This window comes from Glutamicibacter sp. X7 (genome assembly GCF_054889245.1).
Genome location: NZ_CM142678.1, coordinates 1077846 through 1135270 on the forward strand (window position 1 = coordinate 1077846; position 57425 = coordinate 1135270).

The 57425-nt window shown below is 61.7% G+C and carries 56 protein-coding genes (2 of these 56 cut by a window edge); 39 read left to right on the forward strand and 17 right to left on the reverse strand.

The genetic code is table 11. The features are described from left to right. Positions 1–196, reverse strand: the start of a protein-coding gene (locus ACYU0X_RS05275) for an IS30 family transposase (protein ID WP_461902777.1). Its footprint begins 1004 nt before the window's first position; the window shows 196 of its 1200 coding nt (coding positions 1–196); it begins with the start codon at positions 194–196; the stop codon falls past the left edge of the window. A 631-nt stretch (positions 197–827) separates the two neighbouring features. Here ACYU0X_RS05275 and ACYU0X_RS05280 point away from each other — a divergent pair. The 3 genes from ACYU0X_RS05280 to ACYU0X_RS05290 all read left to right on the forward strand — a co-directional run bounded on the left by ACYU0X_RS05280 (position 828) and on the right by ACYU0X_RS05290 (position 3547). Next, entirely contained in the window at positions 828–1382 is a 555-nt protein-coding gene (locus tag ACYU0X_RS05280) for an NAD(P)H-dependent oxidoreductase (RefSeq protein WP_459274614.1), read from the forward strand. A 163-nt stretch (positions 1383–1545) separates the two neighbouring features. After that, complete coding sequence (gene ispG / locus ACYU0X_RS05285) at positions 1546–2712, forward strand: flavodoxin-dependent (E)-4-hydroxy-3-methylbut-2-enyl-diphosphate synthase (RefSeq protein ID WP_309408176.1); 1167 nt, start codon at positions 1546–1548, stop codon at positions 2710–2712. Further along, complete coding sequence (locus ACYU0X_RS05290; protein ID WP_461902331.1) at positions 2666–3547, forward strand: GNAT family N-acetyltransferase; 882 nt, start codon at positions 2666–2668, stop codon at positions 3545–3547. Before ispG ends, ACYU0X_RS05290 begins: the two co-directional genes overlap by 47 nt. Before the next feature lie 79 nt (positions 3548–3626). On the opposite strand, the gene ACYU0X_RS05295 is transcribed toward ACYU0X_RS05290, so the two are convergent. Beyond that, positions 3627–4571, reverse strand: a complete 945-nt coding sequence (locus tag ACYU0X_RS05295) for an ABC transporter substrate-binding protein (RefSeq protein ID WP_461902332.1) — start codon at positions 4569–4571, stop codon at positions 3627–3629. Between the two features lie 61 nt (positions 4572–4632). On the opposite strand from ACYU0X_RS05295, the gene ACYU0X_RS05300 reads away from it, so the two are divergent. The 8 genes from ACYU0X_RS05300 to ACYU0X_RS05335 all read left to right on the forward strand — a co-directional run bounded on the left by ACYU0X_RS05300 (position 4633) and on the right by ACYU0X_RS05335 (position 14163). Further along, positions 4633–5688, forward strand: coding sequence for a FecCD family ABC transporter permease (locus ACYU0X_RS05300; protein WP_461902333.1), 1056 nt, complete (start codon positions 4633–4635; stop codon positions 5686–5688). Between the two features lie 41 nt (positions 5689–5729). Further along, positions 5730–6677, forward strand: coding sequence for a FecCD family ABC transporter permease (locus ACYU0X_RS05305; protein WP_461902334.1), 948 nt, complete (start codon positions 5730–5732; stop codon positions 6675–6677). A gap of 70 nt (positions 6678–6747) precedes the next feature. Further along, positions 6748–7479 carry a siderophore-interacting protein gene (locus ACYU0X_RS05310; RefSeq protein WP_461902335.1) on the forward strand — a complete coding sequence of 244 codons (732 nt, stop codon included), beginning with the start codon at positions 6748–6750 and terminating at the stop codon, positions 7477–7479. A gap of 13 nt (positions 7480–7492) precedes the next feature. Further along, a complete protein-coding gene (locus tag ACYU0X_RS05315; protein WP_461902336.1) occupies positions 7493–8203 on the forward strand; it encodes a hypothetical protein in 711 nt (236 codons plus the stop codon). Positions 8204–8391: 188 nt separating this feature from the next. Then, positions 8392–10182 (forward strand): proline--tRNA ligase, encoded by a 1791-nt coding sequence (locus ACYU0X_RS05320; protein WP_461902337.1) that lies wholly within the window; start codon positions 8392–8394, stop codon positions 10180–10182. A 62-nt stretch (positions 10183–10244) separates the two neighbouring features. Further along, positions 10245–11015, forward strand: coding sequence for a TSUP family transporter (locus ACYU0X_RS05325; RefSeq protein ID WP_461902782.1), 771 nt, complete (start codon positions 10245–10247; stop codon positions 11013–11015). Positions 11016–11077: 62 nt separating this feature from the next. Further along, complete coding sequence (locus ACYU0X_RS05330; protein WP_461902338.1) at positions 11078–12247, forward strand: helix-turn-helix domain-containing protein; 1170 nt, start codon at positions 11078–11080, stop codon at positions 12245–12247. A 125-nt stretch (positions 12248–12372) separates the two neighbouring features. Beyond that, positions 12373–14163: a flavin-containing monooxygenase gene (locus ACYU0X_RS05335; protein WP_461902339.1), complete on the forward strand. Its 1791-nt coding sequence runs from the start codon at positions 12373–12375 to the stop codon at positions 14161–14163. Between the two features lie 78 nt (positions 14164–14241). Here ACYU0X_RS05335 and ACYU0X_RS05340 read toward each other — a convergent pair whose 3' ends face one another. Together ACYU0X_RS05340 and ACYU0X_RS05345 are read right to left on the reverse strand one after the other, a co-directional pair. Further along, positions 14242–14622, reverse strand: coding sequence for a hypothetical protein (locus ACYU0X_RS05340; protein ID WP_461902340.1), 381 nt, complete (start codon positions 14620–14622; stop codon positions 14242–14244). A 124-nt stretch (positions 14623–14746) separates the two neighbouring features. After that, positions 14747–15778, reverse strand: a complete 1032-nt coding sequence (locus tag ACYU0X_RS05345) for a hypothetical protein (protein ID WP_461902341.1) — start codon at positions 15776–15778, stop codon at positions 14747–14749. Between the two features lie 140 nt (positions 15779–15918). On the opposite strand from ACYU0X_RS05345, the gene ACYU0X_RS05350 reads away from it, so the two are divergent. From ACYU0X_RS05350 to rbfA, 5 genes are all read left to right on the forward strand, one after another. Next, entirely contained in the window at positions 15919–16485 is a 567-nt protein-coding gene (locus ACYU0X_RS05350; RefSeq protein ID WP_461902342.1) for a ribosome maturation factor RimP, read from the forward strand. 3 nt (positions 16486–16488) lie between these two features. Continuing rightward, entirely contained in the window at positions 16489–17472 is a 984-nt protein-coding gene (nusA, locus tag ACYU0X_RS05355; protein WP_309408160.1) for a transcription termination factor NusA, read from the forward strand. An 89-nt stretch (positions 17473–17561) separates the two neighbouring features. Next, entirely contained in the window at positions 17562–17927 is a 366-nt protein-coding gene (locus ACYU0X_RS05360; protein ID WP_461902343.1) for a YlxR family protein, read from the forward strand. A 167-nt stretch (positions 17928–18094) separates the two neighbouring features. Continuing rightward, positions 18095–20980 carry a translation initiation factor IF-2 gene (infB, locus tag ACYU0X_RS05365; RefSeq protein ID WP_461902344.1) on the forward strand — a complete coding sequence of 962 codons (2886 nt, stop codon included), beginning with the start codon at positions 18095–18097 and terminating at the stop codon, positions 20978–20980. A 98-nt stretch (positions 20981–21078) separates the two neighbouring features. Beyond that, the gene (rbfA, locus tag ACYU0X_RS05370) at positions 21079–21513 is read left to right on the forward strand and encodes a 30S ribosome-binding factor RbfA (protein WP_461902345.1); all 435 of its coding nucleotides are present in this window, start codon (positions 21079–21081) and stop codon (positions 21511–21513) included. Positions 21514–21598: 85 nt separating this feature from the next. Here the strand turns inward: rbfA and ACYU0X_RS05375 are convergent, their stop codons facing one another. Then, positions 21599–22039 (reverse strand): hypothetical protein, encoded by a 441-nt coding sequence (locus ACYU0X_RS05375; RefSeq protein ID WP_461902346.1) that lies wholly within the window; start codon positions 22037–22039, stop codon positions 21599–21601. A 436-nt stretch (positions 22040–22475) separates the two neighbouring features. On the opposite strand from ACYU0X_RS05375, the gene ACYU0X_RS05380 reads away from it, so the two are divergent. Beyond that, positions 22476–22979, forward strand: coding sequence for a GNAT family N-acetyltransferase (locus ACYU0X_RS05380; protein WP_461902347.1), 504 nt, complete (start codon positions 22476–22478; stop codon positions 22977–22979). Positions 22980–23001: 22 nt separating this feature from the next. Here ACYU0X_RS05380 and ACYU0X_RS05385 read toward each other — a convergent pair whose 3' ends face one another. The 4 genes from ACYU0X_RS05385 to ACYU0X_RS05400 form a co-directional block, all read right to left on the reverse strand. Next, positions 23002–23742, reverse strand: coding sequence for a class I SAM-dependent methyltransferase (locus ACYU0X_RS05385; protein ID WP_461902348.1), 741 nt, complete (start codon positions 23740–23742; stop codon positions 23002–23004). A 105-nt stretch (positions 23743–23847) separates the two neighbouring features. Then, positions 23848–24030, reverse strand: coding sequence for a RidA family protein (locus ACYU0X_RS05390; RefSeq protein WP_461902349.1), 183 nt, complete (start codon positions 24028–24030; stop codon positions 23848–23850). Further along, the gene (locus tag ACYU0X_RS05395; RefSeq protein WP_461900339.1) at positions 24027–25115 is read right to left on the reverse strand and encodes an IS110 family RNA-guided transposase; all 1089 of its coding nucleotides are present in this window, start codon (positions 25113–25115) and stop codon (positions 24027–24029) included. The genes ACYU0X_RS05390 and ACYU0X_RS05395 overlap by 4 nt, the downstream gene beginning before the upstream one ends. 223 nt (positions 25116–25338) lie before the next feature. Continuing rightward, on the reverse strand, positions 25339–25638 hold the full coding sequence (locus ACYU0X_RS05400; RefSeq protein WP_461902350.1) for a Rid family hydrolase: 300 nt from the start codon (positions 25636–25638) through the stop codon (positions 25339–25341). 205 nt (positions 25639–25843) lie between these two features. On the opposite strand from ACYU0X_RS05400, the gene ACYU0X_RS05405 reads away from it, so the two are divergent. From ACYU0X_RS05405 to rpsO, 8 genes are all read left to right on the forward strand, one after another. Further along, positions 25844–26299 carry a VOC family protein gene (locus tag ACYU0X_RS05405; RefSeq protein WP_461902351.1) on the forward strand — a complete coding sequence of 152 codons (456 nt, stop codon included), beginning with the start codon at positions 25844–25846 and terminating at the stop codon, positions 26297–26299. Positions 26300–26478: 179 nt separating this feature from the next. After that, positions 26479–27384: a patatin-like phospholipase family protein gene (locus ACYU0X_RS05410; protein ID WP_461902352.1), complete on the forward strand. Its 906-nt coding sequence runs from the start codon at positions 26479–26481 to the stop codon at positions 27382–27384. Positions 27385–27472: 88 nt separating this feature from the next. Beyond that, positions 27473–28396, forward strand: a complete 924-nt coding sequence (truB, locus tag ACYU0X_RS05415) for a tRNA pseudouridine(55) synthase TruB (RefSeq protein WP_459274597.1) — start codon at positions 27473–27475, stop codon at positions 28394–28396. 42 nt (positions 28397–28438) lie between these two features. Next, positions 28439–28816, forward strand: a complete 378-nt coding sequence (locus tag ACYU0X_RS05420) for a hypothetical protein (protein WP_309408143.1) — start codon at positions 28439–28441, stop codon at positions 28814–28816. Continuing rightward, positions 28813–29283 (forward strand): hypothetical protein, encoded by a 471-nt coding sequence (locus tag ACYU0X_RS05425; RefSeq protein WP_461902353.1) that lies wholly within the window; start codon positions 28813–28815, stop codon positions 29281–29283. The genes ACYU0X_RS05420 and ACYU0X_RS05425 overlap by 4 nt, the downstream gene beginning before the upstream one ends. A 63-nt stretch (positions 29284–29346) precedes the next feature. Beyond that, positions 29347–30297, forward strand: a complete 951-nt coding sequence (locus tag ACYU0X_RS05430) for a bifunctional riboflavin kinase/FAD synthetase (protein ID WP_461902354.1) — start codon at positions 29347–29349, stop codon at positions 30295–30297. Continuing rightward, positions 30297–31088: a class I SAM-dependent methyltransferase gene (locus ACYU0X_RS05435; RefSeq protein WP_461902355.1), complete on the forward strand. Its 792-nt coding sequence runs from the start codon at positions 30297–30299 to the stop codon at positions 31086–31088. Before ACYU0X_RS05430 ends, ACYU0X_RS05435 begins: the two co-directional genes overlap by 1 nt. Before the next feature lie 154 nt (positions 31089–31242). Continuing rightward, a complete protein-coding gene (rpsO, locus tag ACYU0X_RS05440) occupies positions 31243–31512 on the forward strand; it encodes a 30S ribosomal protein S15 (protein ID WP_459274593.1) in 270 nt (89 codons plus the stop codon). Between the two features lie 372 nt (positions 31513–31884). Here rpsO and ACYU0X_RS05445 read toward each other — a convergent pair whose 3' ends face one another. From ACYU0X_RS05445 to ACYU0X_RS05455, 3 genes are all read right to left on the reverse strand, one after another. Continuing rightward, positions 31885–33411 (reverse strand): GMC family oxidoreductase, encoded by a 1527-nt coding sequence (locus ACYU0X_RS05445; protein ID WP_461902356.1) that lies wholly within the window; start codon positions 33409–33411, stop codon positions 31885–31887. Between the two features lie 27 nt (positions 33412–33438). Next, positions 33439–34854: an aldehyde dehydrogenase family protein gene (locus tag ACYU0X_RS05450; RefSeq protein ID WP_461902357.1), complete on the reverse strand. Its 1416-nt coding sequence runs from the start codon at positions 34852–34854 to the stop codon at positions 33439–33441. 144 nt (positions 34855–34998) lie between these two features. Then, positions 34999–35949 carry an AraC-like ligand-binding domain-containing protein gene (locus tag ACYU0X_RS05455; RefSeq protein ID WP_461902358.1) on the reverse strand — a complete coding sequence of 317 codons (951 nt, stop codon included), beginning with the start codon at positions 35947–35949 and terminating at the stop codon, positions 34999–35001. Positions 35950–36253: 304 nt separating this feature from the next. Between ACYU0X_RS05455 and ACYU0X_RS05460 the strand changes: the two genes are divergently transcribed. After that, positions 36254–36382: an ADP-ribosylglycohydrolase family protein gene (locus tag ACYU0X_RS05460; protein ID WP_461902359.1), complete on the forward strand. Its 129-nt coding sequence runs from the start codon at positions 36254–36256 to the stop codon at positions 36380–36382. A gap of 196 nt (positions 36383–36578) precedes the next feature. Here the strand turns inward: ACYU0X_RS05460 and ACYU0X_RS05465 are convergent, their stop codons facing one another. Further along, positions 36579–37154, reverse strand: a complete 576-nt coding sequence (locus ACYU0X_RS05465) for a hypothetical protein (RefSeq protein ID WP_461902360.1) — start codon at positions 37152–37154, stop codon at positions 36579–36581. Between the two features lie 121 nt (positions 37155–37275). Continuing rightward, entirely contained in the window at positions 37276–37728 is a 453-nt protein-coding gene (locus tag ACYU0X_RS05470) for an NUDIX domain-containing protein (RefSeq protein WP_461902361.1), read from the reverse strand. 128 nt (positions 37729–37856) lie between these two features. Here ACYU0X_RS05470 and ACYU0X_RS05475 point away from each other — a divergent pair, with 128 nt between their 5' ends. Together ACYU0X_RS05475 and ACYU0X_RS05480 are read left to right on the forward strand one after the other, a co-directional pair. Beyond that, positions 37857–39272, forward strand: coding sequence for a 3' terminal RNA ribose 2'-O-methyltransferase Hen1 (locus ACYU0X_RS05475; protein ID WP_461902362.1), 1416 nt, complete (start codon positions 37857–37859; stop codon positions 39270–39272). Next, on the forward strand, positions 39269–41791 hold the full coding sequence (locus ACYU0X_RS05480) for a polynucleotide kinase-phosphatase (RefSeq protein ID WP_461902363.1): 2523 nt from the start codon (positions 39269–39271) through the stop codon (positions 41789–41791). Before ACYU0X_RS05475 ends, ACYU0X_RS05480 begins: the two co-directional genes overlap by 4 nt. Positions 41792–41802: 11 nt before the next feature. On the opposite strand, the gene ACYU0X_RS05485 is transcribed toward ACYU0X_RS05480, so the two are convergent. Next, positions 41803–42654, reverse strand: a complete 852-nt coding sequence (locus ACYU0X_RS05485; protein ID WP_461902364.1) for an HAD-IIB family hydrolase — start codon at positions 42652–42654, stop codon at positions 41803–41805. A gap of 134 nt (positions 42655–42788) precedes the next feature. Between ACYU0X_RS05485 and ACYU0X_RS05490 the strand changes: the two genes are divergently transcribed. The 8 genes from ACYU0X_RS05490 to ACYU0X_RS05525 all read left to right on the forward strand — a co-directional run bounded on the left by ACYU0X_RS05490 (position 42789) and on the right by ACYU0X_RS05525 (position 52440). Further along, positions 42789–43232: a DUF4282 domain-containing protein gene (locus ACYU0X_RS05490; RefSeq protein WP_461902365.1), complete on the forward strand. Its 444-nt coding sequence runs from the start codon at positions 42789–42791 to the stop codon at positions 43230–43232. 173 nt (positions 43233–43405) lie between these two features. Next, the gene (locus ACYU0X_RS05495) at positions 43406–44779 is read left to right on the forward strand and encodes a plasmid pRiA4b ORF-3 family protein (protein WP_461902366.1); all 1374 of its coding nucleotides are present in this window, start codon (positions 43406–43408) and stop codon (positions 44777–44779) included. A 291-nt stretch (positions 44780–45070) separates the two neighbouring features. Next, the gene (locus tag ACYU0X_RS05500) at positions 45071–47302 is read left to right on the forward strand and encodes a polyribonucleotide nucleotidyltransferase (protein ID WP_461902367.1); all 2232 of its coding nucleotides are present in this window, start codon (positions 45071–45073) and stop codon (positions 47300–47302) included. 178 nt (positions 47303–47480) lie between these two features. Further along, positions 47481–48230: an MBL fold metallo-hydrolase gene (locus ACYU0X_RS05505; protein ID WP_461902368.1), complete on the forward strand. Its 750-nt coding sequence runs from the start codon at positions 47481–47483 to the stop codon at positions 48228–48230. Positions 48231–48495: 265 nt separating this feature from the next. Beyond that, positions 48496–49617, forward strand: coding sequence for an ABC transporter substrate-binding protein (locus ACYU0X_RS05510; RefSeq protein ID WP_461902369.1), 1122 nt, complete (start codon positions 48496–48498; stop codon positions 49615–49617). Between the two features lie 66 nt (positions 49618–49683). Continuing rightward, complete coding sequence (locus ACYU0X_RS05515; protein ID WP_461902370.1) at positions 49684–50532, forward strand: ABC transporter permease; 849 nt, start codon at positions 49684–49686, stop codon at positions 50530–50532. Further along, positions 50529–51365 (forward strand): ABC transporter permease, encoded by an 837-nt coding sequence (locus tag ACYU0X_RS05520; protein ID WP_461902371.1) that lies wholly within the window; start codon positions 50529–50531, stop codon positions 51363–51365. Before ACYU0X_RS05515 ends, ACYU0X_RS05520 begins: the two co-directional genes overlap by 4 nt. Then, the gene (locus tag ACYU0X_RS05525; RefSeq protein ID WP_461902372.1) at positions 51358–52440 is read left to right on the forward strand and encodes an ABC transporter ATP-binding protein; all 1083 of its coding nucleotides are present in this window, start codon (positions 51358–51360) and stop codon (positions 52438–52440) included. Before ACYU0X_RS05520 ends, ACYU0X_RS05525 begins: the two co-directional genes overlap by 8 nt. A 78-nt stretch (positions 52441–52518) precedes the next feature. Here ACYU0X_RS05525 and ACYU0X_RS05530 read toward each other — a convergent pair whose 3' ends face one another. Continuing rightward, the gene (locus ACYU0X_RS05530; RefSeq protein ID WP_309408110.1) at positions 52519–53076 is read right to left on the reverse strand and encodes a phosphorylase family protein; all 558 of its coding nucleotides are present in this window, start codon (positions 53074–53076) and stop codon (positions 52519–52521) included. A 123-nt stretch (positions 53077–53199) separates the two neighbouring features. Between ACYU0X_RS05530 and ACYU0X_RS05535 the strand changes: the two genes are divergently transcribed. The 3 genes from ACYU0X_RS05535 (at position 53200) to ACYU0X_RS05545 (ending at position 57054) form a co-directional block, all read left to right on the forward strand. Next, positions 53200–53691 carry an S-ribosylhomocysteine lyase gene (locus tag ACYU0X_RS05535; RefSeq protein ID WP_418908790.1) on the forward strand — a complete coding sequence of 164 codons (492 nt, stop codon included), beginning with the start codon at positions 53200–53202 and terminating at the stop codon, positions 53689–53691. A gap of 446 nt (positions 53692–54137) precedes the next feature. Beyond that, a complete protein-coding gene (locus ACYU0X_RS05540; RefSeq protein ID WP_461902373.1) occupies positions 54138–55493 on the forward strand; it encodes a sodium/glutamate symporter in 1356 nt (451 codons plus the stop codon). 184 nt (positions 55494–55677) lie between these two features. After that, positions 55678–57054 (forward strand): M16 family metallopeptidase, encoded by a 1377-nt coding sequence (locus ACYU0X_RS05545; RefSeq protein WP_461902374.1) that lies wholly within the window; start codon positions 55678–55680, stop codon positions 57052–57054. Between the two features lie 117 nt (positions 57055–57171). Here the strand turns inward: ACYU0X_RS05545 and ACYU0X_RS05550 are convergent, their stop codons facing one another. After that, a protein-coding gene (locus tag ACYU0X_RS05550) for an MFS transporter (protein ID WP_461902375.1) crosses the window boundary here: on the reverse strand, positions 57172–57425 show its 3' portion. It continues 1066 nt past the right edge of the window; only the last 254 of its 1320 coding nucleotides appear in the window; its start codon lies off the right edge, out of view; the stop codon is at positions 57172–57174.

A 57425-nucleotide genomic window follows, 5' to 3' on the forward strand; every position in this document is an offset into this window, starting at 1 on the left:
ACGCCAGGATGCTGGGATTCGCTGTGTTCTGCTGCCGGCCTGACGGGGCAGTGTGGGTGATCATTCCACTGTTATAGTCCACGACTCGGCCATCTGGATAGAACCGCTTGTCGCCGCTCCTACGGATGCCGTTGTCCCAGTCTCCAGCGGTTCTGATGTTGGCTCTGACATGCTCGGCGGCTTCCCGACGACTCATGCCTTGCTTGCGTAGGCGCAGGAACTGTTCACGCTTGCCCGCGTGGGGATTCGGGACTTTCAGTCCTGCTTTGGCGACCCATTGATAGCACGTAAACCGTGGAATGTTGGTCTCTCGGGCCGCGGTGGTGACGTTCTGATACTTCTGAAACGCAGTAAAGAACGCGTCTTTCTGTTCTTGGGTGTATCGAGTTTTGGGCTTTCCGAGAGCGCTAGAGGGGGTTGTTCGAGACGATGTCCAGCCCATTGTTTTGGCGAGTTGATAGGCCGTGGGTAGCGAGACGTTGATGGCCTGGGCCGCATCTTTGACACGCTGAGTTTGCTTCAGCACCTCATAGAAGCGCTGTTTCTCGTGCTCTGTGATTCTTGCTCTTGTGGATCGTTCAGGGGTGGTAGGTAATGACTCTTGGGTTAAATAAGGTAATGACTCTTGGGTTAAATGAGGCACGGTCGTTGCAACTCCTGATTGTTCAGGGTGTTGCAACGACCGTTAGAACCCGCCGATGGAGTACGGGCCATACATTTAATGTGAGCTAAGTCTCTTCGCGATGGGGGAATGCCGCGCCTGCCGCAGGAGTTGATGTAGTTGAAGCGTCACGCTTTTGACTTATTGCATTCCCAAAGGAGATTTCATGGCTACCAAGGTCCTCACCCTCGTCGGTTCGCTACGTGCCGGATCCACCAACCTCCAGCTCGCCGAAGCAGCGGCGCACCATAACCCGGAAGGTGTTGAAGTTACCGTCTTCTCCGGCCTGGAAAATATCCCGTTCTACAACGAGGACCACGACATTGAGGGTCAGGTTCCAGCCAGCGCCCTTGAACTGCGTGCCGCCGCCGAAGCGGCCGACGCCGTGCTGCTCGTGTCCCCGGAATACAACGGCACCATGCCTGCCGTGCTGAAGAACGCCATCGACTGGCTGTCGCGTCCCTTCGGAGCCGGCGCGCTGAAGGACCTGCCCGCCGTAGTGATCGGCACTGCCTTTGGCCAGTACGGTGGCGTGTGGGCGCAGGACGAAGCTCGCAAGGCACTGGGTATTGCCGGGGCTAAGGTACTTGAGGATGCCAAGCTGTCTATCCCGAACTCGGTGGTGCGTTTTGCCGAAACCCACCCGAAGGATGACACCGAAGTTGCCGAGCAGGTAGCGGCCGTTCTTGAGGCTCTGCGTGAGGTAGCGGCCCAGAACTAGTGAGGTTCTCAACCGGGCGTGGGAGCGGGCCGATTCGGCGGCGCCCACGCCCGTGGTGCATGCACGGTGCGGCGTGGTCTTTCTCGCATCCGTGCCCGCAACACGCGCGGACGGTGCCATACTTAGTAGTAAGTCCAACCCACCAACCATTCGGAGGCATCCATTGACCTCGGTCAACCTTGGCATGCCGGCATCACCACCGCCGGTACTCGCTCCTCGACGTAAGACCCGCCAATTCCAGGTTGGCTCGGTGGGCGTCGGCTCGGATTCACCGATTAGCGTCCAGTCGATGACGACGACCAAAACGCACGACATCAATGCCACCCTGCAACAGATCGCGGAGCTGACCGCGGCCGGTTGCGATATCGTCCGCGTGGCCTGCCCAACGGACAAGGATGCCGAGGCGCTGCCGATCATCGCGAAAAAGTCGCAGATTCCGGTGATTGCCGACATCCACTTCCAGCCCAAGTACGTTTACGCTGCGATTGAAGCCGGTTGCGGCGCGGTGCGTGTCAACCCGGGTAATATCCGCGCCTTTGACGATCAGGTCAAGGAAATTGCGCAGGCGGCCAAGGATCACGGCACCTCCATTCGCATTGGCGTCAACGCCGGATCGCTGGATAAGCGCCTGTTGGCCAAGTACGGAAAGGCCACCCCGGAGGCACTGGTCGAATCGGCGGTGTGGGAAGCCTCGCTTTTCGAAGAGCACGGTTTCCACGACTTCAAGATTTCCGTGAAGCACAACGACCCGGTAGTTATGGTTCGCGCCTACGAGCTTCTGGCCGAACGCGGCGACTGGCCGTTGCACCTTGGCGTAACCGAGGCCGGTCCAGCGTTCCAGGGAACCATCAAATCGGCCACCGCCTTCGGCGCGTTGCTGTCGCAGGGTATTGGCGACACCATCCGCGTCTCGCTCTCGGCACCGCCGGTTGAAGAGGTCAAGGTCGGCAACCAGATTCTCGAATCGTTGAACCTGCGCCCCCGCGGTCTGGACATCGTCTCCTGCCCATCCTGCGGTCGCGCCCAGGTCGACGTGTACTCGCTGGCCGAAGAGGTCACCGCGGGGCTCGAAGGAATGGATGTTCCGTTGCGTGTGGCCGTCATGGGCTGTGTCGTAAATGGCCCGGGCGAAGCACGCGACGCCGATCTCGGCGTGGCCTCAGGTAACGGCAAGGGACAGATCTTCGTCAAGGGCGAAGTCATCAAGACCGTGCCGGAAGATCAGATCGTAGAAACCCTGATCGACGAGGCAATGCGCCTGGCCGAGGAAATGGATTTGGGCGATGACGAGAATCCTGCCGCGGGTACGCCCGTGGTTACCGTCAGCTAAACGCGGCGGCGACTCGCGGATTCGCGTGTTGGGCGGCGCCGAAAGCGCCGCCCTTCGCGCATTGCTCGACAGCGACCCAGCCGCGAACATATTTACCCGCTCACAACTTGAGCGGGGCAACGCCCCACAGGGTGCCTACTCCAACGTGGTCGGTATCGAAGGGGAACAAGGGCTCGAAAGCGCGTGCTGGATCGGGGCAAATATAGCTCCCACCGCCATGAGCGAGGACCATGCGCGCGCCTACGCAGAATACGCGCTTCGTTCCCGCCAGCGCTTTGCCTCGGTCTTCGGGCCAGCCCAAGCAGTCATGGCCATGCACCAAGTAATGGCCGCTGGTCCGCAGCCCATTTTCGACGTGCGCCCGAACCAGCCTCTGATGTCCTTGCGAGAAGCACCCCGAGGGGAGCGGTTGCCGCTACGCCGGGCCGGACTACAGGACTACGATCGGGTGTTGCCTGCCAGCGCCAAAATGTTCGAGGAAGAGCTCGGCTATTCGCCCCTGCAATCCGGTGGTGGCTATTACCGTAGCCGGGTGCGCCAGCTCATCCAGGACGGGCATACACTCATCGATCTCGACCAGCGCGGCAAGATCATCTTCAAGGCCGATCTCGGAACCGTTACGCGGGGAGTCGCGCAAATCCAAGGCGTATGGATCGACCCGGCACATCGCGGCTACGGCCTTGCCGCCGGATACATGGCCTCTGTGGTCGACTACGCCCTGACCCTCGTGCCCGAGGTGACCCTCTACGTCAACGACTACAACGAGCCGGCCCTACGGAGCTACCAGCGGGTCGGTTTCGAACATGTAGGCACCTTCGCCACCATCTTGTTCTAACCGCTAAAAATTAACTGCAACGACCGATGACGGCCGTACTTCCGGTCCGTCATCGGTCGTTGCTTATTGCATCTTGGTGCTAGCCCATGAGCTCCTGCAACTGGTCGAGGATCTTATGTGCGCCCTTGACGCCGATACCGACCATCCATGTTTCGTCCGCAACCTCGTAGGCCTTATCTTGCGCTACGGAGTTCAAGTCGCTCCAGAGCGCGCTGACCTTGTGCATGGTTGTCGCCTTTGGGTCACCGCCCGGATTGGCGTAGAACACCACGTCGCCGTCGATCTGTGCGTAGTGTTCCGGGCTTAGTTCCTTCATGGAGTATTCGTTCCAGCCCTCGTTGCCAAGGTCAAAACCGACCTGAGTCAGAAGCGAGCCGGAGAAGGACTGTGGTCCGTACAGCCGGAAGTTATCAGGACGGAAGCGCACCATGGACGCCGTCGTGCCCTTGGCTCCGATCTGTTTACCGACGTCGGTCGCACGTTGTTCTAAGTCACTCAGTAGCGTTTCCATCTGCTCAGATTGATTGACCGCAGCCGCGGTAACGCGAGCCTGCTCTTGCCAGTCGGTGCCGGAATTTTCGGAAAAGACTGTCGGGGCAATCGCCGAAAGTTCCTCATAGATGGCCTCATGGCGCACCTTAGCGCCAATGATCAAGTCTGGACCGAGTTCGGCAATTTTATCCACACTGGGTTCGGCGGTGAGCCCGACGGAAGTCACCGCGTCCTGCGGCAGATCGAGGTACTCGGGAAATCCAGCGTTGGCACCGGACTCGGTTGCTCCTATCGGCGTGATGCCGAGCGCAGTCAGCGCATCCAAATGTGGAGAGTCAATGACGACAATTCGTTGCGGAGTAGCTGGCAACTTGGTTTCACCCATGGCGTGTTTCACGGTGTAACCGGACTCGTTGGATTCGGTCGGGGGAGCCGAATTAGTGGCCGAAATGGCGCATCCGGTCAGGGCAATGGCAGCGGCCATCACGGTTGCAACGAGCGTCTGTGCTCGTCGAAAACGCTTAGCGATCATTAGTGTTCCCTTATTATTAGTGGGTTAGCAAGATAACCCTAAGTGATCGGCCGCGAATTTAGTGAATCGAGAAGCCCCGCCACCAGCCACCTGTGAGCGTTTGGCCGAACCGGTATACCGTCGGCGCTCCCTCGGGCCTTTTGTCGCAGTACTACTACTCGCCTTGTCACTTAGTTGCCTGTTGTCGCTTACTCTTGGCGCGAAAACATTATCTGTTGCCGAGCTCTGGGAAATTTGGGTTGGCCGCGGTAGCGCAGGGGACAGCAAGATAGTCTTTGAGCTCCGTATGGATCGCACCCTTAACGGGCTTTTGGCGGGGGCCGCGTTAGGGGCCAGCGGAGCCATCTTGCAAAGCGTGATCCGCAATCCCATTGCCGATCCGGGAATTCTGGGAATTAACGCCGGGGCAGCGCTGGGCGTGGCGGCAGGTATCTCGTTGACCGGAGGCCTCGGACTTGTGGCGGGCGTTGGTTTTGCGCTCCTGGGTTCGGCTTTAGTCGCCCTCGTGCTCTTCATCTGCGCCGCGCTACCAGCCTTCCGCCAGTCTCCGGTGCGGCTGGCGCTCTGCGGCGTGGCCTTAGCGGCGCTCCTAGCAGGAGTGACGAACTTGCTGGTGCTCAGCGATGAGAAACTTCTCGACCAGTTCCGCTTCTGGCAGGTCGGTTCTCTTGCCGCACGCCCCGCAGAGGCAGCATCGTGGATTGCGCCTTGGCTCATCGGCGGTCTGTGCCTAGCAGGACTTGTCGCACGGCGGTTGAATGTATTGGACTTGGGTGATGATGCGGCCACCGCCATGGGTGCGGGTGCGCCGAGGACACGGCTATTAGGACTTGGGGCTGTCGCAATGCTCTGTGGTCCGGCGACTGCACTGGTTGGACCCATTGCGTTCGTGGGTTTCCTCGTCCCACATCTAGTGCGCCTCTGGATCGGCAACAACTCTGCGCGGGTGCTGGGGCTATCAATTCTTATCGGCCCAATCTTCTTGCTGGGCTGTGACATTCTAGGCCGCCTCATAGGCTTCGGGGCAGAGATACAAGTCGGCGTGATCACGGGCGTGGTGGGCGCGCTTAGTCTTATGGGAATGCTGCTACGCCCTCGGGCGGTGGTTGTGAAATGAATGGCTTAAAAGCGCGCGGATTGAGGCTTAGCCTCCCGTTATTGATCTCCATCGCCCTGCTGAGCGTTCTTGGGTCGGTGTTCTTTGGGGACTACCGAGTCTCCTTCGGCGACCTGATCGCAACACTTGGCGGTGATCCGCCGGCCGCACAAACTGAGTTTTTTGTATTACACCGCCGGCTGCCGCGTGCATTAGTAGCACTGTTGGCTGGAATGCTCTTAGCAGCCAGTGGCGCCCTGATTCAACAGCTTTTGCGCAACCCGCTGGCCAGTCCGGACATCATTGGGTTGACCAGTGGCGCATCGCTGGGTGGATGTGTGGTGCTGGTGGCATTCTCAGGCACCTTGGCTCAGGCCTCACTCGGGGCTTTTCTAGGGGCCGGTCTTGCCTTGGCGGTTCTTCTGGTTGCACGCCGATTCTTTAACGTCACCGGTGCAAAGATGGTGTTGCTTGGCGTGGGGCTTGCGGCGCTGTCCCAATCGCTGACGAGCTACTTGCTTACGGTCGAGTTTGTACCTTCGGCGCAGGTGGCTCAAACATGGCTTGTAGGAACGTTGCAAGGACGAGGCTGGGCCGAGGTGCCGTGGTTGGGGGCTGGAGTGTTGCTGCTGTTGTGGGTACACCTCTTTGATTCCAAGGCCTTAGACATGCTCAATCTCGGAGATGATGTGGCCGCGGGCCTCGGAGTACCAGTTATTCATTTGCGGGTGCGGCTGCTCTGTGTAGCGACCATCTGCGCAGCTGTGGCGGTGTTATGTGCCGGACCCATCGGTTTCGTGGCTCTCGTGGCACCGCACATCGCCCGTCAACTCACCGGACGAACGCAACTTTTCGCCTGCGCTCTCACTGGAGGCCTATTGCTAGTGATTAGTGACCTCGTGGCCCAATACGCGCTGGGTTTCATTGTGCCGGTCGGTGTGGTCACGATCGTGCTGGGCGGTGGGTTTTTCCTCTGGCTACTCTTTCGGCAGGGGGTCATCCGTGACTGAACGTATTGGCCGACGGCGTACGGCGCTTCGTGCCGAACAGCGGCATGAGGCGCGGTGGACTAGGGCACAAGTGATTTCCATCGAACCACTGGCCGAACGGTACCTCCGGGTGTACTTTCGGCTCGAAAACAGCCAGCGGCTCTCTCTGGGCTTTGACGATGTGGTCATCTTGGCCTTTGGCACTGATCTTCAATCCGGGAACATTGCGCCGCATCCGCCCGAAGGTGCTAGTGACAAACGCTATGCACTGCGCGAGTACACGGTCCGCGATTATCGCGAAGACAGTGGGCTGCTGTGCGTTGACTTCCTGATCCATTCACATGGTGCGGCTATCGACTGGGTGCGCGGCGCGCGTCCCGGTGCCTGCTTGTGGGTCTTACCGCCGCGTTTGAGCAGGCACTGGCCTGAAGCGTCCACCACGGTGTTATTGGCCGATGCCTGTGCGTGGCCTGCGGTGGCGAGGTTTTGCGTTGAAGCTCGCGCCCGGGGCACGGGCTTTGAAGCACTTGTAGCCGCCGCTGTCCCGGAAAGCCCTGGAGTGCGCAGTCTGCCGGGGGTTACACCTGAAGAGCTCGTCGAAACGTCTTCGGAGCTTCACCGTTCCACCGCCGCGCAGAGCTTTGTGTGGATCGCCGGAGAAGCGGCCTGGATGCGTGAGCTGCGGCAACTAATCCTTTCTCGCACCCCCGTGCTGAAAGAGCATATTCAATTTACCGGCTATTGGCGCACCGAGAACGTGTCATTGAGCCGGGAAAAATCCGCTGAATCTTCTACACTTCAGGTGGAAGCATCACGTCACTAAGGGGGAAGATCGCGTGGGTCAACGCAAGCTGCGGTGGGTGCGCACAGGCCTCATTCTCGCCACCGGAATGCTTGTCTTGAGCGGCTGCACGCAAAACCCCGCCGCAAGCGCCGGGACTCAAAGCTCCGCACCGGTCGCGCCGGTGCTCGATGCCGCCACCGTTGAGCAGCTATTGAAGGACGCCACGAACGATGATCCCAAGGCCGTCGTGCTCGGAGATCAGCAATTGCGTGAATCCATTCCCAAAGCTCAACAGTGGCTGGAGGATGTGAAGGTCACGCCCGAGAGCTGCGGGATTACTTTCGCCGCGCCCGTGGCGGAACAGCTGAAAAATTCCACGCTGGGTGTCGCTCAAACCAAGGACCAGCTTCTCACTTTGGCTTCCTACCCGGATGCCGGAAAACTTGCCGAGCACTGGCAACAGACGACCGAAGCAGCCAAGAAGTGCACCCGCTACTCGGTGAACGTCGAGGGGCAAGTGCGGGCCTATCATCTAGCCAAGCAACCGGTCACGGTGCAGGATCTGGCCGCCGATGCATGGGTGGTGACCAGTAGCGATGGAACCGATACCAGCCAGCAACTCATGGTGCGCGCGCTCTCCGGGGCATCACTGGCCGGCGTGCAACGTACTGTCTCCGGGCAGGTGTCGAAGCAGGATGTTGCCAAGGCCGCAGACCAGCTGGTCCAGCTGCTGAAGCAAGCCGAAAAAGCGGCCGAAAAGTAGGCAGAGGCTGCGCGCGAACGCGGTTTATGTCACGCTCGAGTAGATGCTTGTCCAAAGGCGGCTTTTCTACGGCTAAGATTGTCTGAGGCCGCCTACGGCGCCACCTAAAAATACTAATGATTTGCCCATCCAGCCGGCCGCTTATTCTCGATGTGAAAGCGGGGCTTGAACCTTGAAGGACGCCTAGAGTGGTTTCGAAACTTTCCACCCTGTTCCTGCGCACTCTGCGCGAGGACCCGGTCGACGCTGAAGTGGCCAGCCACAAGCTGCTGGTTCGCGCCGGCTATATTCGACGTGCGGCCCCGGGTATTTATACGTGGTTGCCGTTGGGGTTGAAGGTGCTGGCCCGTGTCGAGGCGATTATCCGCGAGGAAATGAACGCGATCGGCGCCCAGGAAGTGCACTTCCCGGCGTTGCTGCCACGCGAACCCTACGAGACCACCAATCGCTGGACCGAGTACGGTGAGGGCCTATTCCGCCTGAAGGACCGCAAGGACGCGGACTACCTGCTGGCGCCCACCCACGAAGAGATGTTCACCTTGCTGGTCAAGGACCTGTACAACTCGTACAAGGACCTTCCGGTGTACCTCTACCAGATCCAGAATAAGTACCGCGATGAGGCCCGTCCGCGTGCCGGCCTGCTACGCGGTCGCGAATTCATTATGAAGGACTCCTACTCCTTCAATATCGATGACGCCGGACTCGACGAGGCCTATTACGCGCACCGCGGCGCCTACTTGAAGATCTTCGAGCGTCTTGGCCTCGAGGTTGTGCCGGTCTTCGCGCAAGCCGGTGCCATGGGCGGTTCGAAGTCCGAAGAGTTCTTGCACCCCACCGCCATCGGCGAAGACACCTTCGTCCGCTCGCCCGGCGGATACGCGGCGAACGTCGAAGCCGTGACCACCGTGGTCCCCGAAGACATCGACTACTCGAATGCTCCGGCCTTCGAGGTTCTCGACACCCCGGATACCCCGACCATTGACACCCTGGTCGCCGCCGCCAACGAGATCCGTCCGTTGGAGGACGGCCAGTGGGCAGCCGAAGACACGTTGAAGAACGTTGTGCTCGTCGTGATCGATCCGGCCGGTGAACGTCACCTCGTGGTCCTCGGTGTGCCCGGCAACCGTCAGGTCGACCTCAAGCGCGTAGAAGCCACCATTGGCACCGCACTTGAGATCGGCGGCGAGGTCCAGGTCGAAGCCGCAACCGCAGAAGACTTGAAGAACTACCCGCAGATCGTCACCGGCTACCTCGGCCCGGCTCTTGGGCTGGATAATGTTTTGCTCGGCACCGAATCGGTGACCGGCATCCCGTACCTGGTGGATCCACGCGTGGTCTCCGGTACGACTTGGATCACCGGTGCCAACGAAGCCGGCAAGCACGTCTTCGGTCTGGTCGCCGGTCGCGACTTCGGTTGGGATGGCACCATCGAATGCGTCAACGTCCTCGAAGGTGACCCGGCACCGGACGGCTCCGGTCCGCTGCGCACCGAGCGCGGCATCGAAATGGGCCACATCTTCCAGCTGGGCCGCAAGTACGCCGAGGCCCTCGACCTGAAGGTGCTGGACTCCAACGGCAAGCTGCAGGTTGTGACCATGGGTTCCTACGGCGTCGGCGTCACCCGCGCGGTCGCCGCGCTGGCCGAGGCCTACCACGACGAGAAGGGTCTTTCCTGGCCGGCTCAGGTCGCCCCGGCCGATGTGCATGTCGTCGTCACCGGCAAGGGACCGGAGCTTCTGGAGGCGGCCGAGAAGCTCGCCACCGATTTTGAAGCTGCCGGACTTGAGGTACTGCTCGACGACCGTCCGAAGCTTTCGGCGGGCGTGAAGTTCTCCGACGCCGAGCTCATCGGTGTGCCGAAGATCGTTGTGGTCGGACGGGGTCTGGCCGACGGTCTGGTCGAGGTCAAGGACCGTGCCACCGGCGAGCGCAAGGATGTTGCGGTCGATCAGGTGGTCGCCGAAGTCAGCGGGAGCTAACCCGCCGAGAAAGAGAGTGTGCGCGGGTGGTTGAATCCCTCGAGTTTCTAGGCCCCGACCTACTGCAGGCTGGCTGGTGGCCGGTGTTGCTGTTATTGGCCGCCGGTTTTGCCGCCGGATGGATCGATGCGGTGGTCGGCGGCGGGGGACTGATTCAACTGCCCGCGCTACTACTTTTCCCCGGGCTCAGCCCGGTACAGGCACTGGCCACCAATAAGTTGGGCTCCATCTTTGGGACCACCACCAGTGCCATCACCTATTACCGGCGAACCAGTCCGGATCTGAAAACGGCGATCCCGATGGCGTTGCTGGCACTTGTCGGAGCGTTCGGTGGGGCCGGTATCGCCACCATCCTGCCGTCGGCGGCCATCAAACCCATCATTATCGTGGCGCTGGTCGCCGTGCTTGCCTTCACGATCTTCAAGCCGCGGGCAGGGGAACTGAGCCAACTACGTCACCGCGGCCGTACCCACTACGCGTGGGCGTTGCTCATCGGGTTAGTGATCGGCGGCTACGACGGAATGATCGGTCCCGGGACCGGTTCGTTCCTGATCATCGCGATGGTCACCATCTTGGGTTACAACTTCCTTCAGGCCTCCGCCAAGGCCAAGATCGTCAACTTGGCCACGAACCTCGGGGCCTTGCTGCTCTTCCTTCCCGGCGGGCACGTGGCCCTCGGGTTGGGGTTGGCCCTCGGCGTGATGAATATGTTCGGTGGCTATCTGGGGGCACGGATGGCCATTTCCAAGGGAAGCGGCTTCATTCGCGTTGTCTTCGTGATCGTGGTGCTCGCCCTGATCCTCAAGCTTGGCTGGGATATGCTCGCCGGATAGTTGACCGGCCTTCAAGCTGCCAGCTCTTCTCAAACGCCCCAGTTGCTGGCATCATTCGGTAAATGAACTCGATCTCCCGCGATGCGTCGCGGCCGCAGCCTGCACTGGGGGCCGGGGAAGACCCGAAACTCAAGGCGCGGGCGTTGCTGCCGCTCCATCGTAGTTGGGCCGAGTCCCGGCAAGTGGCCCAGCAGGTGCGCCCCGTGGTGGCCCGCTCGTGGCAGCGCGCCGGTGATTACCGTGCCGCGGTGAACCCGCTGGATTCCGGAGATCTGAACGAGCGCCGTCAAGCGCATCGGGAACTACAGTTGCTGCTGCCGTTGTTCAAGGAGCGCCTTCTTGCCACGGCCAGCGATGCGCAAAACCAGCTGGTGATCGCCGATGGTGCCGGCTACGTGTTGTGGGTGCTCGGCCCCTTTGCGGTGCGTCGCCGGTCCGACGGCATAGGTTTTGTGCAAGGAGCCCGCTGGCGCGAAAACGATGTGGGTACCAATGGGATCGGTGCGGCCATGGCCGAAAAGGTCCCGGTGCAGATTTTTGGCCCGGAACATGCCCGCGAGGAACAGCACAGTTGGGTGTGTACCTCGGCGCCGATTATGGGGCCCGGCGGAGATCGACTTCTGGGAACCATTACGCTCTCGGGCTCCTACCGCACCGCGCACCCGCACACTCTCAGTCTGCTCTCCGCCGTGCTGGGCGAAGCCCGGGGAGAGCTGGCCCGCGCCGAACAATCGAGACTGCAACGGCTGGTGGATTCTACCCAGCTACCCGACGGTGGCTATGTCCTGGTGGACGAGCAAGGCACCGTCGCCGCCCAACGCGGCTTCGTGCTGGGGCAAAAACTCTCGCTTCCGGCGGCGCTGGGACAGGCACCTACCTGGGTACCGGGCCTCGGCGTGGTCAACGCCCGTCCGGTTCCCGGCGGTTGGATACTGGCACCGACCGCCAACGAAACGTTGCTCGAACTGTACGCACAACCGCATCCACGCGCCGTGATCCGGGTTGAACAGGGCAGCAGCGAGGTCACCCTGAGCCATCGGCATTGGCAAATACTCCGCTTGCTGGCGCAACATCCGCAGGGCGTGGAGGCCGAACAGTTGCGCGACTTGTGGCCCTCGCCGGCTTCGGCGATTACCGTACGTGCCGAAATTTCTCGCCTCCGCTCGAGGCTCGGTGGCCTCATCGGTTCCAGACCGTATCGGTTACTGGTGCCGGCTCGGCTCGTCGACTGATCACCCAACGTTGCAACCTTTTGCAACGCTGGTCAAATGTGAGCTAGCTCATACTCTGGGGATATGCACCCCCGGCGCACCGCGACCGGGATGTTCCCACGGTAGAGCGAAGCGAAGTGAAAACTATGAGAACCATCGACCCCACCCAGGCAGCCAGCGAATGGCTCACGGCCTTACAGCACGCACTGGACGAGCGAGACGCCGACGCGGCCGCAGCATTGTTCGGGGCGGAATGCTATTGGCGGGACCTCGCGTCTTTGACGTGGAATCTACACACCAGCGAGGGGCGCGAAGAGATCCGTGCGATGTTGCAGGGCATTGAGCCCTCCGCCTGGCCGCGCGAGCTGACGGTCACCAAGGCCAGCGAAGCCGATGGCGTTATTGAAGCCTGGTTTAGCTTCCAAAATGAGGCGTTCGATGGCTTGGGCATCCTGCGCCTGCGCGAGGGGCGTTGCTGGACCATGCTCACCACCGCCCAGCAGCTACGTGCCCATCCCGAACCGGCAGGTCCACGCCGTGAACTCGGGGCCAGCCACGGCAGCGCCATGAGCAGCGAAAACTGGCTGGATAAGCTCACCAGGCGCAAAGAAGAATTCGGCATCACCGAGCAGCCCTACGTGCTGGTCATCGGTGGCGGCCAAGGTGGTATTGGGCTCGGTGCCCGGCTCAAACGCATGGGGGTCCCAGCACTGGTGATCGATAAGCATCCGCGTCCCGGCGACCAGTGGCGTTCGCGCTATCACTCGCTGGCCCTGCATGACCCGGTCTGGTACGACCATATGCCGTATCTGGAGTTCCCGGATCACTGGCCTGTGTTCACCCCGAAGGACAAGATGGGTGATTGGCTCGAAAGCTACACCAAGCTCATGGAACTGGACTACTGGTCCAACACCGAGGCACTGAAAGCCACCCAACGACCCGATGGGCAGGGTTGGGACGTACAGGTGGTGCGCGAGGGCGAGGAACTCACCTTGCACCCGCAACACCTCGTACTAGCCACCGGCATGTCCGGGGTGCCAAATATGCCCAGCTACCCGGGGCAAGACATCTTTGCTGGCGAGCAGAACCACTCCTCGACACATCCCGGCGGGGCCCGCTACGCGGGCAAAAACGTGGTGGTTATCGGCGCGAACAATTCGGCCCACGACATCTGCGCTGACCTCGTGCACAACGGTGCGAAACCCACCATGGTGCAACGTTCGTCCACGCACATTGTGCGCTCGGAATCTCTGATGAAAACCGTGCTCGGACCGCTCTATTCCGAGGAGGCTCTGGCCAACGGCATCGACCACCACGCCGCCGATCTAATCTTTGCGTCGATCCCCTATAAGGTACTGCCGCAGTTTCACATTCCGGCCTTCGCGCAGATACGCGAGACGGATGCGGACTTCTACGAAGGTCTCGAAAAGGCCGGGTTCGACCTGGACTTCGGCGACGACGAGTCCGGTCTATTCCTCAAGTACTTGCGTCGCGGCTCGGGATACTACATCGACATCGGCGCCTCCGCGCTGGTTGCCGACGGGTCTATCGCCTTGGCCCGCGGCGAAGTCGATCACCTCACCGAGAATTCCGTGGTGCTCGCCGACGGGACCGAGCTGCCCGCCGACGCGGTGGTGTATGCGACCGGATACGGTTCGATGAACGGTTGGGCCGCCAAGCTCATTTCGCAAGAGGTGGCCGACGCGGTGGGCAAGTGCTGGGGCCTTGGCTCGGACACCACCAAAGACCCCGGACCTTGGCAGGGCGAACTGCGCAATATGTGGAAGCCTACGCAGGTCGAGAACCTTTGGTTCCATGGCGGTAATCTGCACCAGTCTCGGCACTACTCAAAGTATCTAGGGCTACAGCTCAAGGCACGCTACGAAGGGATCGATACCCCGGTGTATGCCCTCGCCGAGACGCATCACTTGGCTTAGTGATAGGTTCACACAGGCGTCGGGCCACCCCTTAGCTCAAGGGCCGGCCCGACGCCTGTGCATATGCCGGAGTCGGCCCTAGGACCAGTCTTTCCCGCTGTAGAGCGTATCGATCGCCAGCCTGCGCTGCTCAAAACTTAATTCGTAACCCCCGAAGTCCAACACGATATTCTTCCAGCGACGCCCGTCGTCGCCCAGATAAGTGGCAAATTGCTCGGCCGCCCCAGCTGAATCAAATTCGAGGAAATTTCGAATCTCCGTGCTCCACCCGGCCACGCACGGTTCCGTGGCGCAGAGCTCAGCGGTAGCGTCACGTGACGTGAACTCGCTGTTGGAGAGCAGATCTTCTGTCCGCATAGTTCCAGCGCCGAATCCCGCGCCAGTTATCCACGCGACGCCAGCCACCACGGCAAGCAGCACCAGCAAGGCCGCGCCGATCAAGAACGCGTTTCGTGGCATGTGGGAGGCCTTTGCTTCAGCAGGTACTGCCATGGCGTTATCCAATCTTCGAGTGGTGGGGAGCATCCGGCGGAGACGCGCTTGTCGTGGCCGGTCCCACCGCGACGGTAGGGACCCTTTTTCGCTATTTTGCTGCGCGCAGTAAATCGAAGGGCACTTTGTCTTCGGCGAGCGACTCGAAAAGGTCGACCCCGAGCTCTGCCAACTCGGCGCGCTTGGCCCCGGAGGTCGAGGTGGCCGCATCCAACACGGCAAAGGCGAAATCTCGTTGGGCCGCGTTGCCGACCTCGGGAAGCTTGTCCAAGGCGTTCTCCGGCAACCGGTAGGCCGGGGCGCGGACGTCGGCGCAGTCCGGGGCGCGCACGGCACGCAGCGCGTCGAGCTGGGTGGCCAGCCGATCGCGGCGCTGCTCGAGCGACTCGGCGGCCTTGCCCCCGCTACGCGCGGCGGTAAGTTGCCAGATGTAGTCCAGCGCGTAGCCGCGGTCCAAGGCGTAGGCCACATCGCGCACCGCATCCTGCCCGTGGCCCGGGCTTGGCACACCCTCGTCCGCGGCCAGGCAGGCCACCGGGGCGGCGTCGGCCTCGCCTCCGGTCGCCGCCAGCGGGGCGGTGAGCCCCTTGGGGCGCTGCTTCTTGGGCAACTCGGCAATCACCGCGCGGGCCTGGAGGTTGAGGGCCACGGCGCTGTGGGTCAGCACCTTGCGCACCTGCGGGGCGTTGTCGGGGGCCGCGGGCACCTCGGCGCTCGCCGTGGCCGCATCGACGGCCAATTGCGCGGCCGCCTGCTCGCTGTAGTCCTGGGCGAGCACCGGTTGGGGCGCGTTCTCGAAGCTCAGCTCGCCGAGCAGGGCCACCGAAGTGCCGAGCGTTTCCTGAAGTCCACGCAGGGCCAGCTTGGTATCGCCCTCGGAGATGTCGGCCAGCTGCTCGGCGCGATCCTCAAGGCTCGCCAGTCGCGCCGAGTACTGCCACACCTGCTGTTGCTCATTGCTGACCCCTCGGGCGCCCTCGGGCAGTCCGCGTTGCACGAGCAGCGGACGCAACAGGGTCACGGCCAAGATCCAGCACAGGGCGATCACCAGCACGGCGGCCAATAAAGGGGCCAGCCAGCGTGGGGCGCGACGGGGAACGGGGCTCTTCGGGTGCGCATTCATCCCTATGATCTTCCCATGCCCACGCGGCGATTCAGCATTTTTGTGGTGAGTTCGGCCACCAGCGCCCGCTGAGCCGTTCTCAACGTCGGTGGGAGGCGATACGCTTTAAAGACAACAACGAATAGCGTGGGAGGATATCCATGACCGGAACGCCGGCCGATACCGAACAAGAAGCCTTGCGGTTGATGACCGTGCTGAACAAGGAAGTGGAATCCCACGGGCTGGTTTTGGAGGAAGTCTCCCTCCGAACCGCTGGGACCCAGCAGATCATCCAGGTCATTGTGGATCTGCCCACCGGCACCGAGTCGGTCAATCTTGATCAGCTCGGCGAAGTCACCACCACCGTTTCTACCGCGCTGGATCGCGATCCCGTGTACGCGAACAGCGCCCCCTATGAACTCGAAGTCAGCTCCCCGGGCCTTTCCCGCCCGCTGACCGAACCGCGCCACTGGGCGCGCGCCCTGAACCGCATGGTCAAATTCCGTCTCGAAGACGGCACCCGGCTGCGCGGACGCATCACCGAGGTCGGCGAGGAGCAGGTGCTCATCGCGGTGCACCACGAGCCGGCGAAAAAGGGCATGAAAGCAAAGGTGGACGAGCCCCGCGGCTTCGCCTTCACCGACATTCGTAAGGCCGTCGTCGATCCCGAACTGAATTTCGACGACGCCGCAGTGATCACCGACGACATTGAAGACATGGAGGACTAGGGCGTGGATATCGATCTCGAAGCCCTGCGCATTCTGGAAAAGGACCGCGACATCCCAATGGATGTGCTGATCCCAACCATCGAATCCGCGTTGCTATTGGCCTACAACAAGACCGAGGGCGCAATGCCCAACGCACGGGCCGAAATTGAACGCAGCACCGGGCACGTGCGCATTATGGCCCCGGATGTGGATGAGAACGGCGAATTCCTTGGCGAGTTCGACGACACCCCGGTAGGTTTCGGCCGTATCGCCGCCTCCACCGCCCGCCAGGTGATCATGCAGCGCCTGCGTGAGGCCGAGGACGCCCAAGTGGTCGGCGAATACGCCTCCCGCGTCGGCGAGCTGATCTCCGGTGTGATCCAGCAGGGCCGCAACTCCCTGATGGTGCAGGTCAACGTCGGTGACATCGAAGCCCTGCTGCCGCCTCCGGAACAGGTGCCGGGGGAGCGTTACCCGCACGGTAAGCGCCTGCGCGCCTATGTGGTTTCCGCCGAGCGCGGCATGAAGGGTCCGGCCGTGACCCTTTCGCGCTCGCACCCGAACCTGGTGCGCAAGCTCTTCGAAATGGAGGTCCCGGAGATCGCCGAGGGCGTTGTCGTTGTCGAGGCCCTGGCCCGCGAGGCCGGACACCGCACCAAGCTGGCCGTGAGCGCCACTGTCAACGGCGTGAACGCCAAGGGCGCCTGCATCGGCGAAATGGGCACCCGCGTACGCGCGGTGATGAATGAGCTGAACGACGAGAAGATCGACATCGTCGACTACTCCGAGGATCCGGCCAAGTTTATTGCCGCCGCGCTGTCCCCGGCCAAGGTGGTCTCGGTGGAGATTTTGGATGCCGACGAACGCCGCGCCCGGGTGATCGTGCCCGATTCCCAGCTGTCGCTGGCCATTGGCAAGGAGGGGCAGAACGCCCGTCTGGCCGCCAAGCTCACCGGCTGGCGCATCGATATCATTGCCGCCTCCGGTGGCAAGGAGCCACAGTTCTAAACGGCCAACTAGTCAGGCCGTGAACCTTCGGCGTCGACGTGAAAGCAACCTCACGTCGGCGTCGGCGTTTAAACGCGCTAGACTGGTAGGTGGCTTTGGACATTTTCATCGCGAAAGGCGGGATCGGCACCGGCATGAAGCTGCAGCAGCAACGCACATGCATCGCGTGCCGTACCACCGAATCGCGCCAAGGCTTGATCCGTTGGGTCCTGTCCGGGGACGTATCGCCGCGTGCGGTACGCCTGGATATCACGGCCACCGCCACCGGGCGGGGAGCGTGGACCCATGCGGACCAACAGTGCGTGCGCAAGGCCGTGCATCGCAAGGCATTCCACCGGGCCTTCAGGGCTCCGGTGAATGATGCCTCGGTGCTCGAGCAATTTGCCGCCCACGAAGATTTACCGGCAGCCGGCCGGAAATCTGGCAGAGACAAGGAAAGCGGGTCAGAAATCTGATGGCAACCCGATGAGACCGCAATGTTGAGCGCACAACGATGAACAATCGATTTTGCGTGAAGATCCGTGCGGCGGAAGAATTTCACAAAATTACACGCTGATCTGCCAGAACCCACATCCCTTTGGACGCGTTGGATCTTGGCCGATCGCATTGATACAGGAGAGATGTGGCTAAACCCCGCGTTCACGAGCTCGCCAAAGAGCTCGGAATCAGTTCCAAAGAAGCATTGACCAAGTTGCAGGATATGGGCGAGTTCGTTCGCTCGGCCTCCTCCACGGTCGAACCGCCGGTGGCACGCAAACTGCGTGATGCCTTCGGCGGCGGCAAGCCTGCCCCGGCCGCTGAGAAGAAGCCGGCCGCAGCACCCAAGCCAGGCGGCGCCCCGAAGCCGGGCGCACGCCCGACCCCGGAGGCTCCGGCCCCGGCGGCCAAAACCCCGAAGGCTCCCACCCCGGGAGCCAGCGCCCCGAAGCAGACTCCGGCTCCGGCCGCCGAGTCCAAGCCCAGCGGCAACGCACCGACCCCGGGTGGACCGCGTCCCGGCCCGCGTCCGGCAGCTCCCAAGCCTGCCGGTCCGCGTCCGGGTAACAACCCCTTCTCCTCGCAGCAGGGGATGCGCACCGGTGAGTCCGGTCAGGGCGGCCAACGCTCCGGCCAGCGCGCACCACGTCCGGGCGGTCCACGCCCGGGTGGCCCGCGTCCGGGCAACAGCCCGTTCTCCTCGCAGCAGGGGATGCGCACCGGTGAGTCCGGTCAGGGCGGCCCACGTCCGGCAGGCCAGCGCGGTCAGCGCCCCGGCGGTCAGGGCCAGGGTGGCCCGCGTCCGCCACGTGGCGAGAACGCTCCGCAGCGCGGCCCGCGTCCCGCAGGTGCAGGTCAGGGCGGCCCACGCCCAGCCGGCGCCGGCCAGGGCGGCCCGCGTCCTGCCGCTCCGCGCACCCCGAACGGTGCACGGGCAACCCCTGGCGTTATGCCTAACCGCACCGAACGTCCGGCTCCGGCCGGTGCCGGCCGCCCAGGTGGCGGTGCCGGTGGTCGCGGCCGCCCAGGCGGCGGTGGCGGTCCGGGTGCCGGTGGCGGCGGCGGATTCCGTGGCGGTGCTCCGCGCGGTCGCGGTGGCGTAGGCGGTGCCTTCGGTAAGGGAGGCGCCGGTCGCGGCAAGCAGCGCAAGTCCAAGCGCGCAAAGCGCCAGGAATTGGAGCAGATGAGTGCTCCGAGCCTGGGCGGCGTGAATGTGCCGCGCGGTAACGGTCAGACCGAAATTCGTCTGCGTCGTGGTGCTTCGATTACCGACTTCGCCGAGAAGATTGGCGCCAACCCGGCAGCCCTGGTGACCGTGCTGTTCCACCTAGGCGAAATGGCTACCGCCACCCAGTCGCTGGACGAGGCAACCTTCGAGGTCCTCGGCGAAGAGCTGGGCTACAAGGTTTCGGTTGTCTCCCCGGAGGACGAGGACCGCGAGCTGCTCGAAGGCTTCGGACTCGATCTCGAGGCCGAGCTTGAGGCCGAAACCGAGGAGGAGCTCGAAGAGCGCGCCCCGGTTATCACCATCATGGGTCACGTCGATCACGGTAAGACCCGACTGCTGGATGCTATCCGCCAGTCGAACGTGATCGCCGGCGAGCACGGTGGCATCACCCAGCACATCGGTGCGTACCAGATCGTGCACCCGCACGAGGGCCGCGACCGCGCGATGACCTTCATCGATACCCCGGGTCACGAGGCGTTCACCGCCATGCGTGCCCGTGGTGCCGAGGTGACCGACGTGTCCGTGCTCGTGGTCGCCGCCGACGATGGCGTGATGCCGCAGACCGTCGAAGCGTTGAACCACGCTCAGGCGGCCGGCGTGCCTATTATCGTCGCGGTCAACAAGATCGATAAGGAAGGCGCCAACGCCGACAAGGTCAAGGGCCAGCTCACCGAGTACGGTCTGGTGCCCGAGGAATACGGTGGCGACACCATGTTCATCGAGGTCTCCGCACTGCAGAAGCTGGGTATCGACGACCTGCTCGACGCCATCCTGCTGACCACCGACGTGCTCGAGCTGCAGGCCAACCCGGACAAGTCCGCTCGTGGTGTGGCCATCGAAGCGAACCTGGATAAGGGTCGCGGCGCCGTGGCGACCGTGCTGGTGCAGTCCGGTACCTTGGCCGTCGGTGACACCATGGTGGTGGGCACCGCCCACGGCCGTGTGCGTGCCATGTTCGATGAGAACGGCGAAAACCTGGACGTGGCCCTGCCGTCGCGTCCGGTGCAGGTGCTGGGTCTGTCCACCGTGCCACGCGCCGGTGACAGCTTCCTGGTGACCGAGGACGAGCGCACCGCCCGTCAGATCGCCGAGAAGCGCGAGACCGCCGAGCGCAACGCTCAGCTGGCCAAGCGTCGCAAGCGCATCACCCTGGAAGACTTCGACAAGGCAGTGGCCGAGGGCAAGATCGATACCCTCAACCTGATCCTGAAGGGCGACGTCTCAGGTGCCGTGGAGGCCCTGGAAGACTCGCTGCTGAAGATCGACGTGGGCGACGACGTGCAGCTGCGCGTTATCCACCGCGGCGTGGGTGCCATCACCCAGAACGACGTCAACCTGGCGACCGTGGACAACGCGATCATCCTGGGCTTCAACGTTCGCCCGGCCGAGCGCGTTGCCGAAATGGCCGACAAGGAAGGCGTGGACATGCGCTTCTACTCGGTTATCTACGCCGCCATCGACGATATCGAGCTGGCACTGAAGGGCATGCTCAAGCCGGAGTACGAAGAGGTCGAACTGGGTACCGCGGAAATCCGTCAGGTCTTCCGTTCCTCCAAGTTCGGCAACATCGCCGGTTCGATCATCCGTTCGGGCACCATCAAGCGCAACACCAAGGCGCGCCTGGTCCGCGACGGCAACGTTGTGGCCGATAACCTGTCGATCGACTCGCTGCGCCGCGAGAAGGACGACGTCACCGAGGTCCGCGAGGGCTTCGAGTGCGGTATCGGTCTCGGGTCGTTCAACGACATCAAGGAAGGCGACATCATCGAGACCTTCGAGATGCGTGAGAAGCCGCGCGACTAGTAGTTCTCGGCTGTTAGCAGCCTGACTCACCGATTCGTGGGCGTTTGACCTAGTATGTGGTCAGGCGCCCACGAATTTTGAACCATAAGGAGATAACCATGGCTGATTCAGCCCGTGCCGCACGCCTGGCCAAGCGCGTGCAGGTCCTCATGGCACAGTCGTTGCGCACCGTCATCAAGGATGAGCGCATCGACAACGTGACGGTGACCGACGCGCGCGTCACCAATGATCTGCAGCACGCCACCGTGTACTACACGGTGTTCGGCGACGAGACGGCCAAGGCCGAGATCGCCGAGATGCTCAAGACGCGCTCCGGCGCACTGCGCAAGGAGCTAGGGCGTAACCTGACCATCCGGTTGACCCCAACCCTGGAATTCGTCGCCGACGAAATCCCGGAGAGCGCTTCGCACCTCGAAGAGCTGCTGGCCAAGGCCCGCGAGAAGGATGCCGAGGTCGCCGCCTTGCGCAACGGTAAGAACTACGCCGGTGAAGCCGATCCGTATAAGAAGGATCCGGTCGACGACGAGGAATAATCTTCGCCGACAACGAGCCCCCGTCGCTGTGTGCCCGCAAGGGCAGGCAACGACGGGGGCTTGTTCTTTGTGGCTTATTGGTTCGCTAGTCCTGTGCCGGTTGGCCGACGGAAGCCGGTGCATGGGCCAGTACCCAGCTCAGCAGCGGCGTGAGAATCAGGTAGAGCACGAGGCAGGCAACGGCGGCGATCAAGGTCGCCTGATAGCTGGCCATGGTCAACCCATAGAGCAGGGCCGCCGCCAGCAAGGTGAAGACTGCTTCCAGCGGTCCTGTCACCGACCGTCGCGCGGTCGCCCCGAAGAGCAGCGCAAGGCGCTCGATCGGCCCATCCAGCAACGCGAGCACCACGGTAAATACCAGCGCCAACAGCGGCGTCCAAGGCCACAAACTATCGTCAATCCCCGGAAACTGCGGCCAGAGCAAGGGCGCGGCGAAGCCGCCCATGGCGGGCAGTCCAATAAGGAGCAGTAGTAACGCCAAGTAAAGCGCCGAGGGGAGCCTTTTGCGTAAGTTGACCCGAGTCACGATCCTCCTAGGATTGTCGGCAGTAATTCTAAACTGCTGACAATCTATCAATAAGTGCTGGAGTCGACGAATACTAACCACTGATGAACCTCGGGTTTAACACGTCAATGACGAATCAGTGATGCGTAAGGTACCTTGTGTGACCATGAAATGTTTCTTCTCACGCGGATACACCACGTCTGGACTGGTGATGTTGGCGTCGCTCCTCGTGCTCGGTCTTGCACGCATGCTGAGCGAGTCCATGCGCGGGGTTTCGATATGGACGTTGTTGCTCTGCTCGGTGTCGATCACCGGGCTGTTTCAACTTTTCGACGCATTCAGGCGTATCCCCGCGGAGGCGCCACGGCAAGAAAAATGATGCTGTGGTAGGTTCTGGTGCATGGCCCGCATTTGAACACACATCATCCCAATTGTTCAGCTATCGAGCGGAATTGCCATGCCATCAGACCTTTTACAGCTGCGCCTAGATCCGAATCGTTCGCAGCCACAGCAACCGATGTCCCCGTACCTAACACCAGTCACCCCAGACCATGCCCCGGAACTTGCCGAAGCGTATCTGGGTGCTTATCCGCCCGGCGTTGCGGCAAACACCATAGCCGAAGCCAACGAGGAAATACGCGCCACCTTCGCGAACGACTACGGCATACTGCAATCAAGCTGGTCCTTCGCCGCGGTTGCTGTCACACAGGTCGTAGGGGCCATTTTGGTGGTCGAGCAGTCCATCTGGGATGCGGAGTTGGCCGGGCCCTTCGTCATTGACCTGTTTGTTGATAGAAGATATCAAGGTCAGGGGCGAGGCCGAGCGCTGCTGCTGGCGGCCAGCGAAACATGTCGACGAGCGGGGGAGCACAGTCTCAGTCTTCGCGTCGGGGAAGGCACCTCCCCGAGCGCCTATCGCCTCTACGACGACTTGGGATTCAGGCGATGGCACCACGAGTAGCTTGCGCAGCTACGGCCTATACCTATGCCTCGAGCACCACGAAGAGGAAGGCCAGGAACCGCGGATCTTCACGTCCTTCGAAAAGCTCGGGGTACTTCTCCCGAGCTCGGTCGGAGGGTGCAGGTTCCCCCAGATGAGTGATGCGGAAGCCCGCACTCACAAAGGAATCAACCATCGAAGATAACGAACGATCCCAGAACTCCAGCGTGGCCTCTTGCCCGTTCATCGACCAGTGCTCGGCACGGGGACGGGTGGCGAAATAGTTCGTCTTTACCCCCTGCTCGCGCTGGCCCAGCCAGCTGGCGAACGGGTGTTCTACCGACAGCACTAGGCGCCCCGAGGGTTTAAGGACACGCTTGAATTCGGCCAGTGGCCCACTCCAGTCTTCGAGATAGTGCAGGGCTAAAGAGCAGACCACATCGTCAAATTCACCGGTGGCAAAAGGCAACGGCTGCGCAAGATCTGCAACACGTAAGTCGACCTCCGCGCCGAGACGTTTTCGCGCAATTTCCAACATGCCACGGCTGCTATCGAAGCCCGCCACCGTGGCACCCCGACTGAGCAGGTCCGTGAGAATCGGGCCCGAACCACAACCGGCATCCAACACATGCCGACCGGAGACATCGCCGAGCAGATCCATCAGGGCAGGTCGGTTGTAGTACTCGTTGAGTAGGCTCGCGTCGTTCTCAGCCGCATAGCCTTCCGCAATCGAGTCGTAGGCTTCGGCGGTGGACCGCTGCGGGACTGCAGATGATTGATTCATGTGGTCAGCATCGCATAGCTGCACGCGCATGAGGGAGAACGACTCGAATCCTCCCTGCCGCAATGGCGGCACCTAACTAGCGGCGATCGATGAAAGCGCGCCTCCTTATTCGGTGTATTTCAAGGTCACGACGGTCTCTATCTGCACCTTGGCGCCAAGGGGCAGCGCGGCCGTTTGCACGGTGGTGCGTACGGGATAAGGGGTTGGAAGGAAACTGGCATAAACCTCGTTGATTGACTCAAAATCCGCATAATCGGTCAGATAGATGGATTCTTCTATGTCTGTCAAGGCGTAACTGGAGCTTGGTCAAATGTTGCTGAAACACTGAAGATCTTGAAAATTCGACGGACGAGATAGCGTTTGATGCATCGGCGGATCTCCCGATCAGTTTTCCCCTGAGCCTGACGCTTCTCGACATAGATACGTGTCTCTTCGTCATGAGTCATACGTGTCACCGCCGCCAAGTGTAGGGCAGCATTCAACGACCGATCACCGCCTCGATTAAGTCGGTGCCTGATCGTATTCCCGGACGATGCAGGAATCGGATTTACTCCTGCCAAACAGGCAAATGCCGCTTCATTGCGCACCCGCCCTTCATGGGACCACGCGACGAAGCATTTCGCTACGGTGATTGCCTTGAACCCGATTTCATTTAGTAAGGGTGCTGCTTCGCTGGCTTTGACCAGTTCGTCTAGTTGCTGCTCATTGGTCGCTAGGTGCTGGTCCAAGTCCATGACATGTTTGGCCAGGCGTACTGCTTCAGACCGTGCAATCCGCAGCGACAGCTCTTCTTCCCGCTCTCTCCAGCGGCTGATCTCAGTGATCTGGCTGCCGGTGAGCTTCTTGCGGGCATCAATCCCCAACTCGTTGCTGCGTACCAGGGCGTTTAGAGCGTTCATGGCCCTGGTACGGTCTTTCGCCATCGAGCTGCGTGCCGTGACGAGGATCCGTAATCCTTGGCGGATCCCTTCATTCAGCCGTGGATGGCGTAGCTTCTCTACCGGTAACGGCAGGGAAGCTGCCGCCATTCGGTGGGCGTCTAAAGCATCAGTTTTTCCCACGCCACGGTTCTGTTTCTTGCTCATGCGCGGTGCCTCGGTGACGGGGAATCCATGGGCGGCGACCGTGCCGGCAAGGATTGCCCCGTAGGTGGCGGTCCCTTCGATCACCCACAGGGTGTCTGCGTTGCCTTCGGTTCGTCGCGCGACCCAGGCGATGGCCCGGTTAATCCCAGTACTGGTCACTGGAAATGACTGCGTATCGAGCAACGCACCGTTGCTTGCGTTGATGATGGCGTAGACATGGTTGCGTGCGTGAGTGTCGACACCCACGACAAATGGATAAGAATGAGCGACGATAGGTTGTGCGGTCACCGTACTTTCCTTTCCTGGATTTTCTTGGTCGGCCGTGAACGGCCGGTACCAGTCCGGGTAAGGGTCACTACGGAACAGCACTGTGATGGGTCACGCCCCTAGAAAGGGGTGGACAATCTTCTGATCAAGTCACCGTGGTGGGCCGGATTGGTTCCGGCCGACCCACCCCGATCAGATGGACAGATCCATCGGATGACACCTTTCGGGTCAGCGTTTTAATGAGTCACATCCTCGGGGTGGGGCGGCTGGTTCTTATCCTGCCAGCTAGTCCCAGACCAGCTACCTCCATACTCACAATCGTTTTAAGGAGGCACGAAAAATCCAAACCGACCTCCTTGAGTAACTGTGCCAAATTCTGCATCATCTGCTCGGTCTGTGCACGGACATCGGAAGAAACCAGAGAGCCCGCGGCAGGGCACTGACCAATGATCCCCGCAGTGAAGCCGATATCAGCGAGCCGAGCAAGGTGCGAAAAGGGAGCATCCGATTGAAAGAGGTTTGGGCTGAAGTGATGGTTGATCATCAAAGTCCTTTTGCTGCGTCCGTGGTGAGTCGAGAACAGCCTATGCGGTTACATCGCTAATGGCTTGAACTGTGAAGCTACCCCGGGGTGGACCCAAAGCGAACCGCGTTGTCGAACGACTGAAATCTCTTGACAGCGACAGCACGCGGTCAGACAGTAGCAGTGAGACATGGCGTCATGCCTCGGTATATCGAGGAGGGGCACGATGGAAGATGCCGAACTTCAAGGAATATTTGCTGTCAAGCTGCCGGTCCGAGATCTCGCACGAAGCCGCCAGTGGTACGAACGAGTCCTGGACTTCGAAGTAGCCTACGAATTCTCCGATGCCGACGGCGTGGTCCGCGGTGTCGCCGGAAAAGTCCCGGGCTCCGGTCAGACACTCATAGGACTGCGGCAGAGCCCCCAGCATGCCAAGGCCGCCGACGGGTTCAACCTGGTAAATTTTGCCGTTCAAGACCATGCCGCGCTCACGCGCTGGGTCGCTCGGCTCGACCGCCTCGGGGTGAAGCATTCGCCCATTATCGATGCCAGTGTGGGATGGATTATCGTGCTCTCCGACCCGGACGGCATCGAGCTACACCTGTACACCCTGGAGAAACACGGAATCGACCAATCCGGCCGCCCCGGATATGGAACACCCACCGGAAAACACCGGGCCTAGAGGCTGTCCCGACGCGCCAACGGCGTGTTAAGGTCATGATGATCGTGAAGAACCTACAGGAGGTGAGCACCATGTACGCAGTATCGGCACAGGGTGCTCCCCGCCCGGCCACGATCCGGCGGCAAGCCTAGCCGCCACCCGGGAGCACCACGCAGCACATATAGCGAAAGGCATCTCCCATGAACTCACCATCTTCCACATCCAACCAAGCCGCGACGGAGCACGCCCTAGTACTCGGTGGTGGCGGCTCCACGGGTAACGCATGGTTGCTCGGCGTACTTGCCGGGTTCGCCGAGGGCGGCGTAGATCTGACCGGTGCCGCACGAATTATCGGCACCTCGGCCGGCGCCACCGCGGCCGCCCAACTGGCCGGTGCCACTCCTGCCGCACTCTATGAAGCCGCCTGCCAGCCAATGACAAGAAAGACGCCGCCGGGCAGCAGAGCCGCTTCTCCCACGCGCGGAACGGTCAATCTGTTGGCCGCCACGGATGAAATCATCGCCGCCGCCAACTCAGCGGCCGACATGCGACGTCGCATCGGAGCGATGGCGCTACAGGCAGCCCCGAGCAGCGACACGACAGCACAGCAACGGTGGCGCGCTACCGTAGCCGCCCGGCTCCCCGTGCATCGGTGGCCGTCCCACGAACTCTTGATTACGGCGGTAGACGCGGAGACCGGTGCCCCGAAGGTCTTCCATAAACAGAGTGGGGTGGACCTTGTTGACGCCGTGGCGGCCAGCTGTTCCAACGGCTTTGCCTACAGTATCGGGGCGCACCGCTACATTGACGGCGGCTACCGTCGCAATGAAAACGCGGATCTCGCGGCCGGATGTGCTCACGTGGTGGTGCTCGCGCCCTTTGCCGGGCGGACACGGCATCCACTGCCCTGGGCAATGCAACTCGATGCGCAGCTGGACGAGCTGCGCCAGGCTGGTAGCAAGGTCTTGACCATCTACCCCGCGGCCTCCAGCGCGCACCTGTTCGGGGCATCGGCCATGGACTATTCGCTACGCCCTCAGGCGGCGCGCGCCGGGTACACCCAAGGCTTAGCGCGGGCCGCCGAGTTCGCCGGCGTGTTCTGCTAACACTGAGGCGTCGCTGCGGCGTGGGGTCGGTCATGTCGTGAGTCACTCAAGGCGGAGCGGCGCCGATGCACGCCCTATACTGGAGGGCGTGAGTAAAGCCGGTCAGAACACGCAAGAACAGGCCTCGGGTCTCGTACTCGTCGACAAAGATCCAGGGATGACCTCCCACGATGTGGTTGGTCGTATCCGCAGACTGGCCGGGACTCGCAAGGTCGGCCATGCCGGAACCCTCGACCCCATGGCCACCGGTGTGCTGGTGATCGGCGTTAATAAGGCCACACGCCTACTGACGTACATCGTCGGGCACGACAAGACGTACACCGCCACCATCCGTCTGGGGCAATCCACCGTCACCGACGACGCCGAAGGCGAGATCACCTCGCAGCGGATTGCCGCGGCGGTCACCGACGAGGACATCGAGCGTGAGATCGCCAAACTGCGTGGTGACATCGAACAGATTCCGAGCCAGGTTTCGGCCATCAAGGTCGACGGAAAACGCTCCTATGCCCGCGTGCGCGCCGGCGAACAGGTAGAGCTCAAGGCCCGCCCGGTGACCATTTCCCGTTTCGACGTGCATGAGATCCGCCGCGAAGCCGGAGGCAAGGTGCTCGACGTCGACGTGACCGTCTCCTGCTCCTCAGGCACCTACATCCGCGCCCTGGCACGCGATCTGGGCGAAGCCTTGAACGTCGGCGGGCACCTGACCGCGCTACGCCGCACCGAGGTCGGACCCTACAAGATTCAGAACGCAAAAACCTTGCAGCAGCTGGCCGAGGGTTTCGAGGTCATGCCGTTGGAAGATGCCGCCGCCGCGCTCTTCCCGAACCGCACCGTGAGCGTCGACGAGGCCGTGGAGCTGTCCTTCGGGCGACCCATCGCCGCCTCACATTTGAGCATGGAGGTTCCCGCCGGGCAGCCGGTTGCCGCCTTCGCCCCGAACGGTGTGCTGGTGGCCCTGCTCGAGGACAAGGGCGATAAGGCCCGCACCCAGCTGGTCTTCACGGCCAAGTAGTATCCGCCAGCACCGCACCGCGACCCACCGAAAGGCCCGACCTTGTTTGCCCTCAACGGCTTCTTTATCGCCGGTACCGTCGTCTGCGCGGTGGCCGTGCTGCTCGGCGTGATCGCCACCATCATCCGGCGCTATCCGGACGATTGGGCCCTGATCGCCACCGGAGCCACCGAACTGTTCCTGGTGATCTACGGTGTCGCCGCGGCCATCCGGCAGGCCGGTGGGGAAGTAGTTCAGGGCGAGCTCTGGGAATTCTGGGGCTACCTGCTTACGGCGCTGATCATCCCGCCGGTCGCTTTCTTCTGGGCCGTGGCCGATAAGAGCCGCTGGGCCAATACGGTACTTGCCGTATCTGGGGCCATAGTCTTTGTGATGTTGTTCCGTATGGAACAGATTTGGAATGTAGGAGTAGCCGCATGAGCGAGCAGCCACGCAATTCGCGTATCGTATCCGCCGCCGAAGCCCGGCAAGGGGATAAGCTCAACAAACCGGGTCGGTCCACCGGACTGGGGCGCATTATCATCGCCGTCTATGGTATTCTGTCGCTCTCGGCCACCGTGCGTGCCCTGTATCAGATCTTCTTCCGCAACTTCTCCGAAGCCCCGCTGGCCTACAGCTTGTCGCTACTTTCCGGGCTGGTCTATATTTTGGCGACCTTCAGCCTAGCCTCGGCCAAGCCCGGCGCCTGGAAAGTCTCGGTCGGCGCGGTCGGTTTTGAACTGCTCGGTGTGCTGGTCGTCGGCACGCTGTCCTTCACTCACCCCGAACTGTTCGGCCATGACTCGGTGTGGAGCTACTTCGGCAAGGGGTACGGTTATGTTCCGCTGGTATTGCCGCTGGTCGGCCTGTGGTGGCTGTACCGTAACCGCGGTGAGCGTCAGCGCTAAAGAACGTGCGAGAATAAGCACGAGCAAATCATTCTTTCCCCAAAGAAGTCAGTAAGGATCACCGTGCACTATTGGAAGGGTCTTGACTCGGTCCCCGCAGACCTGAAGCCGTCGGTCGTGACAATCGGCAATTTCGACGGTGTACACCTGGGGCACTGCGAGGTTCTTGACCAGGTGGTTGAACAGGCCCGCCACCTCGGCGCTAACGCCGTGGCCATCACCTTTGACCCCCATCCGGCACAGGTGCACCGTCCGCAGAGCGCCCCCGAACTGATCATGGGGCTCGCCGACCGTATCGACACCCTCGCCGCAGTGGGCATGGATGCGGTGCTGATGATCGAATACACCCTCGACTTCGCGGAGAATACCGCCGAGGAATTCGTGCGTCAGGTGATCGTTGAGGCCCTGAAGGCTAGCTGCGTGGTCGTCGGCCACGATGTGCGCTTCGGCAAGGGGAACGCAGGGGACTTCGAGTACATGCAGCAGCTCGGCGAGAAGTACGGGTTTACCGTGATCGGCGTGGCCGACGTGGGAGATAAGCGCCGACTGTCATCGACCTGGGTCCGTGAAGAGCTCGCCGCAGGCAACGTCGAGGCCGCCGCCCGGATTCTGGGACGCCCGCATCGCATGCGTGGGGAAGTGGTTCACGGGGCCGCTCGTGGACGCGAACTTGGTTTCCCCACCGCCAACCTCTCCTCGGACGCCACCGGAATTATCCCCGCCGACGGCATCTACGCCGGCTGGTTGGTGGACGAGGCCGACGTGCGGTGGCCCGCGGCGATATCCGTAGGCTCGAACCCAACCTTCGACGGCGTCTCACGCGTGGTCGAGGCCCATGTCATCGACCGGCCGGACGAGGGAGTCGAAGACTTCGACCTCTACGGCCAGCAGGTCATCGTCGAATTCGTCAAGCACTTGCGCCCGATGGTGGCCTACCAGGGGATTGAAGCCCTGGTCGAACAGATGACCACGGATGTGAAACAAGCCCGCGACGTGCTGAGCAAGGTGTCCTAGTGGCAGAAATCCCGCCACTGCCACGGCAAGCGTTCGGGCTCAGCGCCGCACAGCGCACCCACCATTCGGCGGCATTCCTAGCCGGGGCGGACCAGTACGACAAGGTGCGCCCGCGCTACCCCGAGGCCGCGGTGGACTTCGCAGTGGAGGGTTTGACCGGGCCCGCGGCAGATATCGGGTGTGGCAGCGGGATTTTCACCGCCCAACTTGTCGCTCGGGGACTGCAGGTCACGGCCGTCGACCCGTCGCAGGATATGCTCGACGTTTTGGCGCAACGGTGTCCTGGTCTCGCGCTCGTACGGGCCGGAGGGGAATCCACCGGGCTGCCGGAGCGCAGCTTCGAGCTGATCAGCTACGCGCAGGCCTGGCATTGGGTCGATGCCCCCGCCGCCAGCGCGGAAGCGGCACGGCTCCTAGTCCCCGGCGGACGGCTCGTGTTGCTGTGGAACCAGCTGGATGTTCAGGTGCCGTGGGTACACCGCCTGGCACGGATCATGCACGCCGGAGACGTTCACCGGCCAGAGCTCGCACCGACCCTCGGAGCCGAGTTCATCGGGCTCGAACAGGGACTGTGGCACTGGGAGTGGACGCTGACCTTGGGCGATGTCGTGGAGCTGACCAAGTCGCGGAGCTACTATCGACAGGCCACCGAGAGCACCCGGAAGAAAGTCGAAGCCAACCTGCACTGGTACTGGTGCGAACACCTAGGCCATGACGTGGACGAACCCGTGGCCGTTCCGCACCTCTCCCATGCTTGGCGCTCCTGGCGCCGCGAGATCCCGGGGTGTTAGCTTCCCGACAGAAGCGCCGACTCGCGCCGTTGCGCGGGGGAAAATGATAGACTAGTCAACGGTCTACGCTGCAGTCCGCGGTTGCGTGGGCCCGGTTCCCTTCTTCGGGAGGTTGACTGGTTCGTGAAACGCGGTCCAACTCTAGGAGTTTGTTATGGCATTGGATGCCGCAGTCAAGCAGGAAATCATCAAGGCTTACGCCACCCACGAGGGTGACACCGGTTCGCCTGAGGTTCAGATCGCCGTCATGTCCCGCCGTATTTCGGACCTGACCGAGCACCTGAAGATGCACAAGCACGATCACCACACCCGCCGCGGCCTGATGGCTCTGGTTGGTCGTCGTCGTCGTATGCTCAGCTACCTCAAGGACACCGACATCGAGCGTTACCGTTCGCTGATCGAGCGTCTGGGCCTGCGCAAGTAGTCCCACGATGGTGTGCGAAACCCCGGTTCCCTTTCGAGGGAGCCGGGGTTTCTGCTATCCAGAGTCCAGTACGTTGCGCAAAATTTGTACCGGATACGGTTAGGGCACCTGCGGGCCTTGGCGTGATTCTGCAGGATAGGCTTCGACGCTTCGAGTCTCGGCTCTGAGCCCCGAAACGACTTACGCATCATGTGCGTTTTCCAGACGTGCGCTTCTGTATGAAATGTCGGGCCGTAGGCATGACTCCGGCGGAACCGATACCGTGCTGATTTTGCCCAACCCGTTCGACTACCGCGCTGCCGTCTACAACGAAGCGCTGGCTACTCCACCGAAACCAGATGGATGCTCGCCACTGACTCTGCGGTGCTCAAATCAGCCTCCGAGGACCATGCCTGCGGCCTTCTCGCCGATTAAGATCGCTGGCGCATTTGTGTTGCCCGTGGTGACCAGTGGCATGACTGAAGCATCGGCGACGCGTACGCCTTGCACACCATGAACACGCAAAGTGGTCGGATCGGTGACGGCCGCATCGTCTACGCCCATCTTGCAGGTGCCAACTTGGTGGTGATACGTGACCACCGTATTGCGCACATACTCTTCCAGTTCGTCATCGCTGACCTCCGGGCCCGGGTAAATTTCGGTGGGCTTGAACTTGGCCACGGCTTGGGAACGACCAATCTCTCGGCACTGTTTGACCGAGAAGACCAACGCGTCTAGATCTTGTTGCTCGGCCAACGCAGCGATATCTACGTTCAGGCCGTCTGCCGGATCCGAGCTCTTGAGCGTCAGTTCGCCCCGGCTAGCTGGACGTACCAGACCTCCGAGCAATGAGAACCCGTTATCTGGACCGATCATTTCTGGAACGACCTGTTGCGAATACATGGGTACGGAAAACAGGATGGGTTGGGTATCCGGCACGGGAAGGTCAGGCCGGCTCTTGGTGAAGAAGTGAACTTCAGCAGGGGCCACCGGCCCGATCTCGATTGGTCCCACACCCGAGGTGAGGATAACCGGCGAAAGTAGGTGATCGTGCAGGTTTTTCCCCACGCCAGGCAGATCGTGGGTGACTTCAATACCCAGCGCCTCGAGTTCGGAGGCAGGACCAATCCCGGAGCGCAAGAGGATTTCGGGAGAGTTCAAAGCGCCCGCACACAGGATCGTTTCGGTTGCTGCAATGGATTTGATCTCTCCTTCGTGAAGGTATTCGGCGCCGGTGGCACGCGTGCCGTCCATGAGTAGGCGGGTCACCCGGGCGTTGGTGATAATGCCCAGGTTCTCTGCGTCGGCAACGGGCTTCAAGTAGGAATGCCAAGTGTTGTAGCGTAGCCCATCGCGAATAGTTAGCTGCATCCAGGCCACGCCTTCCACGTCGCCTGAGTTATAGTCCGGATTGAATGGGATTCCGGTTTCTAGGGCACCGTCGAGCATGGCCTGCTGAATTGGTGCATGCTCAAAATCCTGCACTACGTCCTGAAGCCCAGAATCACCGTGTAGCGCGGATGCACCGCGATCGAAGTTTTCTATGCTCTTGAAAACTGGCAGAACTTCGTCCCAGCTCCAGCCCTGGCATCCAAGCTCTGCCCACGTGTCATAGTCCCACTTGTCGCCACGAACCCAGATACTCGCGTTGAGCGCGTGGCTACCGCCCATGACCTTGCCACGCGGGATATGGAGTCGGCGGTTGTTAGCGCCTGGCTGGGGAATGGTGTAGTAATCCCAGTCGTTCTCGCTATGCCACAGTAGGCCCAGAGTGTTCAGGTGCTTGATGTTCGGGTTCGTGTCATCGCCGCCGGCTTCCAAAAGCGCCACGCTTGCCCCGGAATCAATCAGACGGCGAGCCAACACGTTGCCGGCCGACCCGGCACCGATGACGAGGTAGTCAAATTGATCGTTACTCATGTCTTGTCCCTTGTTGGTGAATTGAGTCTAGTAGCTGATAACTTGTGGCTGGCCTAGTTGCTTGAGCCCTTCAACGCCGAATTCGACGCCGTAGCCGGACTGCTTGGCACCGCCAAACGGCATGCGTGGGTCAATGGCGCCATGCTTATTGATCCAGACGGTACCGGCCTGCAAACGAGCCGCGATTTCACCGGCCTTGGCCCTGTCCGAAGACCAGACCGAGGCACCCAGACCCACCTCCAGACCATTGGCCATCTCAATGGCTTCCTCTACAGTGGAGTACTTGATGATCGGCAGAGCCGGGCCGAACTGTTCCTTGACCACTAATGGGCTATCGTTCGAGATGTCGCACACCAACGTGGTCGGATAGAAGTTGCCGGGCTGCTCTGCTACCGGGTTGCCGCCGATCAGGATGGTGGCTCCGTCACTGCGGGCCTCGTCGACAAGACCGGCCACGATGTTGAACTGGTTCCTATTTTGCAGAGGGCCAAGCACATTGTTCTCATCACGGCCCATGCCCATCGGCATCTGGCCAGCTATCGTCACGAGCTCTTGACACACTTGATCGTAAATGGACTCTGGAACATACAGACGCTTGAGTGCGGCACAGGTCTGACCGGTGTTAATGAAGGCGCCCCAGAATAGATCGGTAGCGATGGACTTCGGGTCTACGTCGTCCAGCACGATGCCAGCATCGTTGCCACCCAGTTCCAGCGTCACGCGCTTCACGGTATCCGCGGCGGCTTTGGCGATGGCTTTGCCGGTAGCGACAGACCCGGTGAACATGATTTTGTCGATGCCAGGGTGGTTGCTGATGGCCTCACCGACTTCACGGTCACCGGCGACGACGTGCAAAACCTCCTTCGGCACGGCGTAATGCAATACCTTCACAAGGGCTAGGACCGACAGCGGTGTGTATTCGCTCGGCTTGACTACGACGGTATTGCCCATGCGAAGAGCTGGAGCAATCTGCCAGATGGAGATCATCATTGGCCAGTTCCAAGGGCCGATGGCGCCTACGACGCCTAACGGACGGTAGTGCAGTTCTGCATGAGCGGAATCGTCATCCACCAGAACCTCGGGTTCCATGGAAAAGGACGCGGTGGCCCGAAGCCATCCTATGCAGGCGCTGACCTCGAAGCGTGCATTGGGACCGTTCAATGGTTTGCCCTGTTCGCGCGAGAGAATATCGGCCAGGACCTCGGCGTTGGCCTCGATGGCATCGGCTGCTGCATTGAGTACGGCCGAACGATCCGCGTGGCTCTTTGCACCCCACGCTGGTTGTGCGACGCGGGCTAAGGCGACCGCCTTGTCCAAATCGGCGGCGGTGTGTTCCGGCGCGTTGCCGATGAAATCCCCAGTGGCGGGGTCCGTGATGGGGCGGCCTGAAGCGGAGGTTATGGTAGCGAGGAGGTCCTGAGATGTGGCGAATGTGGTGGACACGAAGTCGCTCCTTTGTGGTCAGGAGGATTCACACAAGGCGAATCTTGTTCAATAACTTCATGGTGACTCGTGTCACAACGTAGTGGTTAGGATAATTCGGCCTGAACTTTGGATGGTTGCGCACGTTGGCTACGCATGAGGCATCTAGGACGCGGCCTTCTTCGAGTTCAGGGATTCGGCGCGATACTGCGTGGGACTGCAGTCGAAGGTGGCGCGGAACACTCGACTGAAGTGTGCTGCGTCCGGGTATCCCCAACGTGCCCCGATCGCGCCGATCGGTACCTGCTCGTAGAGCGGATCGGCTAAATCTCGGCGGCTATGCTCCATACGACGTTCGCGGATCCATCTGGCCACAGTGTATCCCGTGGAGGAGAACAGTTTCTGTAAGGTCCTCACTGCAATGTAGTGAGCTTCGGCAATGGACTGGGCACACAGTCCCGTGTCGGCTAAGTGTGCCTCGACGTAGTGTTTGATGCGCAACAGCAGCGATGAGTGAGAATCCGTGCTCGATCCCGGGGAGGAATAGATGCGTTCGGCCATCAGGGTGGACAGCAGGTCTACCACGTTCAGCGCTAACCGATGTCCCACCGCGGCTGGCAGTGACGGTAACTGCTCATTGATCTGCCGGATGAATGGAATGATGCTCCCCGCCAATGGGCTGTCTTCATTCATAGCCGTGGCAGTCATGGACCGCACGTCCTCCGGTGAGAGGCTGAGCAATTGCTGCGGGAAGATCAACACTAGACACGAGAAGTCATCCTGATACTGCAGGGTGTAGGGACGCTGAGTGTCGTAGATCGCCAGAGAGCCAGGAACGAGGCGGGCTTGGTGACCGTCCTGTTGCAGAAGCCCGGTGCCGGCAAGTTGCAGTGAAAGCTTATAGAACGCGCCATCATTGGCCGCGATCAACTCTCGCGTACGGATGACCGTCTGGGCATGGGCCTTGACGTGCATGAAACCGATGTCTTGGAAAGTGGATGCGCTGATCGTTCCGGTGAAAGGCCGACTATCAACTGGCAGTGCATCAAGAGGAACGAACGCCGAGGAGATCAGTTCCTTCCAGCTACTAAATGAATCAGCACGAAGAAGTTCCACGGACTTTCCAACCTCCCGGAGTTGAGCCACGACGAACGGTGACCTGCGCAACAGTATAGGCCTGAATCTTGTGAGTCTATGATGAAGCCCAGAGCCGAAAAGACAGGGCCCGTATACCGGCCGTCGTTTCAGTTGGCCGGTACCGTGGAGCGTGGGAACGCACGACGAGCAAAGAGGGCTAAATGGAGCTAAGTTCTGAACAATTTGAGCGTGCTCAAGGCGTATTGCTCGGACTGGCGAGCGGGGATGCCTGGGGGCTGGCTATGAATTCCAACGGCCGCTGGACGATGCAGATCCGGTAGACATGATTGGTGGAGGATTAGGGAACTTCGAACGCGGAGAGTGGACCGACGATACCTCGATGGCCATTGTGATCGCGCAGGCGTTGGCGGACAGCGACTCGCGATTGATCGTGGAAGTGCGGCGTAGGTGAATCGATGGATCAGGTAGACCAAGAAATTGCGAGAGACGTCGAATCGTACTATTCCCTACAGAGCTGGGCCGGTATCGGTGGTTAGCTCGGATATCTCGATGAATTTTCGACGCAATGGTGCCGCCCGCAGCGAACCGAAGATTGCGCGGGCGGCACCGATACGTAGCTTCTGAGAATCGTCGCCGTGACAAGAGGCCTAATACATGGAATCGGCTAGCAGCCGTGGCCAGTAGCGTAGATCGCCCCACAATTCGGCGTAGCCCGGGTTGGAACTGTAGGCACCTTGTAAGCCTTCGGCGACCATACGGTAGGAGGCCGCCGGGTACTGCGAGCGGAGGGATCCGTAGTCGATTTTGATCGGGCCAGCATAGTACGAGAATCTGCCGGAGGTGCTCGCTTGGCGTACCTTGCGGATGAAGTTGCCTTTAGAGTCGTACGCGGAGATCCGGATCGATATGTCTCGCTGTTTCAGCGACCCGTAGTTCGAACCGAACCCGATATTGACCGCACAGTACTTATCGACATCGCTGTTTTTCAGCACCCAGATGTAGGCCCGATGGTAGTTGCCGTACCGATCTTGCAAGCGCTCGGACTGGTTCGGAACGTATCCCGGCCCGCAAATTTGTTTGGCCTTTTCTCGGGTGAATTCCCAACCTGCTGGGGCGGCCGAAGCCTCGGGAGCTTGCTGAACGCCGATTACTCCTGCGCCGGTCAGCGCAATCGCCAAAACTAGTGATCGTGTAACGCCCTTTAGCGTTTTACTTTTCCTCACCGAAGATCCTTCCTTAGATACCTTGAGCTAAAGATCTCAGGATGGCCGGAGGGTGGCAATGGGAAGAACTGCCCATGAGCAGGAAAAACACGTAGGCAAACGGGTTTACGATCTCGGTGGTTTAAGCGCGCGTGAACTCGTGAAGGGGTCCGTCTACCTCGGCTAATCCTGCCAGGATGGGCGCTTCATGTGGCACCAGGGCCGATGGCAAATCGTCGAAGGAAAACCAGCGAAGTTCGGCGCATCTTTGCTGCTCCTCGATACCGGGCGTGCCGTTCCACTTGCGGCAAAGGAAAAAATGATCCCGATGAGACGGGGCGGGCGCGGCTGGATCCTGCCGCCGATCGCGTACGGCCAGTGGCAGGAGATCACTCGGCGCGATGTGTATACCAAGTTCTTCTGTAGCCTCACGACAGGCCGCGGCGATGGGGGACTCGGCCGGCTCAACGTGACCGGCGGCCGCGCAAGAGAAGTGTCCATCCATAAAGCCGGTGTTTTGGCGTCGTTGCAGGAGTACCGTCTGATCTCTGAGCAGCGCGACATAGACGATGTCGATCGGTGAGGCGACGGTCATCTTCGCAGGCTCCTTAGTCGGTGGGGGAAGATCCTCCTTCAGGAGCATATCTGGTTGTCAGGGGCGGCAGTAGGCTGTGAACATTGGGCCAGAGTGGCGACGTAGCCGTGTAAAAGAAGGGACGGCGCATGCTGATCACCATCACGTTGGAACCGGAATCAGGTCAGAACCTCGATGCAACGGCGCTCTCGCATCTGTTACGTAAACATCCCGGTAAGGCTCAATCTTTCCAACTACCGGTCGGCACAGCCCACGTGTTCTACCCTGAATATGGGCCGCGACGCTGCACCGCGGCACTACTGCTCGAGGTCGATCCGGTGGGGTTGGTTCGATCCAAGCGCTTTCGCGGGGAAGCCGGGGTGCTCGATCATTACATCAATGATCGTCCCTACGCAGCCTCCAGCCTATTGTCGGTTGCGCTGGGCAAGGTCATGCGCAGTGCCATGTACGGGCAGAGCGAAAGCCACCCAGAACTGGCGACGGCACCGCTGCCGCTGAAACTCGCAGTCCCAGTCATCTCCACCCGGGCCGATGCAGACGGGGACCTCGTACGGAGACTTTTCGAACCATTGGGGTGGCACATCGAATCGGCTCCGATCGAGCTCGACGAAAACTATCCGCAGTGGGGCACCTCGCACTACAGGTCGCTCGAACTTACCGGGAACGTGCCGCTACACCTCGCGCTACGCCAGCTTTACGTCCTGATACCGGTGCTCGACGACGCGAAGCATTACTGGGTGGGCGACGACGAAGCAGCCAAGCTTGTGCGTCAAGGCGAAGGCTGGCTGGCCGAACATCCGGAACGCGAACTCATCGCCCACCGCTACTTGGCGCATCAGCGTGATCTGGTCGAGGTGGCCCGTGAACTAGGAACCTCTGGTACGTCCGAGGTTTCGGGGCAAGCCACAGAGGCGACCGATCAGAATAATCCGGCTGTGCCGCTGCGGATTCTGCGCGCCGAAGCAGTACTTGGTGCGCTGCACGAGACGAACTCGCACAGCGTTGTCGACGTCGGTTGTGGGTCCGGCGCGCTACTTCGCCGCCTGCAAAAAGACGGGTTCTTCACGCGCATTGTGGGCACCGACGTTTCCGGAAGGGCGCTTGAACGGGCCGCAGCGGACTTGCACTTAGCCGAGCGCTCCGACGTTGACCGGGAAAGGCTGCAACTGTTGCATAGCTCGGCCGTCTATCGCGATGAACGGCTGCGTGGTTTCGACGCCATCGTACTCATGGAGGTGATCGAACATTTGGATCCCGAGAGGCTACCGGCCCTCGTGGACTCGATCTTCGGGTACAGCCAGCCACGAACCGTGCTCGTCACCACACCGAATGCCGAATTCAATGCCCTGTATCCGAGGCTTGCCGCGGGCACCATGCGCCACGATGATCACCGATTCGAATGGAACCGTGACGAATTCCGGCGGTGGGCGGAGAACGTCGCCACGGAACACGGCTACGCCGTGGACTATCGTTCCATCGGCAATGAACATGATCAGCTGGGGCCGGCAACCCAAATGGCAATCTTCCGAAAGGTGGCCGCATGAGCACGCTGAACATCCCACAGACCTGCCTCGTGGTACTCGTGGGGATCTCCGGGTCGGGGAAGTCGAGCTTTGCCGCCGAGCACTTCGGCGCCTTCGAGGTGCTCTCCAGCGACTATTTCCGCGGGCTCGTCGGCAATGACCCCAGCGACCAGTCGGTGACCGCAGCGGCCTTCGACGCCCTGAACTATGTGGCCGGAAAGCGCCTCGCCGCCGGCCTGCTCACGGTCGTTGATGCCACCAGCCTGCAACCCGGTGACCGGAAGAAACTGGTCGAACTGGCGAAGTCGCACGACACCCTGGCGGTGGCCATAGTGCTGGACACACCGCTTCGAACCTGCCTGGAACGAAACGAAAAGCGCGGACCCGACCAGGTACCGGCAGCTGTAATCGACCGGCAACACCGTCAGCTGCGCAAACACCTTCGGGGGATCCGCCGCGAAGGGTTCGCCCGCGTACACATTCTTGAGCCCGATACCGACTTGAGCCAAGTTACGATCCACCGGCACAAACTACTCAATGACTTCCGCGATCACACCGGCCCCTTTGACGTGATTGGGGATGTCCACGGATGCCTCGATGAGCTGCAGCGGCTGCTGCAGAAGCTTGGCTATACCCTGCATTTTGATGCGCAGGGTCGCGCGGTGGACGCCAGCCACGAAGGGGCCCGCCGCGCCATATTCGTCGGCGACCTGGTGGACCGTGGCCCGGACTCCGCCGGCGTACTGCGGCTGGTGATGGGGATGGTGCGGGCCGGGCACGCGCTCGCCGTGCCGGGTAATCACGAAGATAAGCTGGTGCGCGCCCTGCGTGGTCGCAAGGTGACGCTGAACCACGGACTGGGCGAAACACTCGAGCAGCTTGCGGCCGAAGGGGAGCAGTTCCAGCGCGAGGTCGAGCGCTTCTGCGACTCCTTGGTCTCGCACATGGTGTTAGACGACGGGCGCCTGGTGGTGGCCCATGCTGGATTGCTCGAGGAATACCATGGCCGGGCCTCCCAACGGGTGCGTGCCTTCGCGCTCTATGGGCAGGTCACCGGCGAAGTCGACGAATACGGGTTGCCGGTCCGTTACCCGTGGGCCAACGATTATCGAGGGCAGGCCGCGGTACTCTATGGCCACACATCGGTGACCGAGGTCGAATGGGTCAATAACACCGCCTGCCTCGACACCGGATGCGTATTCGGTGGCACGTTGAGCGCCATGCGCTACCCCGAACGAGAGGTTGTTCAGGTCGCCGCCGCGGAACAGTACTGCGAACCGGCACGTCCCTTGGAACCGGTCGGTGGGCCTGCGCGTGCCGATCACGTCATGGACATGAAGGACGTGACCGGCCCGCTGGTGCTCAAAGCAGAGGGTCTGGGCACCGTGAAAATCGGTGAGGCTCAGGCCGCCGGCGCGCTGGAAACGATGAGCCGGTACGCCACCGACCCGCGCTGGCTACGCTACCTGCCCCCGACCATGTCTCCGTGCGAGTCCTCGAAGCTAGCCGAGTATCTCGAGCATCCGGCCGAAGCATTCGACTACTTCCGCAAGCAGGGCGTCGCGCAGGTCATATGCCAAGAGAAACACATGGGGTCGCGGGCGGTGCTGTTGCTCGCGAAGAATCCCGAACGCTTTGCCGCACCCGAGGGGTGGCTCGGTGCATTACACACGCGCACCGGCCGCCCATTCCTCGAGGATGCGGCCGAACAAAAGCTGTTGCGCAGTGCTCACACAGCTGCGGAACGTGCCGGATTGTTTCAGGAGCTAGCCAGCGACTGGGTCATACTCGATGGTGAGCTACTGCCCTGGTCGCTTAAAGCGCAGGAGCTGATCACCGGGACCTATGCGTCGGTAGGTTCCGCCGCGAGTACTGCGACGGATGCCGCTCTGTCCGTGTTGCGACGCGCTGAAGCCAATGGCCTTGAGGTGGCTGAGCTTCTGGAACGCACCAGTGCGCGTGCCCACAACGCCAAGGCTTTTCGCGAGTCCTACCGTCGTTACGTCGGATCGCCGGATGAGCTGAGTTTCGCGGCATTTCAGATCTTGGCATCCGAAGGGCAGAGCCATGAGACCCGCAGTCATGACTGGCACATGTCGTGGGGGCAGCGCCTTCACGAGGCCGACGACACTCTTTTCACGGCCACCAGAAATCGTGTGGTCACCGTGGAGGATGAGCAGGAAGTGGCCGCCGCGGTGCGTTGGTGGGACGCGCTCACCTCTGCGGGCGGCGAAGGCATGGTGGTCAAACCGCTCGAGAATTTGGTTAAGGGCAAGCGCGGTTGGATTCAGCCCGGGTTGAAGGTCCGCGGCCGCGAGTATCTGCGCCTGATCTACGGTCCTGACTACCTCGAGCCGAGCAATCTCGACCGGCTCCGCGAGCGCGCGACGGACCGCAAACGGCAGCGGGCGTTGCAAGAATACCTGCTGGGATTGCAGGCACTGAGGCTGACCGCGTCGGGAGCACCGCTGTGGCAGGTGCACCAGTATGTTTTCGGGGTGCTAGCCCTTGAATCCGAGCCGCTTGACCCCCGCTTGTAAACGCGGCCGGTTCACGCGGTCGCGGTGAGTCCCAAACTTTCAAAAGCGCGGGCAAGGCCAAGGCCTTCGGGGTTTGGCACCGTTATATCTGCGTGAGTGAGCAGCGCGGCCGGTGCACCGTCGATGGCCACGGCGGTGCCGGCCAACGCGAGCATTTCAATGTCGTTGTGCCCGTCGCCGATGGCGATCGATTGCTCCACGGCAACATCCAGGTACTCGAGCGCCAGTCTCATGCCATCGGCCTTGCTCAGTCCCCGGGCGAATAGCTCACCGCTATACCGGCCCGTGCTCGATACGGAGTTAGCGACCGAATCCAGCTCCGGGCCGATCTCGTCGAGCAAGCATTGCATCGACACCGCAGAATCAAAGACGCACGCCTTCGACCAAGGGTCGGGCCGCGCCGTGGAAACCTTCACGAGCTGGTCTTTCAGTTCACGTGAATCCTGCTCGGCGATCGCAAGTAGTCTAGGTCTGGCGTGGTCGGGGATGAACACGGTGTCCGGCGACTCCAACAGGTAGCACACGCGGTAATGATCCAGCACGGTGGTGATGCGCTGAGCCAAGTGCTGCTCGAGGGTGCGATTGCTCAATACCGCATCGCCCACGCGCACGTAGGCGCCGGCACTGGCCACCAGTCCGTCGAAACCGGCGGCAAGCATGTGATCGGACAGCATGCTCGGTGGCCGCCCGGTACTGAGGAATACCAGATGGCCATTGGCGCGCGCGGCACGAACCGCCTGCGCATGTGCCTCGGGCACGCGGCTACGGTAGGCGTAGGTACCGTCGACGTCGATAAAGATGGCTCGCCGCCGGTGCTTCGGCGCCGGGAGCACGGCGGAGGCGGTGGGCTGATCATTGCTCATGTCCGGAGCCTACCAAGGCTGAAGATTGGGCGGTCATAAAGTTCCGAAACTAGACATATCGCCTGATTTCGACCAAGAGTTCGGGTAATGTCGGCGGTGTCATCTATCGCAACTAGCAAGATGGGAGATGGGCCGTGAAAGCGCTCTTCGACTTGGACTTCAGAAAGTTCATCACCCCCACCATCATCAAGATCGTTTACGTTTTGATCATGGTGATGTTGGTTCTGGCCTACATCGTGTTCGTGGTCGCCGCGTTCAACACGAACATTGCCTTTGGTTTCCTGACCCTGCTGATTCTCGGCCCGCTGTTCATGCTGATCTATTTGGTGCTGGCGAGAGCGGGCCTCGAGTCGCTCATCGCGCAGATCCGCACCGCGGAGAACACCACCGAAATGGTGCGCCTCATGGGCGGCATTCCGCCAGCAGAGGCCACGCATAACTACTACCCGTCCACTCCGCCGCCACCGGCCGGGCAGCAGCCAGAGGCCGGCAACCCTTCGACGCCGCCGACCCCGCCGCGTAGCGAGGGAAAGGACGATGAGGGTCCAACCCCGCCGACTAACCCGTACCAGTCCTAAACAGCATTTCCCCGCCCAGGCGCCGGGACGCTAGCCGATGGCCTGCCCCTAGGGGCGGGCCATCGGCGTTTGACCGCACCTATTGCACATCCGTTTCAGCCGGACAGGGCCGCGCTTCGGGGAGTTTGCCGTAGACCCTTTGCTGAGTGCCGAGCCGGTGCTTGACTGAGTTCATGACGGACATTCTCACACTCCGTGTCGTGCTCGACGGGTCCAATCCGGAAATCTGGCGAACTCTGGAGCTTTACAGCGACCTGCCTCTTATCGAGGTCGGGCACGCGATCCAAATCGCCATGGGCTGGGAGAACGTTCACCGACAGTGCTTCCACAATCATGCACCCGACGAGCCAGCTCTCAAGGCGGACGAGATCTGCTGGCTCGATGCCGACCTTTTGGATGAATCCCACCACCGAGAGCTAGCCCAGAGCACACTGGAGTCGGCACTGACCGCGAGCGGGGGAGTGCTGTACTTCGAGTACGACTTCGGCGACCGGTGGATCCACAGGGTGAGCCTGATGCACCGACGGCCGGCGGATGGACAAGCGCCACGGATGAGCCTGATCGAGGGTGACCTACGGGCGCCCATCGAAGACAGTGGCGGGCTAAGCACGTGGTATGAGAATCTACGGATTATTTCCGCCAAGGACGAAGCGCGAAACTATCAAGAGGTGCTGGCCTGGATGCGGTGGCGAGTCGGCCCACGCGGCAACATCGACCCCACCTACTTCGACATCGACTCTGCGCGCCGGATGCTGGCCCTGCATGCGGCCGGCTACCGTGGCAAGAGCGTGCTCGGAACCTGGCTGCAGCAGGTCCCGCCGGGCACCGAGCGCTTCTTCGGCAGGATGATCGCGCAGACGGAGCTCACCCTCGAACCGCAATTCGCCAAACCGTCGTGGCTTGAGGAGGTCCTTGAGCCCTTCGCCGAATTAATCCGCCTATGCGCCGGCGCTGGGGTGAAACTCACCCACGCCGGCTGGTTGCCGCCACGGGTCATCGAAGAACTTCTCGATCGGTGCCAGTGGAACGGCATTGACTACGAGAGTGGAACCACAAAGCGGGAAAACAACCTCGACACGGTTCGCTGGCTCAGGGATATCGCCGAGGAACTCAAACTCGTTCGCAAATATCGTGGACACCTCATCGCCACGGAGTTTGGACTGGGACTCCTCGCCGAGCCGGGCACATTGCACCGGTACCTGCTTGATTGCCTGATCAGCGGGATGAACAGCAAGATACACCGCGACTGCCAGATCACCCAGTGGATCGTCGACGAAATGGGGCTCGAAGGATTCGAAGAACGGGCCGATACCAGCAACGCCATGCTCGGTGCCCTGCACTATGCCGATGCTCGAACCGGCGAGCCGCTGACCCGCGACAGCTATGCCCCCACCAGCGCGCTGTGGCATTTGATCGACCGCAGCACCAACTTTCACTTCAGTTTGCCGACGGAGCCGAACTTGCCAGCACGGCGCGCGGCACTAAGCCAGCTGCGTCGTTACCTGCTCTCGGGTTTCGAGCAGAGCTTAGTAATCGAAGGAAATTAGCATTTTCTCCCGATGACGGGCATAAGTGACCAATCACTAGTCTGCATTGAACCTCAATAAACGGTAGGCTAGTGACTGGTCGTAATGTTCGCTCAGGTGACGTAACGATCGAATGGAAACACCAAAGTCTCCCTCGGCCAGCAATTCAGGCGCCTTCGTTGCGTGGATCGCGGTCCTCGGTAGTGGTTTTCGCTGCAGCTACGTAGCGCGGGCCTCAATCGATGACCAGGTCGCGAACGATGCGCCCAGTTGCGGCGCCACCAGGGAGCGATCGAAAGGAGAACCCCCTTAATGGAGGGTCCAGAAATCCAATTCGCCGAAGCCGTTATCGATAACGGTCGTTTCGGTTCCCGCACCATCCGTTTCGAAACCGGACGTCTGGCCAAGCAGGCCGCCGGTTCCGCAATGGTTTACATCGATGACGAGACCGCGCTGCTTTCGGCCACCACCGCCGGCAAGCACCCGCGCGAAGGCTTCGACTTCTTCCCGCTGACCGTGGACGTCGAGGAACGCATGTACGCTGCCGGCCGCATCCCGGGCAGCTTCTTCCGCCGTGAAGGTCGCCCGTCGACCGAAGCCATTCTGGCCTGCCGTCTGATGGACCGCCCGCTGCGCCCGGCCTTTGTCAAGGGTCTGCGCAACGAAGTTCAGGTCGTCGTCACCGTGCTGTCCATCCACCCGGATGAGCTGTACGACGTGGTCGCCATCAACGCTTCGTCGATGTCCACCCAGCTGTCCGGTCTGCCGTTCTCCGGCCCGATCGGTGGCGTGCGCGTGGCCCTCGTTGACGATGGCACCGGAGCCCCGCAGTGGGTGGCGTTCCCACGCCACTCGGAGCTGAAGAACGCCGTGTTCAACATGGTGGTAGCCGGCCGCGTGGCCGGCGATGACGTCGCCATCATGATGGTGGAAGCCGACGCCACCGACAACGCCTGGGAGCTCATCAAGGAGCGCGGCGCCGTGGCCCCGACCGAAGAGGTTGTGGCCGAGGGCCTCGAGGCCGCCAAGCCGTTCATCAAGGTTCTCTGCGAAGCACAGGCCGACCTGGCCGCTCGCGCCGCCAAGGAAACCGTGGAATTCCCGGTCTTCCGCGACTACGAGGACGATGTCTACGCCGCCGTCGAGGCTGCCGCCTCCGCACGTCTGACCGAGATCTACTCGATCGCCGACAAGCAGGAGCGCGATAACACCGCTAGCGAGTACAAGGACGAGATCCTGGCATCGCTGACCGGCGAAGGCAACCAGTTCGACGGCCGCGAGTCCGAGGTCTCCAAGGCCTTCGGCGCGGTAACCAAGCACATCGTGCGCCAGCGCATCCTCACCGAGCAGGTGCGTATTGACGGTCGCGGTTTGGCCGACATCCGTCAGCTTTCCGCCGAGGTCGAGGTGCTGCCGCGCGTGCACGGTTCGGCCATCTTCGAGCGTGGCGAAACCCAGATCATGGGTGTCACCACCTTGAACATGCTGAAGATGGAGCAGCAGATCGACTCGCTGAGCCCGGTCACCTCCAAGCGCTACATGCACAACTACAACTTCCCGCCGTACTCCACCGGTGAGACCGGCCGCGTCGGTTCGCCGAAGCGCCGCGAAATCGGCCACGGTGCCCTGGCCGAGCGCGCCATCGTTCCGGTGCTGCCAAGCCGCGAGGAATTCCCCTACGCCATCCGCCAGGTCTCCGAAGCGTTGGGCTCCAACGGTTCGACCTCGATGGGCTCGGTGTGCGCCTCGACCCTGTCGCTGCTGAACGCCGGTGTGCCGCTGAAGGCCCCCGTCGCCGGTATCGCCATGGGTCTGGTCTCAGACACCGTGAATGGTGAAACCCGCTACGCCGCGCTGACCGATATCCTCGGTGCCGAAGATGCCATGGGTGACATGGACTTCAAGGTTGCCGGTACCTCCGAGTTCGTTACCGCCATCCAGCTGGACACCAAGCTCGACGGCATCCCGGCCTCCGTGCTGGCCGCCGCACTGACTCAGGCCCGCGAGGCTCGCCTGCACATCCTGAACGTGCTGAACCAGGCGATCGACGCACCGGATGAGCTGAACGTCAACGCACCGCGCATCATCTCCGTGAAGATCCCAGTCGACAAGATCGGTGAGGTCATCGGCCCGAAGGGCAAGATGATCAACCAGATCCAGGAAGACACCGGAGCGGACATCTCCATCGAGGACGACGGCACCGTGCTGATCGGCGCCACCGGTGGCGAAGCCGCCGAGGCTGCCCGTGCCGCCATCAACGCCATCGCGAACCCGCAGGTTCCGGAGGTTGGCGAGCGCTACCTGGGCACCGTCGTGAAGTTGACCACCTTCGGTGCGTTCGTTTCGCTGACCCCGGGCAAGGACGGTCTGCTGCACATCTCCGAGCTGCGTAAGATCAACGATGGCAAGCGCGTTGAGGACGTCGAAGACGTCGTCTTCGTGGGCCAGAAGATCCAGGTGGAGATCACCAAGATCGACGACCGTGGCAAGCTCTCCTTGGCCCCTGTGGTCGAGGAAGAGGCCGAGGCTGTTGCCGCCGAGTAATCGGTAGCTTCCTTCCTAACAGTTCCCGCCGCACCGTGATGGTGCGGCGGGAACTGTTATTTTACCGCCTGCAACGTGGGCCGACTTCGCCTTGGCCGAGCATCCAAGTAGGCTGGCGGCAGGGCGCATGAATGCAGTCCATCGCGCAACAAGTCCCGCCGAGTCGGAGGAACCGTACATGCATAATGGCTATCGCCTCAGCGAGCATGGCTCTGGCACCTATTTGGTGCAAGGTCCGGCCTCGAACTGGGTAATTCTCGCCGAGGGCGGAGAGTTCACGCTGATCGACGGTGGCTATCCCAATGACACACCGCTGGTGCTTGAATCCATTCGGCAGGTGGGCCTCGACCCGCGGGCGGCGCAGGCCATGCTGATAACCCACGGGCATGTGGACCATACCGGGGCGGCCAATTACTTCGCGCAGCACTTTGATGTCCCGGTACTGAGTTCTGCCCAAGAGCATGGGCAAGTACTGGGCCTAGAGCGCTTTCAAGTCACCCCAGCCCAAGTCATTCTGCGGGCGTGGCGCCCGGCGGTGTTCAGGTGGATGCGGCACGTGATCCGCGCGGGAGGTGCACAGGGCACTCAGGTGCCAACGGCGCAGCGTTGGAATGCAGAACAACTCGCCAAGCTGCCCGGGGCACCGGTGGCGATTCCTACTCCGGGGCATACGCCGGGGCACACGGCCTTTCTCCTGCCCCAGTCCGAGATACTCATTAGCGGCGACGCCCTGATTACCGGGCACGCACTGAGCTCACAACACGGTCCGCAGATGCTGCACCCGATGTTTCACCATCACGCCCAGTGGACGCAAAACTCGTTAGAACGACTTGGACAATTCTCTGCCTCGCTCATCCTGCCCGGCCACGGAGGAGCCTTTGAAGGTACTCCGCGCGAGGCCGTGCTAGAAGACGCCGCCCGACGCTAGCGCAGGCGAGCCGCTTCACAATCACCGGCGAGCGGGCAAGCTCAGCGCCTCGAAAAGAGCCCGGCGCTACCTATAGGTGGCATCGCGCTGCCTAGCATTTAAGTGTTGCGAGTCACAATTATTCGGCTAGGGTTAAGCCGTTGTTAACCATGAAGATTCTAAATCTTCTGGTCAGCGACCTATCGTCGTTCCTTGGGCCAGAAAGCGCCCGCGGACCGAACGGTCACTCGCACCTGATCGCGCTAGACACTCAAGGACTGTTGTCATGAAATCTCGTATTCTGCTCGCCTCGGCCGGTGTGCTCGCACTCTCGGCCTCCCTGGTAGCTTGCTCGGGCGGTGCCACCCCCGAAGCACCTGCGGGCGTCGATGCGGCCACCGCAACTAGCGCCGAGGACTTCGGCGGCATGGACCAACTCATTGCTGCCGCCCAGGCCGAAGGCGAACTGAACGTCATCGCCCTGCCCGAGGACTGGGCCAACTACGGTGCCATCCTCAACGGCTTCGAGGACAAGTACGACATCACCGTTAACTCGGCCAACCCCAACGCGTCCTCGGCCGAGGAAATTCAGGCAGCACAGAACCAGGCCGGGCAAGATACCGCGCCGGATGTCTTCGACCTGGGCACCGCGGTTGCGTTGGAGAACACCGACAAGTTCGCCCCTTATAAGGTGACCACCTGGGATTCGATCCCGGAGAAGAACAAGCACCCGGAAGGGCTCTGGGTGAATAACTACACCGGCATCATGTCCGTCGGCTACGACTCGTCGACCGTTGAGGAGCCCAAGCAGCTCGATGACCTGCTCGGTGAGAAATACCGTGGCTCGGTGGCGCTGAACGGTGACCCAACGCAGGCCGGTGCCGCATTCGCGGCCGTGGGCACCATCTCCGCCCTGGCCGGCGGCGGAGTCGAGGACTTCGCACCGGGCATCGACTGGATGCAGAAGCTCAAGGATGCCGGTAACTTCCTGACTGTCGATCCGACGCCGGCCACCATCGCCTCGGGCGAAACCCCGGTGGTGTTCGACTGGAGCTTCAATAACATCGCTGCGGCCGCCAACAAGCCGGACTTCAAGACCACGGTCCTGCCGGGTGCCGCCTACGTCTCCTTCTACAACGAGGCCATCAACAAGGACGCCCCGCACCCGGCCGCCGCACGCCTGTGGCAGGAATGGATGTTCTCCGACGAGGTGCAGACCCTGTTGCTGGAAGGTAACTCGGTGCCGGTACGCGTCGACGCCTTGAAGGAAGCCGGTTCCGTGGACGAGAAGCTGCTCGAGACGGCAACGGCCGGCACCACCTCCGAGGACTGGATTTCGCCGAACCAAGAGCAGACCGATGCTGCCAACAAGCTGCTGACCGAGCGCTGGGCCGCGCTGACCCGCTAAAGCGATGACGGTGGGGCCGCAGTCGGCCCCACCGTCTGGCGCTCGCGCGTCAAAGGACTTTCTCACGTGAAAACGAAATTAGCTTGGTTAGGGCTGCTACCGTTCGCCGCCTACCTCGTACTCTTCTTGCTACTGCCCACCTTGCTGGCCATCTTTAGCGGCTTCAGCGACGGCAAAGGGGCCCTGACACTGTCGAATTTGTCGATTCTCATCGACCCAGTGGTCTCATCGACCTTTATGGCCTCGGCGACGATCAGCGCGATCACGGCGCTAGTCGGCGCGGTGATCGGCGCCCTCGTTTGCTGGGCCCTGACCGGGGTGAGCCCGCAGAGCGCGGTGCGACGCATCGTCGACGCGGCGGCCTCCGTCTTGGCCCAATTCGGTGGTGTGATGCTGGCCTTCGCCTTCATCGCCACCATGGGAGCACAAAGCCTATTGCGCCTGTGGCTCGATGACACGCTCGGCTGGGACATCTACGCCGACGGAGTCTGGCTTTACCAACTGCCGGGCCTGATCCTGCCCTACCTGTACTTCCAGATTCCGCTGATGATCATCACCTTCTTCCCGGCCATTGACCGGCTACGCCCGCAGTGGGTCGAGGCCAGTGCGACGCTGGGCGCAGGGCTGTGGGACTACTGGCGGCATATCGGGTTGCCGGTGCTCGCCCCCTCATTTCTCGGTGCACTGTTACTACTGTTCGCCAACTCTTTCTCGTCCTACGCCACGGCCGCCGCGCTGATTAGCCAGGGTGCGCAGATCGTACCCTTGCAAATTCGGGCGGCGTTGATCGGTGAAACCGGCGCCTCCAATGTCAGCTATGCCGGCGTGCTCGCACTGGGCATGATCCTGTTGATGAGCCTGGTGATGGGACTCTACTCATTGGTGATGAAACGAGCGGCACGGTGGCAGTCATGAGCCGCACGATTTCAACGGCCCCACCGGTGTGGGCTCGCCGCACCATTCTGCTGGTTATCGGCGTGATCTTCCTCTTGCCGCTGGTGGCCATGGCCGAGTTCACCTTGCGCAGCACCACCGGCGGACACAGCCTGGAACACTGGCTGAGCCTCGCAGACCTGCAGGGGCAACGCCAATACCGCGCCCTGACCCAGGGGCTCGGTAATTCTTTGGTTCTCTCGCTACTGACCTTGGGGATGGTGCAACTGCTTTTCGCCCCCACCATCGTGTGGATCCACCTGCGCTTCCCGCGCTTGGAACGGATGCTGGACCTGCTGACGGTGCTACCCATCGCGATCCCGGCCATCGCCATGGTGGTCGGTTTCGCGCCGGTGTATCGGTACATTGGCCGGACGTTGGGCTCCGGGGAATGGACACTGTTCCTAGCCTACGGAGTGCTGGTCCTGCCCTTCGCCTACCGCACCTTTGCCACCGACCTGCAGGGGATGGATGCCCGTGTGCTTTCCGAAGCGGCCCGGACACTGGGCGCCAGCTGGGCGACCGTCTACTTCAAGGTCCTGGTTCCGGGTCTGCGCCGCGGACTGGTTTCCGCCTCGTTGCTGACCATCGCCATTGTGATGGGCGAATTCACCGTGGCCTCGCTCCTGAGCCGCACCACCTTCCAGACCGGGCTGCTACAGATATCACAGACCGACCCCTTCATCGCGGTCCTGTGCTCGCTGCTCTCCTTGATCATTATGTTCGTCCTGCTCGCCGCCGTGTCCTTTATGGGCAATACCGGGGCACGGCGCCCGCTGCCGACGAAGCCTACGAAAGATACCGCGCATGTCTGAGACCACCACCCACACCGCAAAGCATGTGAAATCCGCCGGACTTGAACTGCGGGCCGTGCGCAAGGACTACGGTTCGAACACCGTGCTGCATTCCATCGACCTGCACCTAGAGCCAGGCGAGCTGGTCTGCCTGCTGGGACCGTCGGGTTGCGGCAAAACCACGGCGCTGCGCTGCCTCGCGGGACTCGAAGAGGTCACCTCGGGGCAGGTGCTCATCGGCGGTGACGAGGTTTCGGGCACCCCGGTGAACCGTCGCGACATTGGCATGGTGTTTCAGGCGTATTCGCTCTTTCCGCACATGACCGTGGCGAAGAATGTCGAGTTTGGCTTGCGCATGCGCAAGATTCCGCGCGGTGAACGCACCCAGCGTGTTGCCGAGGCGCTCGAGCTGGTGGGACTCTCGGGATTTGAGCACCGCTACGCCTCGCAACTCTCCGGTGGGCAACAGCAGCGTGTGGCTCTGGCGCGTGCCCTGGTCACACGCCCACGGGCACTGCTGCTGGATGAACCGCTATCCGCGCTGGATGCCAAGGTGCGCGTACACCTGCGCGAGCAGATCCGTGAGATCGTGACCGAACTGGGGATCACCACCGTCTTCGTCACTCACGACCAGGAAGAAGCGCTAGCGATCTCGGACCGGGTCGCCGTGATGAACGGTGGACATATCGAACAGTTCGCCAGCCCGGAAGATATTTACCGTTCTCCGGCCTCGGCTTTTGTCGCCGACTTTGTGGGTGTGTCCAATAAGCTGCCCGGCGTGCTCACCGGGCAGGGGGTCCAACTACATCAAACGACGCTCCCGTTGGTGACCAACACGCAGCTGGCTGCGGGCACCTCGGTGACGGCGTTGGTGCGCCCCGAACACATCGCCTTTGCCGCAGCCGTCGATGCGCAACTTCACGGCACGGTGGTTTCCTCGGGCTTTCTCGGATCGCTGCGGCGCACCGTGGTGCGGCTCGACGAACTCGAGACCGAGGTAGCGGTGCAACATCACGCCAATGAGCGGCTGGAGATCGGTGAAACCGTGGGCCTGAGGTTCGCCGAGGTCCCGGTGGCCATTCGAGCCGAAGGCTAGCCAGAGCGCTACCGGCATGACGAAGGCCGGTCCGGAGGGGATGCCCACGCTCCGGGCCGGCCTTGGCAAGAGTTGGGACTAGCGCAGATTCTTGTCGAAGAATTCGCGTAGCTGGACGCTCTTATGCTTCACGATGGCATCCCAATCATCCATGGTGGTCTCACTGTCGGCGTAGTCGCTGGGCACCTTGAAAATCTGTAGCGGCACGTCGAAGCGCTGGCACATGCTGGCATAGGCGTAGCCTTCCATATCCACCAATTCGGCACCGAGCTCATGGATGTGGGCGCGTTGGGCGTCGTCGGATACGAAGACATCTCCGGTGGCCATCGTGGCCTGATGATCCGGCAAGAGCACCTCGCCGGTCAGGGTTAGGGTGGGGGAGGCCAGCGGGAAGTCGTGCTGCAGGACGTGGGTGACCTGATACACGGTGTTCAGATCCGGGCGGGGCTCACCATCGCCGACTACGCCGGCGGTGCCCAGCACCACCACTTTCTCGACGCCACCAGCGGCAAGTGCGCCGGCTAGCGCCACCGAGGCGTTGACCTTGCCAACACCGGAGACCAGATGCTGAACGTCGGTGAAGGCTGCTGCCTCATCGCTGTGGGCGAAGACCACCAAGGTCTTGAGGTCTGACATGTACTTCCTCTCGTGAGCGCTACCACCCGGGCGGTCGAACACCGGGCATACTCACCGAGTTTATCCGGTTACCTCTGATGAACGCGGAGCGGGGTCATCGAGCCCAAGGGATACACTGAATTTATGAGTGATGTTGAACTTGCCGAAGTCGAAAGTTTCGCGTTGGACCACACCAAGGTCAAGGCGCCCTATGTGCGCAAAATTGGCGTGGAACATGGCCCCAAGGGCGACGCGATCTCCAACTATGACGTGCGCTTTGTCCAGCCGAACTATGGCGAGATTCCCACCGCGGGATTGCACACCATCGAGCACACCCTCGCCGCCTTGCTGCGCACCCGCTTTGACGGGCTGATTGATTTCTCGCCCTTCGGATGCCGCACCGGATTCCACCTGATCGCGTGGGGTGAGCCCACTCCCGAGCAGGTCGCCGCCGCGGTGAAGAGCTCCCTCGAGGACCTCGTTGAGAAGGTCACTTGGGAAGACGTTCCGGGAACCGAAGCGGTGAGCTGCGGTAACTACCGGGACCACAGCCTGCACTCGGCCAAGGAATGGGCCAAGGTGATCCTCGAGCAGGGCATCAGTCTCGACGCTTTCGATCGTTCCAAGCTTGCCTAACAGGCACGCGATGTAGACGCCGGTACGTGGCGTTGCGTAGATCCGCCGCCCCTAGCAACTTTGTTGGGTGCGGCGGATTTTTCGTGCCGCGGCACACCTCCACCGCCAAAGTACGGTTCCATTCCACCTCCCGTCATGACGCACCACGGTCTGCGGTGCAGGGATGATCGCGCCTGCTGAAGCTGAGCGTGAGGGCAGATACGGCCGTGGCCGCGCGCGAGCTGAGAGATTCTTTTCACACCACCAGCGATCCGCGATGTGGTGTGCGCCGCAATATCGTCCCCGTTTCTCCGCAGTATTTCGCTAATTCTTGTGAGGTGGACCTCGAACAGCGGGTATCTGGGCTAACTCCTGGCGGCATCGGGCCGGGCCCGGAGGTGAGTTAGCGTTAACCGCTGTCGCCGAGGATTGCCTGCGGCATTAGTCATGTCTGAAATGAGGTGTGTATGACCGCGTGGTCGCTATTTACGGATCTGGGCTGGATCAGTATTCTCCTGCTCGTCGGAGCGTTCCTGAGGGCCAAGGTGCCCTTCATCCAAAGTATCTTCCTGCCTTCGAGCTTGATCGCCGGTGTGCTCGGCCTCGTGTTGGGACCAAAGATGCTGGGGATCATTCCCTTTTCCTCCGATATCTCCAGCTACGCGGGAGTGCTCATTGCTGTCGTCTTCGCCGCGCTTCCCTTCACCTCCAAGGTAGCCTCGCTCAAGGGCGTGATGAAGTCCGTCGGCACCATGTGGTCCGTTTCGCAATCCGTGGTGGTCCTGCAGTGGGGCGTCGGCTTGCTCTTCGCGCTCGCCGTCGTCTCCAGCGTTTTTAGCACCGTGCCCGATGGCTTCGGGCTCATGATTGCCACCGGGTTCATGGGTGGCCACGGTACCGCCGCCGCAATCTCCGATAGTTTCGGTGAGAACTGGCCAGAGGCGGCTAGCCTCGGGATGACCGCGGCGACCGTGGGCATTATCGTCTCCGTGGTCGGCGGCATCATCCTGATCAAAATCGAATCCATGCGTGGCAACACCACCTACCTGACCCACTTCAAGTCGTTGCCCAATAGCCTGCGTACCGGCATGGTTGGCGACGGTAAGCGTGAACCGGTCGGTGCCTCCCCGGTTTCTTCGATGTCCATCGATCCGCTGATTTACCATGGCGGTGTCTTGTTCGGCATCGCCGCGATCTCCTATGCGATCTCCAACTGGGCCGGCACCATGGTGGACGGGCTGAACATTCCCACCTTCTCGGTGGCCTTCTTGGTCGGTTACCTCGCCCTCTTTGCGTTGCGTTCGACCGGAGCCATGAAGCACTTTGACGCCCGGCTGTTCGAACGCACCAGCGGTTCGGCCACCGATCTGCTTGTCGCCTTCGGCATCGCGTCCATCGACCCGGCCATCGTGGTGGCATATGCCGGCCCGCTGGCACTACTCCTGGTCTTCGGCGTGCTGGGCATGATCGCCTTCTACTTCCTGATCGCCAAACGCTTGTTCGTTGACCACAAGGTAGAACAGTCCATTTTCACCTGGGGCTGGGGGACCGGAACCGTGGCCATGGGTATCGCATTGCTGCGCATCGTCGACCCCGATATGCGTTCACGAACCTTGGACTACTACGGTCTGGCCTATATTCCGATCGGGTTCGGGGATATCGCCTTCGTCGCAATTCTGCCGGCCCTGATCATGGCCGGATTCGCCTGGCCGACCGCGATCGTGCTGACCGTAATCGGCGTGGTGATCCTCGCCGTGGCCGCACTGCTACGGCGCAAGAACACCCTGCCCGCCGAGCCGGTGGCCGTGTCCATCGACTCCTAGGCTGGTAAGGCCGCGGCCGCGCCGGTGATACGTTGCTATCGCCGACGCGGCCGGTTTCTTAAATATCCGCAGGTCGGTGCGAGGGCACGTGGCAGGGTGCAAATGTGCGAGAATAGAGCGAGCTTTCGGCGCCGGTTCAGGTGCCATTTACCCCCGATTTTTCGTGGAAAGTAAGGACAACCCATTGGTCATGATTCCGCTGCCATTGCACCACCAGGACACCAGCGAGTTTTCGCCGGTCGACCCGTCGGACCCGACCCTGGTGCATCGCGGCGAAGGCGGGGCCGAGGTGCGCCGAAGCATTCTGCCCGGTGGGGTGCGCGTGTTGACCGAGGCCATGCCCGGGCAGCGTTCGACCACCGTGGGCTTTTGGGTGCCGGTCGGCTCGCGCGATGAACAGGCCGGTCATTACGGCTCCACCCACTTCCTCGAGCATCTGCTCTTCAAGGGCACCGCGACGCGCACCGCGCTCGATATTGCCCAGGCCTTCGACGAGGTGGGCGGCGAGTCGAACGCCGCTACCGCCAAGGAATCCACCTGCTACTACGCACGGGTGCTGGACTCGGACGTCCCCATGGCTATGGAAGTCATCGCGGACATGGTGACCTCGGCGGTGCTCGACCCCTTCGAATTGGAGCAGGAGCGCGGGGTGATCATCGAAGAGCTCAATATGGACGCCGACGATGCCACCGAGGTCGTGCACGAGCACTTCGTCGCCAAGGTCCTGGCCGGTCACCCGCTGGGCCGCCCCATCGGAGGTACCCCGGAAGAGATCCGCGAAATCACCCGTGAGGCGGTGCTTGAACACTACGAGCGGCACTACCGTCCCAGCGAACTGATCGTCACCGCCGCCGGCTCCCTAGAGCACGACCAGATTTGCTCCATGGTGCTCACCGCGCTGGCCGACGCCGGATGGGAGCTCGATCCGCTGGCGGTTCCCGAGGCCCGACGCAGCGCGGAGCCTGCCACCATTGAAAGCGCCGGCGGACTCGAGGTCATCAACCGCCCGGTGGAGCAGGCCAATATCATCGTCGGGTGCGTGGGCATCACCGGCCATGACCCGCGACGGCACACCCTGGCCGTGCTCAATGCGGTGCTTGGCGGGGGCATGAGCTCACGGCTCTTCCAAGAGGTCCGCGAGAAGCGCGGCCTGGCCTACTCAACCTACTCTTTCTCCGCCACGTACTCCGATGCCGGATACTTCGGCATGTATGCCGGATGCTCTCCGGCCAAGGCCGGTGAAGTGATTGGCCTGCTCGGCGCCGAACTCGACCGGATGGCCGCCGAGGGGATCACCGACGAGGAACTGCGCAAGGCCAAGGGCCAGCTGGCCGGGGGCACCGTGCTGGCGTTGGAGGATCCGGGTAGCCGCATGTCGCGTCTGGGGCGTGCCGAAATGGTCACCGGCGAATTTCAGGATATCGACGAGTCCCTGCAGCGCGTGCAGGCCGTTTCCGCAGCGGATGTGCAGGCCCTCGCCGCCGAACTGGCCGCACGTCCGCGTACCATTACCGTGGTTGGCCCCTTTGAGAATGAGGCAGCGCTAGGCCTGGAAGGCTAGCCAAGTAGAGCCGCCGACGTCCGTGTGGGCGTTATTAAACCAAGCAAGCGGTGGGTGGCGATCCTTGAACGATCGCCACCCACCGCTTGTCTTGTGGTGCAGTGTGTCCGTGCGGGCTTACTGCTCGGAAAGGTCCTTGCCGCGGGTTTCCTTCAACCCGATCACCGTAATGACGGTGATCAGTAGCATGGCAAGGGTGTAGAAACCGAAGTAGCTGCGCCCGGCCTCACCAAACCAGGTCTCGAACCCTGCCTGCAGGTAGGCGGCGGTGCCGCCAAAGGCCGCCACGCAGATCGCATAGGGGACCGCCACACCGATGGTGCGCACCGAGGTCGGGAACAGTTCGGCGTACACGGCCGGCCCAATGGCGG

What these genes read in the sequence shown, in the direction of transcription:
- ACYU0X_RS05280 (WP_459274614.1), top strand. Translation starts at nt 828, where the DNA reads ATGGCTACCAAGGTCCTCACCCTCGTCGGTTCGCTACGTGCCGGATCC.
- ACYU0X_RS05290 (WP_461902331.1), top strand. Translation starts at nt 2,666, where the DNA reads ATGACGAGAATCCTGCCGCGGGTACGCCCGTGGTTACCGTCAGCTAAA.
- ACYU0X_RS05295 (WP_461902332.1), bottom strand. Translation starts at nt 4,571, where the DNA reads ATGATCGCTAAGCGTTTTCGACGAGCACAGACGCTCGTTGCAACCGTG.
- ACYU0X_RS05330 (WP_461902338.1), top strand. Translation starts at nt 11,078, where the DNA reads ATGAACTCGATCTCCCGCGATGCGTCGCGGCCGCAGCCTGCACTGGGG.
- ACYU0X_RS05335 (WP_461902339.1), top strand. Translation starts at nt 12,373, where the DNA reads ATGAGAACCATCGACCCCACCCAGGCAGCCAGCGAATGGCTCACGGCC.
- ACYU0X_RS05340 (WP_461902340.1), bottom strand. Translation starts at nt 14,622, where the DNA reads ATGCCACGAAACGCGTTCTTGATCGGCGCGGCCTTGCTGGTGCTGCTT.
- ACYU0X_RS05345 (WP_461902341.1), bottom strand. Translation starts at nt 15,778, where the DNA reads ATGAATGCGCACCCGAAGAGCCCCGTTCCCCGTCGCGCCCCACGCTGG.
- ACYU0X_RS05350 (WP_461902342.1), top strand. Translation starts at nt 15,919, where the DNA reads ATGACCGGAACGCCGGCCGATACCGAACAAGAAGCCTTGCGGTTGATG.
- rbfA (WP_461902345.1), top strand. Translation starts at nt 21,079, where the DNA reads ATGGCTGATTCAGCCCGTGCCGCACGCCTGGCCAAGCGCGTGCAGGTC.
- ACYU0X_RS05380 (WP_461902347.1), top strand. Translation starts at nt 22,476, where the DNA reads ATGCCATCAGACCTTTTACAGCTGCGCCTAGATCCGAATCGTTCGCAG.
- ACYU0X_RS05385 (WP_461902348.1), bottom strand. Translation starts at nt 23,742, where the DNA reads ATGAATCAATCATCTGCAGTCCCGCAGCGGTCCACCGCCGAAGCCTAC.
- ACYU0X_RS05400 (WP_461902350.1), bottom strand. Translation starts at nt 25,638, where the DNA reads ATGATCAACCATCACTTCAGCCCAAACCTCTTTCAATCGGATGCTCCC.
- ACYU0X_RS05405 (WP_461902351.1), top strand. Translation starts at nt 25,844, where the DNA reads ATGGAAGATGCCGAACTTCAAGGAATATTTGCTGTCAAGCTGCCGGTC.
- ACYU0X_RS05410 (WP_461902352.1), top strand. Translation starts at nt 26,479, where the DNA reads ATGAACTCACCATCTTCCACATCCAACCAAGCCGCGACGGAGCACGCC.
- ACYU0X_RS05425 (WP_461902353.1), top strand. Translation starts at nt 28,813, where the DNA reads ATGAGCGAGCAGCCACGCAATTCGCGTATCGTATCCGCCGCCGAAGCC.
- rpsO (WP_459274593.1), top strand. Translation starts at nt 31,243, where the DNA reads ATGGCATTGGATGCCGCAGTCAAGCAGGAAATCATCAAGGCTTACGCC.
- ACYU0X_RS05445 (WP_461902356.1), bottom strand. Translation starts at nt 33,411, where the DNA reads ATGAGTAACGATCAATTTGACTACCTCGTCATCGGTGCCGGGTCGGCC.
- ACYU0X_RS05460 (WP_461902359.1), top strand. Translation starts at nt 36,254, where the DNA reads ATGATTGGTGGAGGATTAGGGAACTTCGAACGCGGAGAGTGGACCGAC.
- ACYU0X_RS05470 (WP_461902361.1), bottom strand. Translation starts at nt 37,728, where the DNA reads ATGACCGTCGCCTCACCGATCGACATCGTCTATGTCGCGCTGCTCAGA.
- ACYU0X_RS05475 (WP_461902362.1), top strand. Translation starts at nt 37,857, where the DNA reads ATGCTGATCACCATCACGTTGGAACCGGAATCAGGTCAGAACCTCGAT.
- ACYU0X_RS05480 (WP_461902363.1), top strand. Translation starts at nt 39,269, where the DNA reads ATGAGCACGCTGAACATCCCACAGACCTGCCTCGTGGTACTCGTGGGG.
- ACYU0X_RS05485 (WP_461902364.1), bottom strand. Translation starts at nt 42,654, where the DNA reads ATGAGCAATGATCAGCCCACCGCCTCCGCCGTGCTCCCGGCGCCGAAG.
- ACYU0X_RS05495 (WP_461902366.1), top strand. Translation starts at nt 43,406, where the DNA reads ATGACGGACATTCTCACACTCCGTGTCGTGCTCGACGGGTCCAATCCG.
- ACYU0X_RS05500 (WP_461902367.1), top strand. Translation starts at nt 45,071, where the DNA reads ATGGAGGGTCCAGAAATCCAATTCGCCGAAGCCGTTATCGATAACGGT.
- ACYU0X_RS05505 (WP_461902368.1), top strand. Translation starts at nt 47,481, where the DNA reads ATGCATAATGGCTATCGCCTCAGCGAGCATGGCTCTGGCACCTATTTG.
- ACYU0X_RS05510 (WP_461902369.1), top strand. Translation starts at nt 48,496, where the DNA reads ATGAAATCTCGTATTCTGCTCGCCTCGGCCGGTGTGCTCGCACTCTCG.
- ACYU0X_RS05520 (WP_461902371.1), top strand. Translation starts at nt 50,529, where the DNA reads ATGAGCCGCACGATTTCAACGGCCCCACCGGTGTGGGCTCGCCGCACC.
- ACYU0X_RS05525 (WP_461902372.1), top strand. Translation starts at nt 51,358, where the DNA reads ATGTCTGAGACCACCACCCACACCGCAAAGCATGTGAAATCCGCCGGA.
- ACYU0X_RS05530 (WP_309408110.1), bottom strand. Translation starts at nt 53,076, where the DNA reads ATGTCAGACCTCAAGACCTTGGTGGTCTTCGCCCACAGCGATGAGGCA.
- ACYU0X_RS05535 (WP_418908790.1), top strand. Translation starts at nt 53,200, where the DNA reads ATGAGTGATGTTGAACTTGCCGAAGTCGAAAGTTTCGCGTTGGACCAC.
- ACYU0X_RS05540 (WP_461902373.1), top strand. Translation starts at nt 54,138, where the DNA reads ATGACCGCGTGGTCGCTATTTACGGATCTGGGCTGGATCAGTATTCTC.